Annotated in this window: 48 protein-coding genes and 3 tRNA genes; 36 read left to right on the top strand and 15 right to left on the bottom strand. The window is 66.6% G+C overall.

Translation table 11 applies throughout. The features are described from left to right. Nucleotides 1-93 precede the first annotated feature (93 nt). The 3 genes from hutH to LPN03_RS09315 all read left to right on the top strand — a co-directional run bounded on the left by hutH (nt 94) and on the right by LPN03_RS09315 (nt 5,740). Nucleotides 94-1,665 (top strand): histidine ammonia-lyase, encoded by a 1,572-nt coding sequence (gene hutH, locus LPN03_RS09305; protein ID WP_262454037.1) that lies wholly within the window; start codon nt 94-96, stop codon nt 1,663-1,665. Nucleotides 1,666-1,979: 314 nt separating this feature from the next. Continuing rightward, entirely contained in the window at nt 1,980-3,710 is a 1,731-nt protein-coding gene (locus tag LPN03_RS09310; protein ID WP_262454039.1) for an ABC transporter ATP-binding protein, read from the top strand. Further along, nucleotides 3,710-5,740 (top strand): ABC transporter ATP-binding protein, encoded by a 2,031-nt coding sequence (locus LPN03_RS09315; protein ID WP_316255766.1) that lies wholly within the window; start codon nt 3,710-3,712, stop codon nt 5,738-5,740. Before LPN03_RS09310 ends, LPN03_RS09315 begins: the two co-directional genes overlap by 1 nt. A gap of 45 nt (nt 5,741-5,785) precedes the next feature. Here LPN03_RS09315 and LPN03_RS09320 read toward each other — a convergent pair whose 3' ends face one another. The 3 genes from LPN03_RS09320 to LPN03_RS09330 all read right to left on the bottom strand — a co-directional run bounded on the left by LPN03_RS09320 (nt 5,786) and on the right by LPN03_RS09330 (nt 10,164). Next, nucleotides 5,786-7,504 (bottom strand): aldehyde dehydrogenase family protein, encoded by a 1,719-nt coding sequence (locus LPN03_RS09320; RefSeq protein WP_262454040.1) that lies wholly within the window; start codon nt 7,502-7,504, stop codon nt 5,786-5,788. 117 nt (nt 7,505-7,621) lie between these two features. Continuing rightward, nucleotides 7,622-8,587, bottom strand: coding sequence for a formimidoylglutamase (gene hutG / locus LPN03_RS09325; protein WP_262454041.1), 966 nt, complete (start codon nt 8,585-8,587; stop codon nt 7,622-7,624). A 146-nt stretch (nt 8,588-8,733) separates the two neighbouring features. Beyond that, the gene (locus LPN03_RS09330; protein ID WP_240901602.1) at nt 8,734-10,164 is read right to left on the bottom strand and encodes an NCS2 family permease; all 1,431 of its coding nucleotides are present in this window, start codon (nt 10,162-10,164) and stop codon (nt 8,734-8,736) included. Between the two features lie 286 nt (nt 10,165-10,450). Between LPN03_RS09330 and LPN03_RS09335 the strand changes: the two genes are divergently transcribed. Further along, complete coding sequence (locus tag LPN03_RS09335) at nt 10,451-11,074, top strand: copper resistance protein CopC (protein WP_262454042.1); 624 nt, start codon at nt 10,451-10,453, stop codon at nt 11,072-11,074. 83 nt (nt 11,075-11,157) lie between these two features. Here LPN03_RS09335 and LPN03_RS09340 read toward each other — a convergent pair whose 3' ends face one another. Further along, nucleotides 11,158-11,808 carry an FAD-binding protein gene (locus LPN03_RS09340; protein WP_262454043.1) on the bottom strand — a complete coding sequence of 217 codons (651 nt, stop codon included), beginning with the start codon at nt 11,806-11,808 and terminating at the stop codon, nt 11,158-11,160. A 385-nt stretch (nt 11,809-12,193) separates the two neighbouring features. Between LPN03_RS09340 and LPN03_RS09345 the strand changes: the two genes are divergently transcribed. After that, complete coding sequence (locus LPN03_RS09345) at nt 12,194-13,198, top strand: universal stress protein (RefSeq protein ID WP_262454044.1); 1,005 nt, start codon at nt 12,194-12,196, stop codon at nt 13,196-13,198. Between the two features lie 23 nt (nt 13,199-13,221). Here LPN03_RS09345 and LPN03_RS09350 read toward each other — a convergent pair whose 3' ends face one another. Both LPN03_RS09350 and LPN03_RS09355 read right to left on the bottom strand, forming a co-directional pair. Further along, nucleotides 13,222-14,673 (bottom strand): NlpC/P60 family protein, encoded by a 1,452-nt coding sequence (locus tag LPN03_RS09350; RefSeq protein ID WP_262454045.1) that lies wholly within the window; start codon nt 14,671-14,673, stop codon nt 13,222-13,224. 223 nt (nt 14,674-14,896) lie between these two features. Further along, nucleotides 14,897-15,304, bottom strand: a complete 408-nt coding sequence (locus tag LPN03_RS09355) for a metallopeptidase family protein (protein WP_240901601.1) — start codon at nt 15,302-15,304, stop codon at nt 14,897-14,899. A 134-nt stretch (nt 15,305-15,438) separates the two neighbouring features. Between LPN03_RS09355 and LPN03_RS09360 the strand changes: the two genes are divergently transcribed. The 14 genes from LPN03_RS09360 to LPN03_RS09425 all read left to right on the top strand — a co-directional run bounded on the left by LPN03_RS09360 (nt 15,439) and on the right by LPN03_RS09425 (nt 23,514). Then, nucleotides 15,439-15,511, top strand: a tRNA-Glu gene (locus LPN03_RS09360). 104 nt (nt 15,512-15,615) lie between these two features. Next, nucleotides 15,616-15,689: transfer RNA gene (locus LPN03_RS09365), tRNA-Asp, on the top strand. A 60-nt stretch (nt 15,690-15,749) separates the two neighbouring features. Further along, nucleotides 15,750-15,825 (top strand) — tRNA-Phe (locus LPN03_RS09370). Nucleotides 15,826-16,016: 191 nt separating this feature from the next. Next, nucleotides 16,017-16,505, top strand: coding sequence for an Asp23/Gls24 family envelope stress response protein (locus LPN03_RS09375; RefSeq protein WP_165180374.1), 489 nt, complete (start codon nt 16,017-16,019; stop codon nt 16,503-16,505). After that, nucleotides 16,502-16,693, top strand: coding sequence for a hypothetical protein (locus LPN03_RS09380; RefSeq protein WP_165180373.1), 192 nt, complete (start codon nt 16,502-16,504; stop codon nt 16,691-16,693). The genes LPN03_RS09375 and LPN03_RS09380 overlap by 4 nt, the downstream gene beginning before the upstream one ends. Then, nucleotides 16,690-17,079 (top strand): hypothetical protein, encoded by a 390-nt coding sequence (locus tag LPN03_RS09385; protein WP_165180372.1) that lies wholly within the window; start codon nt 16,690-16,692, stop codon nt 17,077-17,079. Before LPN03_RS09380 ends, LPN03_RS09385 begins: the two co-directional genes overlap by 4 nt. Next, nucleotides 17,076-17,651: a DUF6286 domain-containing protein gene (locus LPN03_RS09390; protein WP_262454046.1), complete on the top strand. Its 576-nt coding sequence runs from the start codon at nt 17,076-17,078 to the stop codon at nt 17,649-17,651. The genes LPN03_RS09385 and LPN03_RS09390 overlap by 4 nt, the downstream gene beginning before the upstream one ends. After that, nucleotides 17,648-18,268 (top strand): hypothetical protein, encoded by a 621-nt coding sequence (locus LPN03_RS09395; RefSeq protein ID WP_262454047.1) that lies wholly within the window; start codon nt 17,648-17,650, stop codon nt 18,266-18,268. The genes LPN03_RS09390 and LPN03_RS09395 overlap by 4 nt, the downstream gene beginning before the upstream one ends. 68 nt (nt 18,269-18,336) lie before the next feature. Then, nucleotides 18,337-18,588, top strand: a complete 252-nt coding sequence (locus LPN03_RS09400; protein ID WP_165180370.1) for a hypothetical protein — start codon at nt 18,337-18,339, stop codon at nt 18,586-18,588. Nucleotides 18,589-18,850: 262 nt separating this feature from the next. Then, entirely contained in the window at nt 18,851-20,143 is a 1,293-nt protein-coding gene (locus tag LPN03_RS09405; RefSeq protein ID WP_262454048.1) for an ABC transporter substrate-binding protein, read from the top strand. Between the two features lie 132 nt (nt 20,144-20,275). Continuing rightward, the gene (locus LPN03_RS09410; protein ID WP_316255767.1) at nt 20,276-21,301 is read left to right on the top strand and encodes a sugar ABC transporter permease; all 1,026 of its coding nucleotides are present in this window, start codon (nt 20,276-20,278) and stop codon (nt 21,299-21,301) included. A 1-nt stretch (nt 21,302) separates the two neighbouring features. After that, complete coding sequence (locus LPN03_RS09415) at nt 21,303-22,181, top strand: carbohydrate ABC transporter permease (RefSeq protein ID WP_262454049.1); 879 nt, start codon at nt 21,303-21,305, stop codon at nt 22,179-22,181. After that, a complete protein-coding gene (locus LPN03_RS09420) occupies nt 22,182-22,439 on the top strand; it encodes an NAD(P)(+) transhydrogenase (Re/Si-specific) subunit beta (protein WP_165180366.1) in 258 nt (85 codons plus the stop codon). A gap of 49 nt (nt 22,440-22,488) precedes the next feature. Next, nucleotides 22,489-23,514, top strand: coding sequence for a LacI family DNA-binding transcriptional regulator (locus LPN03_RS09425; RefSeq protein WP_262454050.1), 1,026 nt, complete (start codon nt 22,489-22,491; stop codon nt 23,512-23,514). Nucleotides 23,515-23,519: 5 nt separating this feature from the next. Here the strand turns inward: LPN03_RS09425 and LPN03_RS09430 are convergent, their stop codons facing one another. The 5 genes from LPN03_RS09430 to LPN03_RS09450 all read right to left on the bottom strand — a co-directional run bounded on the left by LPN03_RS09430 (nt 23,520) and on the right by LPN03_RS09450 (nt 28,990). Continuing rightward, complete coding sequence (locus LPN03_RS09430) at nt 23,520-24,362, bottom strand: hypothetical protein (RefSeq protein ID WP_262454051.1); 843 nt, start codon at nt 24,360-24,362, stop codon at nt 23,520-23,522. 3 nt (nt 24,363-24,365) lie between these two features. Continuing rightward, nucleotides 24,366-25,169, bottom strand: coding sequence for an exodeoxyribonuclease III (locus LPN03_RS09435; protein WP_262454052.1), 804 nt, complete (start codon nt 25,167-25,169; stop codon nt 24,366-24,368). A gap of 340 nt (nt 25,170-25,509) precedes the next feature. Then, on the bottom strand, nt 25,510-27,255 hold the full coding sequence (locus tag LPN03_RS09440; protein ID WP_262454053.1) for an AMP-binding protein: 1,746 nt from the start codon (nt 27,253-27,255) through the stop codon (nt 25,510-25,512). Between the two features lie 76 nt (nt 27,256-27,331). Beyond that, nucleotides 27,332-28,153 (bottom strand): ammonia-dependent NAD(+) synthetase, encoded by an 822-nt coding sequence (gene nadE / locus LPN03_RS09445; RefSeq protein ID WP_262454054.1) that lies wholly within the window; start codon nt 28,151-28,153, stop codon nt 27,332-27,334. A gap of 75 nt (nt 28,154-28,228) precedes the next feature. Next, nucleotides 28,229-28,990 (bottom strand): FadR/GntR family transcriptional regulator, encoded by a 762-nt coding sequence (locus LPN03_RS09450; RefSeq protein ID WP_165180360.1) that lies wholly within the window; start codon nt 28,988-28,990, stop codon nt 28,229-28,231. A gap of 138 nt (nt 28,991-29,128) precedes the next feature. Between LPN03_RS09450 and LPN03_RS09455 the strand changes: the two genes are divergently transcribed. The 5 genes from LPN03_RS09455 (at nt 29,129) to LPN03_RS09475 (ending at nt 34,513) form a co-directional block, all read left to right on the top strand. Continuing rightward, complete coding sequence (locus LPN03_RS09455) at nt 29,129-30,409, top strand: ABC transporter substrate-binding protein (RefSeq protein ID WP_165180359.1); 1,281 nt, start codon at nt 29,129-29,131, stop codon at nt 30,407-30,409. Between the two features lie 93 nt (nt 30,410-30,502). Beyond that, nucleotides 30,503-31,438: a carbohydrate ABC transporter permease gene (locus tag LPN03_RS09460; RefSeq protein ID WP_240901600.1), complete on the top strand. Its 936-nt coding sequence runs from the start codon at nt 30,503-30,505 to the stop codon at nt 31,436-31,438. After that, nucleotides 31,439-32,311, top strand: a complete 873-nt coding sequence (locus tag LPN03_RS09465; protein WP_262454056.1) for a carbohydrate ABC transporter permease — start codon at nt 31,439-31,441, stop codon at nt 32,309-32,311. Between the two features lie 11 nt (nt 32,312-32,322). After that, nucleotides 32,323-33,474: a galactonate dehydratase gene (gene dgoD, locus LPN03_RS09470; protein WP_262454068.1), complete on the top strand. Its 1,152-nt coding sequence runs from the start codon at nt 32,323-32,325 to the stop codon at nt 33,472-33,474. A gap of 46 nt (nt 33,475-33,520) precedes the next feature. After that, nucleotides 33,521-34,513 carry a zinc-dependent alcohol dehydrogenase gene (locus LPN03_RS09475; RefSeq protein WP_262454057.1) on the top strand — a complete coding sequence of 331 codons (993 nt, stop codon included), beginning with the start codon at nt 33,521-33,523 and terminating at the stop codon, nt 34,511-34,513. A 60-nt stretch (nt 34,514-34,573) separates the two neighbouring features. Here the strand turns inward: LPN03_RS09475 and LPN03_RS09480 are convergent, their stop codons facing one another. Together LPN03_RS09480 and LPN03_RS09485 are read right to left on the bottom strand one after the other, a co-directional pair. Continuing rightward, nucleotides 34,574-35,242, bottom strand: coding sequence for a response regulator (locus tag LPN03_RS09480; RefSeq protein ID WP_262454058.1), 669 nt, complete (start codon nt 35,240-35,242; stop codon nt 34,574-34,576). Continuing rightward, nucleotides 35,235-36,824, bottom strand: coding sequence for a sensor histidine kinase (locus LPN03_RS09485; protein ID WP_262454059.1), 1,590 nt, complete (start codon nt 36,822-36,824; stop codon nt 35,235-35,237). Before LPN03_RS09485 ends, LPN03_RS09480 begins: the two co-directional genes overlap by 8 nt. Nucleotides 36,825-37,051: 227 nt before the next feature. On the opposite strand from LPN03_RS09485, the gene LPN03_RS09490 reads away from it, so the two are divergent. The 5 genes from LPN03_RS09490 (at nt 37,052) to LPN03_RS09510 (ending at nt 41,454) form a co-directional block, all read left to right on the top strand. Then, a complete protein-coding gene (locus LPN03_RS09490) occupies nt 37,052-37,927 on the top strand; it encodes an ABC transporter ATP-binding protein (RefSeq protein ID WP_262454060.1) in 876 nt (291 codons plus the stop codon). After that, a complete protein-coding gene (locus tag LPN03_RS09495) occupies nt 37,924-38,796 on the top strand; it encodes an ABC transporter permease (RefSeq protein ID WP_262454061.1) in 873 nt (290 codons plus the stop codon). Before LPN03_RS09490 ends, LPN03_RS09495 begins: the two co-directional genes overlap by 4 nt. Nucleotides 38,797-38,862: 66 nt before the next feature. Continuing rightward, nucleotides 38,863-39,951, top strand: a complete 1,089-nt coding sequence (locus LPN03_RS09500) for an ABC transporter substrate-binding protein (RefSeq protein WP_165180353.1) — start codon at nt 38,863-38,865, stop codon at nt 39,949-39,951. Between the two features lie 141 nt (nt 39,952-40,092). Beyond that, nucleotides 40,093-40,659 carry an orotate phosphoribosyltransferase gene (gene pyrE / locus LPN03_RS09505; RefSeq protein WP_370875225.1) on the top strand — a complete coding sequence of 189 codons (567 nt, stop codon included), beginning with the start codon at nt 40,093-40,095 and terminating at the stop codon, nt 40,657-40,659. 171 nt (nt 40,660-40,830) lie between these two features. Next, a complete protein-coding gene (locus LPN03_RS09510; RefSeq protein ID WP_262454063.1) occupies nt 40,831-41,454 on the top strand; it encodes a thymidine kinase in 624 nt (207 codons plus the stop codon). A 120-nt stretch (nt 41,455-41,574) separates the two neighbouring features. Here LPN03_RS09510 and LPN03_RS09515 read toward each other — a convergent pair whose 3' ends face one another. Then, a complete protein-coding gene (locus LPN03_RS09515) occupies nt 41,575-42,369 on the bottom strand; it encodes an HAD-IIA family hydrolase (protein ID WP_165180350.1) in 795 nt (264 codons plus the stop codon). A 124-nt stretch (nt 42,370-42,493) separates the two neighbouring features. Here LPN03_RS09515 and LPN03_RS09520 point away from each other — a divergent pair, with 124 nt between their 5' ends. The 4 genes from LPN03_RS09520 (at nt 42,494) to LPN03_RS09535 (ending at nt 46,995) form a co-directional block, all read left to right on the top strand. Next, nucleotides 42,494-43,171 carry a TrmH family RNA methyltransferase gene (locus LPN03_RS09520; protein ID WP_165180484.1) on the top strand — a complete coding sequence of 226 codons (678 nt, stop codon included), beginning with the start codon at nt 42,494-42,496 and terminating at the stop codon, nt 43,169-43,171. 134 nt (nt 43,172-43,305) lie between these two features. Further along, complete coding sequence (locus tag LPN03_RS09525) at nt 43,306-45,318, top strand: protease pro-enzyme activation domain-containing protein (RefSeq protein ID WP_240901599.1); 2,013 nt, start codon at nt 43,306-43,308, stop codon at nt 45,316-45,318. A gap of 229 nt (nt 45,319-45,547) precedes the next feature. Beyond that, nucleotides 45,548-46,570: a class II fructose-bisphosphate aldolase gene (fbaA, locus tag LPN03_RS09530; RefSeq protein ID WP_165180349.1), complete on the top strand. Its 1,023-nt coding sequence runs from the start codon at nt 45,548-45,550 to the stop codon at nt 46,568-46,570. Continuing rightward, the gene (locus tag LPN03_RS09535; RefSeq protein WP_165180348.1) at nt 46,570-46,995 is read left to right on the top strand and encodes a DUF3151 domain-containing protein; all 426 of its coding nucleotides are present in this window, start codon (nt 46,570-46,572) and stop codon (nt 46,993-46,995) included. The genes fbaA and LPN03_RS09535 overlap by 1 nt, the downstream gene beginning before the upstream one ends. An 81-nt stretch (nt 46,996-47,076) precedes the next feature. On the opposite strand, the gene LPN03_RS09540 is transcribed toward LPN03_RS09535, so the two are convergent. Then, entirely contained in the window at nt 47,077-47,832 is a 756-nt protein-coding gene (locus LPN03_RS09540; protein WP_165180347.1) for a DUF2249 domain-containing protein, read from the bottom strand. A 64-nt stretch (nt 47,833-47,896) separates the two neighbouring features. Between LPN03_RS09540 and LPN03_RS09545 the strand changes: the two genes are divergently transcribed. The 3 genes from LPN03_RS09545 to LPN03_RS09555 all read left to right on the top strand — a co-directional run. Further along, nucleotides 47,897-48,625, top strand: coding sequence for a helix-turn-helix domain-containing protein (locus LPN03_RS09545; RefSeq protein ID WP_165180346.1), 729 nt, complete (start codon nt 47,897-47,899; stop codon nt 48,623-48,625). After that, complete coding sequence (locus tag LPN03_RS09550; protein WP_262454064.1) at nt 48,622-49,818, top strand: hypothetical protein; 1,197 nt, start codon at nt 48,622-48,624, stop codon at nt 49,816-49,818. Before LPN03_RS09545 ends, LPN03_RS09550 begins: the two co-directional genes overlap by 4 nt. Beyond that, nucleotides 49,815-52,552: multicopper oxidase domain-containing protein (locus LPN03_RS09555; RefSeq protein ID WP_262454065.1), on the top strand; the 2,738-nt coding region annotated here is incomplete at its 3' end. The genes LPN03_RS09550 and LPN03_RS09555, both read left to right, overlap by 4 nt.

Below are 52,552 nucleotides of genomic sequence, written 5' to 3' on the forward strand. Positions count from 1 at the left end.
AATCCCGGACACATGGGGCCGCAGGGTTGCAGACTTTGGCGCCGTTAAGCGGAATAGTGGCTCTTAAGCCCGCCGCAACGCAAAGGAACCACCATGACCGCCGCCGTTCTGTCCCAAGAAGTCACCCTCTCATCCTCCGGGGTCACGCCCGAAGACGTCATCGCCGTCGCCCGCCACAACGCCAAGGTGGTGCTGAGCGCGGAGGCGCTGGCCGGCGTCGAACGCGTCAGGTCGCACATTGAAGAGCTGGCACACTCCGACACCCCGGCGTACGGCATTTCCACCGGCTTTGGCGCCCTGGCAAACCGCCACATCCCCGAAGACATGCGCACGCAGCTGCAGAAGTCCCTGATCCGCTCCCACTCCGCCGGCATGGGCCCGGCCGTGGAGCGCGAGGTGGTGCGGGCACTGATGTTCCTGCGCGCCAAGACCCTCGCTTCGGGAAGGACCGGCGTGCGCCCCGTCGTCGTCCAGACCATGGTGGACGTGCTCAACGCCGGCATCACCCCCGTGGTCCGCGAATTCGGCTCGCTTGGCTGCTCCGGCGACCTGGCACCCCTCTCCCACTGCGCACTGGTGCTCATGGGCGAGGGCGAAGCTGCCGGGCCCGACGGCGAAATCCGCCCCGTCCCGGAACTGCTTGCCGAGGCCGGCATCACCCCCATTGAGCTGGCCGAAAAGGAAGGCCTGGCGCTGGTCAACGGTACCGACGGCATGCTCGGCATGCTGCTCATGGCCATCGCCGACCTGAAAATGCTGCTCACGACGGCGGACATCACCGCCGCCTTGAGCGTCGAGGGCCTGCTGGGCACCGACCAGGTGTTCCTGCCCGAGCTGCACATGGAGCTGCGACCGCACCCCGGCCAGGCCCTCAGCGCCGACAACATGCTGCGCGTGCTGGCGAACTCGCCCATCGTGGCCTCCCACCGCGTGGGCGACAACCGCGTCCAGGACGCCTACTCGCTGCGCTGCGCCCCGCAGGTGGCCGGCGCCGCCCGTGACACCGTGGACCACGCCCTCATGGTGGCCACCCGCGAACTCGCCGCCGCCATCGACAACCCTGTGGTCCTCCCCGACGGCCGCGTCTCCTCCAACGGCAACTTCCACGGGGCGCCTGTGGCCTATGTGCTGGACTTCCTCGCGATCGTCTCCGCGGACGTCGCCTCCATTGCCGAACGCCGCACCGACCGCATGCTGGACCCCGCCCGCAGCCACGGCCTGCCCGCGTTCCTGGCCGGCGACCCCGGCGTGGACTCCGGCCTGATGATCGCCCAGTACACCCAGGCCGGCCTGGTCTCGGACTCCAAGCGCCTCGCCGTACCCGCCTCCGTGGACTCCATCCCCAGCTCCGCCATGCAGGAGGACCACGTGTCGATGGGCTGGCACGCCGCCCGCAAGCTGCGCCGCTCCGTGGAAAACCTGCGCCGCGTCCTCGCCATTGAGCTGGTCACGGCCACCCGCGCCATCGACATGCGCACCTCCATGTCCGACGGCGAACTGGTCCCCGGCCTGGCCGGCGCCGCTGTGATCGGGCTGCTTCGGGAGACGGTCCAGGGTCCTGGACCGGACCGCTTCCTCTCCCCGGAACTCGAAGAGGCTGACCGCCTGGTGGGCTCCGGCGCCATCCGCGCGGCGGCCGAATCAGCGACGGGCCCGTTGAACTAGCCAGGGCAGCGGCCGAGCTGGGATTCAACCACGTAGGCGACGGAGCCGGTGTTCCCGGAGGTGACGTAAAGGAGACGCCAAAGGCCGCCCGCGGCCGACGCGTCGGATAGTCCCCAAGCGCTCCCACTGCTCGCAAGCTCGCAGCGGGTCCCTCGCGCTTGTGGGCCCAGCTGAGGGAATGCCGGTCCGGCGCCAACTCGGCCGCCCGTGACGATCCAACCCGCCCCCGATGTGACAGTTGCCACATCGGGGGCGGGCGTGTTTAATGTTCGGGTCACGCGAATACCAAACATTTATTCGAATTGGGGAATTCTGTGAAACTCGCCCGACTGGCATTCCAGCATGCGCGTCCCTACTGGGCGTGGATCGCGGCGGTGCTGGTGCTCCAACTGGCCTCCACCATCGCCGCCCTCTACCTGCCCAGCCTGAACGCGCAGATCATTGACCTTGGCATCTCCAAGGGGGACACCGGCTTCATCTGGAACACGGGCACCACCATGGTGGCGGTGTGCTTCGTCCAGCTGGCCACGGCCATTGGCGGAATCTATTTTGGCGCCCGCACGGCCATGGCGATCGGCCGGGACCTGCGCCGCGAGGTCTACCACCGGGTCAACGCCCTGGGCGCCCTGGACGTCAGCCGCTTCGGCACGGCCACGCTGATCACCCGCAACACCAACGATGTCCAGCAGGTGCAGATGCTGGTGCTGATGGCATTGAACTTCATGGTGTCCACGCCCATCATGTGCATTGGCGGCATCGTCATGGCCCTGCGCGAGGACGTGGGCCTGTCGTGGCTGGTGTGGGTCTCGGTGCCGCTGCTTTTCGCCGTCGTCGGCTTCCTGGTGGTGAAGCTGCTGCCCCTGTTCCGTGACATGCAGGGCCGCATCGATGACGTCAACGGCGTGCTGCGCGAGCAGATCACGGGCATCCGCGTCATCCGCGCCTTCGTCCGTGAAAAATTTGAGGCCGAACGGTACCGCGCCGCCAACCTGTCCCTGACCCGCGTTTCCGTCCGGGTGGGCAACCTTTTCGTGCTGATGTTCCCGCTCATCATGATGATCCTGCACCTCGCCACGGCCGCCGTGCTGTGGTTTGGCGGTGAGCGCGTGAATGCCGGCCAGATGCAGGTCGGCTCGCTGACGGCGTTCCTGCAGTACCTGCTGCAAATCCTGGTGGCCGTCATGATGGGCGTCTTCATGGTCATGATGATCCCGCGCGCCGCCATCTCCGCCGAACGCCTCGACGAGGTCCTCTCCGCCCAGCCCAGCCTGGCGGTTCCGGCGGGCACGGAGCTTCCCACGGGCCACGCCGTCGAATTCTCCGGTGTCACCTTCGGCTACCCGGGGGCCGAGCGCCCCGTGCTGAACAACGTGAGCTTCACGGCCCGGGCAGGCACGACGACGGCGATCGTCGGCTCCACCGGTTCGGGCAAGTCCACGCTGCTGAACCTGGTCCCGCGGCTCTTTGACCCGCAGGAGGGGACGGTGCGCATCGGCGGGGTGGACGTCAGCGAACTGAACCGGCGCCAGGTGGCCGGGCTGGTGGGGCTGGTGCCGCAGAAACCGTACCTGTTCTCCGGCACCATTGCCTCGAACCTGCTGTTTGGGCGGCCGGACGCGGACAACGATGATTTGTGGGAAGCCCTCCGGGTGGCCCAGGCCCAGGACTTTGTGGCGGAAAAGCCCAAACAGCTGGACTCGCCCATCGCCCAGGGCGGCACCAACGTCTCCGGCGGCCAGCGCCAGCGGCTCTGCATCGCCAGGGCCCTGGCCGCCCGCCCGCAAATCTTCCTCTTTGACGATTCGTTCTCGGCGCTGGACGTCGGCACGGACCAGCGCCTGCGCGAATCACTGCACGAAGCCACGGGAGGCGCCACCGTGATCATTGTGGCCCAGCGCATCTCCACCATCCGCGAGGCGGACCACATCATCGTGCTGGACAACGGCGAGGTGGTCGGGGCGGGCACCCACGATGAACTGCTCGACACCAACGACACGTACCGGGAAATTGTCGAGTCGCAACTGAGCATCGAGGGGGTGGCCTGATGGCCCGCACCAGCAAGCGGCAGGCTGCCGAGACAAACGCACCCCGGGACCCGGCCGACGTCGAGCTTCAGGAACCCGAGTACCAGCCCACGGGGTCCGACGGCGACATGTTCGGCGGCACCCCGGCCAAGAAGGCGCAGCACTTCTGGCCGTCCGTCAAGCGCCTGGTGGGCCTGCTGCGCCCCGAGCGCGCCCAGTTCTCCCTGGTGGTGGCACTGGTGGCCTTCTCGGTGGTGCTCACAGTCATCGCCCCCAAAATCCTCGGCGCGGCCATGGACGTCATCTTCAACGGCGTCCTGGGCGCGGGGCTGCCGGCAGGCGTACCGCTGGAGCAGCTGGTGGCGGCCGCCCGCGCCGCCGGCCACGGGCAGTACGCCGACATGCTCGCCAAGACCAGCATCATTCCGGGGCAGGGCATCGACTTTGTCCAGCTCAGCCGGCTGATCGCCATTGTCCTGTCGCTGTACATGGTGGCGTCCACGCTCATGTGGCTCCAGGGCTTCCTGCTCAACGCCCTCGTCATGCGGGTGGTGTTCCGCCTGCGCGAGGACATTGAGCGCAAGCTCAACCGGCTGCCGCTGGGCTACTTTGACACCCGCCAGCGCGGGGACCTGATGTCCCGGGTCACAAACGACGTCGACAACATTCAGGCCGCGCTGCAACAGGCCTTCTCGCAGCTGGTGCAGTCCGCCCTGACAGTCCTGGGCATCGGCATCATGATGTTCATCGTCTCCTGGCAGCTGGCCCTGATCGCCTTGATAGCGCTGCCGCTTTCCGCCATCATCGCCGGGGTGGTCGGTTCCCGCTCGCAGAAGCTGTTTGCGGCGCAGTGGAAACACACCGGCTCGCTCAACGGCCACGTCGAGGAGACGTTTTCGGGGCTTGAGCTAGTGCGCGCCTACGGCCGGGACGCGGAGATGCTGGCCGAGTTCGACAAACGCAACGAGCAGCTGTTCAAGGCGTCGTTCGGGGCGCAGTTTGTCTCGGGCATGATCATGCCGGCCATGCAGTTTGTCTCCTACCTCTCCTACGTGCTGGTCGCCGTCGTGGGCGGTCTGCGGGTTGCCACGGGGCAGATGACACTGGGAGACGCCACGGCGTTCATCCAGTACTCGCGGGAGTTTTCCCAGCCCATCGGGGAGATGGCGGGCATCGCCAACATGATCCAGTCCGGCGTGGCTTCGGCTGAGCGGACCTTTGAAATCCTCGATGCCGAGGAGCAGCTCGCGGAGGAGGAATCCGTGGCCCTGCCCGGGCAGTCGGACGGCCAGGTGCGCTTTGAAAATGTGGCCTTCAGCTACTCGGAGACGACGCCTCTCATCCAGGACGTGACCTTCACGGTGCAGCCTGGGGAGACCGTGGCCATTGTGGGCCCCACCGGCGCCGGCAAGACCACCCTGGTCAACCTCGTCATGCGCTTTTACGAGCTCACCGGCGGCCGGATCCTGCTCGACGGCATCGACACCCGCCGCCTCACCCGCGAACAGGTGCGCTCGCAGGTGGGCATGGTGCTCCAGGACGCGTGGCTGTTTGAGGGGACCATCCGCGAAAACATCCGCTACGGCCGGCTGGATGCGAGCGATGCGGAGATTGTTGCCGCCGCGGAGGCCACCATGGTGGACAGGTTTGTCCGCCAGCTCCCCGAGGGCTACGACACCGTGATCGACGCCGACGGCGGCACAGTCTCCGCGGGTGAACGCCAGCTGATCACCATTGCCCGCGCCTTCATTGCGAACCCGTCGCTGCTGATCCTGGACGAGGCCACCTCCAGTGTGGACACCCGCACGGAGCTGCTGGTCCAGCACGCCATGGCAGCCCTGCGCACCGACAGGACGTCCTTTGTCATAGCGCACCGGCTGTCCACGATCCGGGATGCGCACACCATCCTGGTCATGGAGGACGGCGACATTGTGGAACACGGCAACCACGAGCAGCTGCTGGCCCGCCGCGGCGCCTACTACGCCCTCTACAGGACGCAGTTCCGCGGCGGCCGCGAGCTCGAGGGCGAGGTCGCAGCGGAAGCCCACTAAGCGGCAGGCCGCCCGTTCGGCCGCCCCCGAGCGGACCTGGCGCGTTCAGCCGCGAAGGGCGGATCCGAGGATTGCCGGAACACGCCGCCAGCGGGGGTCTGCCGCGAACTGCGTCAGCCGTTCTCCCGTCACGGCCGCCGTCCTGTTCGTGACATACCAGGGCGGCGTGGGCGTGAGCGACAACTCCCCGTGCCACAGGGACCGGGGCGACGGCCGGAACGGGCCGCGGACCACGGTGCGCTCGGTGTCGGCCAGCAGCAGGGCGTTGTGGACCACGCCGATGCCGCTTTGGACGTCGTCAAGGGTGTGGCCCGGGAACCCGCCCCAGGTTGCTGCCGGGCTCAGGAATCCGACGGCGGTCCATGCGTTGATGCCGATGGTCCCGTAGCTGAGGGAGGCAATGAAGCGCTCAAAGGAGGGGCCCAGACCCCTGATGGTGCCGGGGCTGGCAATGACGTTGGCGCCCAGGGTCCCGGCAAGGCGTTCATTGGCAGCGGCGGCGGCCCGGTCCAGGAACTCCCGGCCGGTGCCCTCAATTTCCACCACGCCAAGCACGGGGGCAAAGTACTCCTGCTCCAGCACCGCTGCCGTGTCGTTGGTGGAGAGGCCCGTGATGAGCAGGCGCTGGCCCGCCTCCCCAAGCCGTTCGGCGGAGGGGTGGGCTGCGGCGGCCGCGGCCATCCTGTCGTCGCTGCCGGGGTAGTAGGCCTCCCGTGGCGGCGCGGTGTCCAGGGCTTTGCGGAGTGCCGCAAGAAATTCCTGCTTTTGCCCCCACTCGGCCGAAATCACCACGGCCTGAGACGCAATGCAGTTGTAGCCGCCGTTGTGCAGGCGCTGGGTGGCGACATGCTGGGCCTGGAAGGTGATGTCCGCCCGGCTCCACTTGCCCGGAATGATGATGGTTGGGGAGACGCCGCCCAGCTCGCTGGTGATGGGCTTGCCCAGGCGTGGGGTGCCGGCCGCCTTGCGGTCCGCGGCCTGCTGGCCGGTGCCCCACACAATGGCGTCGTGCGTTGCGGCGCTGCCGGTCATGTGCACGTGCGCCACCTGGGGGTGCTCCACCAGGAGGCCCCCGACGTCGGCCCCGCCGGTGAGGATGCGCAACGCGCCCAGGTTGATAAACGGTGTGAAGATCTTGGTGAAAGCCTCCAGCATGGGGTCCGTCAGGGGGTTCAATTTCAGCGCAACCACGCGATTGTTTGCCAGGAGTTCGTAGAGAACGTCCAGGGGTGCGATCGAGAGGATGTTGCCCGCGCCCAGGACCACCCCGATGCCCCGGGTGTCCTGCGGGGTCCGCTGGGCGAGCCCCGCGCCGGCGACGGCGGCCGCCTTGCCGACCCCTGGCCGCAGCCAGACTTCAGCACTGAAACCGCTGAGCAGCAGGGAATCCATGGCGGACAGCGGCACCACCTGGACTGTGGCCTGGCCGTTCGCTTCGCCAAAGTGTGCGGATTCCACCGGGCTCCTGCCCGCGTCGAGGGCCGCGAGGGAATTCTCCAGGACCCCGAGTGCGGAGGCCAGCGCATAGGGCCCGGACAGCCATTCCTCGCCCACCAGTGGGGAATCGGCGGGCAGTCGCTTGATCTGCGCCGCTGCCGCCACCCATTCCCGGGCGTGGGCCCCCACCCGGCGCCGGACCTCGCCGAGCATGGCCCGCCGCCCAGACAGGGGAAGCGCCGCCCACCGCGTTTCGCCTTCGGCCAGCTCGGCAATGGCCGTGTCGACCAGAGTGCGGGCACCAGTTTCCGCGCTGGCATGGTTCATTGTTGGCTCCTTCCGCCCGGGCCGGGTCCCATGGGTTGAGCCTAGCGAGTCCCGGCCGCCAAAGGCCGGGCCACGCGCAGAAATAACGCGGGAAAAGGGAGCTGTCCCGCGCATCCGCTACCGCAGCAGCGTGTCGATGAGCCGGGCGGCCACCTTGGCCGTGCGGTTGTCGATGTCGAACTCCGGGTTCAGCTCGGCCACGTCGAAGTGGAACAGCTTCCCGCTCGCGGCAAGCTGGCGGCACACGGCGGCGATGACGGGCAGCGGCACGCCGTAGGCGGCGGGGGCGCTGACGCCCGGTGCCACGGAAGCCGGCAGCACGTCCAGGTCAATGGTCAGGTACACAATGTCCACGGTTTCCAGGAAGGACGACACAAAGGCGGCCGTCCGCTCCGCCGAGCAGTCCTCGTCGAGGAGGTACTTCACATCCAGCTCGTGGGCGGTGTCAAAGAGCACGCGCGTGTTGTTGGGTTCGCTGATGCCGACGACGGCGTAGTTCAGTTCGCGTCCCGCGGCGGCTTCCGCCCGGGCCATCTGGAGGAACGGCGTGCCGGAGGTGGGTGCCGGGGCGTCCCTCAGGTCAAAGTGGGCGTCCAGGTTCAGCACGCCCAGGCGGGCGCCGTTGGCCACTGCCGCCGTGCCGGCAACGCCCAGGTAGCTGGCAAAGGCGGTTTCGTGACCGCCGCCCAGGACAAAGGTGAGCTGTCCGGCGTCGAGCATGGCAGTGAGGGCGCGCCCGGCGCGCGCCTGGCCCTCCTCGAGGGCATCGCCGGCCACCACCACGTCCCCCACGTCGGTGACGGCCCGGGAGCCGTGGAAGGCCAGCGAGCCCAGCGCGGCGCGGATCGCGGCCGGGGCGGCTGCGGCACCCACGCGGCCCGCATTTCGGCGCACACCCTCATCGGAGCGGAAGCCCAGCAGTGCGGCGGGGGCCGCGGAGGACGCTGACGCGGCGGCACCGGAAGGACCGGACGGCGGAGTGGCCACTGCCTGCCACCAGCGCCGGTGCGCCGGCCCGTCGCCGTCGTTCCTTCCAGTCCAGGCGGAGGCGGGGGTGTCAACGGTGAGTGAGGTGAAGTCCATGGTTCCAGCCAACCGCAGCCGCGCCGGGATTGCCACCCGGAAGGGCAGGCCGCCGTCTGACATCACAGATTAACGCGCCAACGGGCACTTAACGTGGATGTTGGGCGAAAACATCCACGTTAAATGCCCGCTCGGCGGAGGGGGAGCTACTTGATCCCGAACCAGGCTTCCACCGTGCCGATGCCGAAGAACAGAACGAACGCCGCCGCCACGGCCCACATGAGCGGGTGGATTTCGCGGGCTCGGCCCTGGAACAGGCGGATCAGCACGTAGGCGATGAAGCCGGCGCCCAGGCCGTTGGCAATGGAGTAGGTGAACGGCATGAGAGTGAAGGTCAGGAACGCCGGGATGGCCAGGCCCCAGTCGGACCAGTCGATCTTGCCCACCTGGGAGACCATCATGAAGCCCACCACCACCAGGGCGGGGGCCACTGCCTCAAAGGGAACCAGCTTGATCAGCGGGGTGACAAACATGGCCAGGAGCAGCAGCAGCCCCGTCACAATGGAGGCCAGGCCCGTGCGGGCGCCCTCACCGATTCCAGCGCCGGATTCAACGAAAATCTGGTTGGAGGACGTGGACGCGCCGCCGCCGGCAATGGCGCCAAAGGCATCCACCAGCAGTACCCGGTCCACGTTGGGGATGGTGCCGTCCGCGCGCAGGGTCCCAGCCTCCCCGGCCAGCCCCACCATGGTGCCCATGGCGTCAAAGAAGATGCTCAGCAGGATCACAAAGGCCAGCAGCGCCGCGGCGAGCCCGCCCAGGTGGGCAAAGGCGCCAAAAAGGTTGAACTGGCCAATGAGGCTCAGGTCCGGCAGGCTCCATTTGGACATTTCGGGGGACACCAGCGACCAGCCGGCGGGGTTGTGGACCTTGCCGTCAAAGGACGGGCCGATGTGGAAGACGGCCTCCAGGATGTTGGCCAGGATGGTGGAGGCGATGATGCCGATCAGGATGGCGCCGCGGACCTTGCGGACCACCAGCACAATGGTCAGGACCAGGCCCACCACAAAGACCAGGGTGGGCCAGCCGGCGAGCTTGCCGTCAAAGCCCAGCCCCACGGGGACAGTGGTGCCGGCCACGTCGGGGATGCGGCGCACAAAGCCGGCATTGACCAGCCCGATCAGCGCAATGAACATGCCGATGCCCACCACAATGGCCGTCTTCAGGCTCTCCGGCACGGCACGGAACACGGCGGTGCGGAAGCCGGTGAGCACCAGGATGAACATGGTGATGCCGGAGATCATGACCAGCCCCATCATGTCAGGCCAGGTCAGCCCCGGGTTGGCCACAATGGTCACGGCCACAAACGCGTTGACGCCGAGCCCCGTGGCCAGGGCGAAGGGGTGCTTGGCCCAGGCGCCCATGAGGATGGTCAGGATGCCGGCCACAAAGGCTGTCGCCGCAGCCACGCGCTCAATGCCGAGCATGCCGCCGGAGGAGTCGGCCACGTTGAGGATCAGCGGGTTGAGCACAACAATGTAGCTCATGGCAAAGAACGTGGCGAAGCCGCCGCGAATTTCCCGCGAATAGTTTGAACCGCGCTCGGTGATCATGAAGTACTTGTCGACCGCAGACATGCGGGCTGCCGTTTTTATTGCCATTGAATGCCCTCCCGGGCGAAGTGTAGAGACGAAAAAGCCACCAGGAGAAATACTAACGGGTCACGGCTCGTCACACCGGGGCTGCGCCGGCACGCATGCCAAGGCACGACGCCGGTCCCCACCCTGCCTGCCCTTGGCACCTTCGCGCTGTGGCAGGGCAGGTGCGGGGGTGCTTTGGGGGCGTCTTTACGCAGGATGTTCCCACCTGGCTCGGTTAGTCTGGGATTGAAGCCCTTTCCCCTACCGCAAGGACGCACAGCACGTGAAACCGCTCTCCCGGCCACAGGTTTTTGAGACGAACATGACACCTCCGGCGGTGCCAGGCGGCACCAAGGTCTTGTGGCGCGCCCTGGCGGGTGCCGCCGTCGTCCTGCTGGCGCTGCTGGGCGGCTCCGGAGCGGCCCAGGCGCACGACTCCCTGGAGGCGACTTCCCCGGCCGACGGCTCCTCCGTGGCGACCGCGCCCCACGTTGTCACCCTGACCATGAGCAACACCCCTGCCGCGATTGGTGCCGAGGTCAAGGTGCTGGATGCCTCGGGCACCAATTGGTCCGAAGGGGCGGTGTCCGTGCTGGACAACGTGGCCACGCAGGCCGTCAAGCCCGGCGCCCCGGCCGGAAAGTACACGGTGCAGTGGCGCCTGGTCTCCTCCGACTCGCACCCCGTGGAAGGGCAGTTCACCTTCACCGCGAAGGCCGCCGCAGCCGGCTCCGCGGCCGTGGCGGGACCGGCCGAATCGATCCAGGCGCCGTCCGCGGCGGCCGCGCAGGCGGCCCCCGATGGGGGAGGCGTGCCGTGGAGCGTGTTTGGCCTCATGGGCGTGCTGGTGGTTGTGGTGGTTGCCATGGTCGTGGTGGCCCGCAAGCGCCTCAAGGCTTCCGACTAGCTGCCGAATAGCTGCCGGGGGCCTGCCTGGGCTGCAGCCGCGGTCTGGGAGGTAGCGCCGGCGCCGGGGGAGTAGCGCCGCCTCTAGGCAGTGGCGGCGGCGGGCGTGCCTTCGCGCAAGGCCACGCGGTGGGCGATGGACGCACCCGCCCGCTTGGCCTGGTGCAGGATTTCCTGGGTGCTCGGCAGCACCAGGTCGCCCACGCCCACCAAATACAGGCCCACGGAATGCAGGGCATTAGTGAAATCGTGGCCCGTGTTCACCCCGAGCTCGCGCAACATGCGGCGCAATTGGTTCAGCGCGCCGCGCGTGAACACAATGCTGTGGGCCGTGACGGTGCCGTTGGCGGTCTGCACGGACCACTGGCGTTCGTTCGGCTTTTCCCTGTTGGTGTGCAGAAGCGCCGTGGCGCAGGTGGAAGGGCGGATATCCAGTTCATGGCGGCGGGCGTAGTGCTCCAGCAGCCTCATGATTTCCGAGCGCTCCGCCATGGCGTCCAGGCTGATGTTGCCCGTGGGCGGTGCCGGGGAATTGGGGTTGGTGGGGCAAAAGCAGTCCACCACGATGGCCTTGATGCCCTGCCGGTTGAGTTCGGCCGCCATGGCCAGACCCGAAAAGCCTGACCCGATCACCAGGGTGGTGGTGGCCTCCGCGGGCCGCAGTTCATCGGACGGGTGGTTGGGACTCAGTGCGGGACCAGGAGTGGTCAGGGCAGGGTCAAGCGTGGCCAGCATGGCAGAATGCCTCCTCGAACGGTAGGAGAACTTCGGTGGTGGCCCGTCCCGGAGCAGGGGCGAACCATGGAGCTGAATGGGTGCGGGCCGGATCCCCGCATGTGATTTCAGGCACATGCCGGGCAGCGGCGCCAATCCGAACACTACCCAACATTTTGACGGCTGGGTAGCATTTCAAAAAATCACTCGATTGGACAAAGCCGCACACGGCATGGGGGCGCCGAAAGTGCCTTGCAGGGGGCTGCACAACAGCCCAAATCCCACACGCCGCCGGCGGAACTTGACGTGGATTCCGCAACCGACAATAGTCACTGGTACAGGCCGCGAAGGGGAGGCGGACAGGAGTCTGCGACCCCGGCGGCACAGGAAAACAAGGAGGCGCAGCATGAGCGATCCACAGGAGTCATTCCCTGTTGCCCAGCCCGACCCCATCCCCGCCCCGACCGGAATTGTGGTCGGAATTGACGGATCCGATCAAAGCAATTGCGCCTTGGTGTGGGCCGCCCGGGAGGCCAAGCTGCGCAAGCTTCCGCTGCATCTGGTCACCGCCTACACTGTTCCCATCTTCGCCGCCTCCGGCCTGGACGGCGGCTATGCCACGGTTGACGACGACGTGATCCGCCAGGGTGCCGAGGCAGTGCTGCGCGAGGCTGCAGCCAAGATTGCCCATGACGAGCTGGACATTGACGCCAGGGTGGAAAACGGCGACGCCGCCGGGGTGCTCCTGGAAATGAGCGAAACAGCCGAGCTTCTGGTGTTTGGCACCCGCGGCCGCGGCGGCTTCATCGGCCGCCTGCTGGGCAGTGTCAGCTCCGCACTCCCAGCGCACTCCAAGTGCCCCACCGTCACGGTGCCCCTCAGCTGTGCCCCGCGACTGGGCGAAGGCCAGCCGCCCAAGTCCCCGATGCCGGTAATAGAAAAGGTCATCACGGTGGGCGTGGACGGGTCCGACCAGGCCCGCTACGCCGTGCTGGTGGCTGCCGAACAGGCCGAACGCTCCGGATTTGCCCTGCGCATCATCTGCGCCGTGCAGCCCTACACCGGCTCACTTGCCTGGATGCCGGCGCCCGTGGACCGGGAGGCGCTGTTTGCCGAGATCCAGATCCAGCTCGACGCCGGCGAAAAGTGGCTGCGGGCCCACTTCCCGCAGCTTCCCATTGAGGTCAAGCTCGTGGAGGGCTCCGCCGTCGACGTCCTGGTCAAGGCCTCCGAGACCTCCGAGCTGCTGGTCATGGGCACCCGCGGGCGCGGCGGCTTCGCCGGCATGATGCTCGGCTCCACCACGGACGGCGTGCGGCACCACGCCAAGGGCCCCGTCATGGTGGTCCGGGACCGCGAGGATCCGCGCCAGAACGACCGCTCCGCGTTTGGGCCGCTGCTCCAGGCCTGAGCTGCAGGGCTTGAGCGGGGCGTTTAGTACCTGGCGGCGTAGGGGTAAAGCGTCATGCCGAACTGGAGCATGCTGGAGATCGAATAGACGCCCGTGGCAAAGCCGGGCGAGAGGGCCTGCACCACCTGGTCGTTGCCGAGGTAGATGGCAATGTGGCCGAAACTTCCTGAACCGGCGGGAGATTCGTCAAAGACCAGCAGGTCGCCGTAGCGCATCTGGGACAGCGGCACGCGCTGCGGCGCCGCCCAGAACTGTTCCGTTCCGGTGCGCGGCACGGAGACCCCTGCCGCGGCGAAGGCCTGCTGCACCAGTCCCGAACAGTCATAGCCGACAGGCCCGGTGCCGCCCCACTGGTACGGGGTGCCGGACTTGGACAGTGCGAAGTTGACCATGGTCTGGATGTAGGAGCCTGTGGGCTGGGTGGGCGCGGGCGGGGCCACGGGAGGCGCCGGCGGAATCACTGGCGGAACCACTGGGGGTGCCGGCGGAACCACTGGGGGTGCCGGTGGTGCAACCGGCACGACCGGTGGTGCAACAGGCGGCGCGGCGGGCTTGGGCTGTGCCGGCTGGGGCTGGCTGGGGGCGTTTTGCGCTGGCGCGGCGGGTGCAGCGGGGGCCACCGGCGCTGGTGCCCTGGTTGAGGCGGCAATCTGTGCCTGCAGCGCCGCTTCCTGGGCTTTTTTGGCCAGGCCGTCCACGCGGGCGCCTTCCAGGGCAACCGTGGTGTTGTGGAGGCTGGCCAGTTGCTTGAGCAGCACGTCCCGCTGGGCCTGGTTTTCCTTCACGACGGCGGCCAGGGCGTCGGTGGCAGATTGGGCGGCCAGCTTGGACTGCTCGGCCAAGCGGGCGGCGTCGTCGGCTGCCTTTTGGGCGGCGGCAGCCTGCGCCTGCAACGCCGTCGAGCTTGCCGAGGCTGCCGCAGCGGTGTCAAAGGTGTTTGCGCGGTCGGTGGACAGCGCCATGAGGGTGGAGGCCTGGTACATGGCGTTGTCGGCACTGGTGCTGCCAATCAACGCTTGCACGTCCAGGTTCATGCCGCCGGTCTTGTAAAGGTTGCCGGCCAGGGCGCCCAGGTGGGCCTTGGCCGTCTTGTATTGCTTGGCGGCGGCATCGGCCTGCGCCTTGGCCTGCGTGGCTTCCGTGCGGCGCTGGTCCAGGGCCACCAGGGCATCGGTGTAGGCGCTGTTGGCGCGGATGGTTCCCGACAGGGAGCCCTGCAGGCGCTCATTGGCTGAGCCAAGGAGGGCGTCGATCTTGGCGGATTCAGCGGCTGTTGCAGCTTCGGACTTTTTGGCCTGGTCAATGTCATCGGTGCTCGGAATGGCCGGGGAGGCCGGAACGGACGTGAAGGCGGAGAAGGCCGGCGCAGCCACAAAAGCCGGTGCCGCAGCGTGGGCAGGGGCAACCACGGCAGTGGCGGCAAATGCAGCGCAGGCAAGAACTGTGGTTCCACGAACCAGGCGGGGCAAACTCATCCTTGAAATCCTTTACTACCGGTCGACGGGCAAGTCCCGGATTCAGCCCGGATCAATGACCGACAAAATTGCGGGTGCAATTGCACGGCAAATGTGCACGGCAAAGCTGACACTACGGCCATTGACTTTGCTTTGGCAACACCAGTAACACAGGCAACATAAACAACATTGCTGTAACCACACGGCTGTTATTTACCGGGCCGTGCCTCCGCGGCCGGGCTGGCTATCCCCATCCGAGCTCGTGCAGCCGTTCATCACTGATGCCAAAATGGTGTGCGATCTCGTGCACCACGGTGACGGTGACTTCATGGACCACCTGCTCGCGGGATGTGCAAATGTCAAGGATGGGCTGGCGGTAGATGGTGATGCGGTCTGGCAGCGAACCCGCGCCCCACCAGCTGTCCCGCTCGGTCAGCGGCGTGCCCTGGTAGAGCCCCAGCAGCACCGTGCCGGGGTCCTCGTCCGGCCCCGGCACATAGTCGTCCTCGACGAAGATGGCCACATTGTCCATCTCATCGCGGATATCCGCCGGGATGGAAGCCATGGCCTGTTCCACGGCGGCGTCAAATTCCTCCGGCCCCATTCGGTATGGGCCAAATGACGGGATGGAGGCGAGGGGGTTCTTGCTCATGGCTCCAGCCTAGTGATTGCCGCCCGCCCACCCGGTGGCGGCTCGTTTTGTGTTCTGGACAAATAGGCCCTATAGTTTTTGAAGTCCACTGCGGACAGCACGCAGGCAACTGTGAGCTGGACGTCGGTGACGATGCCCCCATCGTCTAGCGGCCTAGGACACCGCCCTTTCACGGCGGCGGCACGGGTTCGAATCCCGTTGGGGGTACTTTGCGAGTGGTGGTCAATTGGTCCAAAAAAGGCTGATACGATATTACTCGTGAATTTCGCACTAAACGCGAAATTGGCAACAAAAAATAGCAATTAAAGTAAGGCCCTGTAGCGCAGTTGGTTAGCGCGCCGCCCTGTCACGGCGGAGGTCGCGGGTTCGAGTCCCGTCAGGGTCGCTGAGGTTTCCTGGAATCTTTTTAGGAGATCTGGTGACAAAGGCTTTCGCAGTTCACCAAGGCTCTGTAGCTCAGTTGGTAGAGCGTTCGACTGAAAATCGAAAGGTCACCGGATCGACGCCGGTCGGAGCCACCACATAAAACCCCTTAGCAATAAGGGGTTTTCTGCTTTAACTTGCGGTCTTGCCCGCCGCTTCCCTGTGACGTTTCCCACGCCCCCGCCCCGAGTGAGGCCCGCCTGAAGCCTGCCTGAAGCCGGAGTCCGCGGCGTTGCCCCCCATCTTTTGGATACATAGGCTTACGGTAAGGGAAACAGAAAGGGCTCACATGGATGCGCAGGACCAGCCTCTGGCCGTCACGGAAACGCCCCGCGCCATTGACGCGCCGGGCCGCACGGTCATTTCCGACACCGCGGTGGCAAAGGTGGTCGGCGTTGCCGCCCGGGGCGTGGCGGGGGTCCATGCTCTCGGCACGGGCGCCTCGAGGTCCATTGGGGCCCTGCGGGACGTGGTGGGGGCAACCGATTTGACCCAGGGAATCAGGGTGGAGGTCGGCGAGACCGAGGTGGCCGTGGACATCGTCCTGATGGCCGCGTACGGCTACCCCCTGCAGGAACTCGCCGGCACCGTCCGGGCCGCCGTCTACCAGGCCGTGGAGGAGCTGGTGGGCCGCCACGTCATTGAGGTCAACATCGAGATCACGGACGTATATGTCGCTGCCCCCGACACCGAGAAGTCCGCTCCCCGTCCCCGCCTCGCCGAACGGCTCGGAGCCGCCGCCAAGGCAACACCCGCAGACCCGGAGGACCGGCCATGAACCTGACAGTAGTGTGCGCGGCGTTTGGCGCCTTTTTGGCCTTCATGGGCTTTCAATTCGGCTTTTGGGGGTTCATCGTGGGGGCGCTCTTTGTTGCCATCGGCGCCTTTGTGGGCAGGGCGGCGGGCGGCAAGCTTGACTGGCGCGGCGTCCTGGACGCCCTGACCGGCCGGCGATCGTCGTCGTGAGTCCGGCCGCTCCCCGCCTGGCGGGGCAGGCCGGGAAGGGCCTCGCGGGGCACACACGGATCAGCACCCAGGCCCTGACCTCGGTGGCGCAGGCTGCTGCCGCGGACGTCTTCGGCGTGGCACCTGCCGCCGTCCGCGTGTCCTGGACGGACGACGCCGGCGCGCTGGCCCTGGCGGTCTCCTCACCCATCAGCGCCCCCTCCCTGGGCACGGTCAGGGCAAGCCCCGGCAGGCTGGAGCGGACGGGCGGCAGCATTGCCCAGCGGGCCACGCTGGCCAAGGCATTGATTCTGGCCACAGTGGAGCACCTGACGGGTTCGCGTTTGAGCCGCGTGGACATTCGTATTTCCGGGCTCCAGGCCACCGAGCAGGGGAGGGTCCAATGACGGGCTTCACGCAGCGGCTGCTCAAGCGGGAGACGCACTCATCGCGGGCACCGCTTTCCGTGGCCGCCGCCATATTGGTGTCGCTGCTGGCCGTCTATTGCCTGTTGGAGGCCCTGCTGCGCGCCTTTGGGCAGCCCGAGTGGCTGGTGGACCCGTTGACGGCGGCGGACAGGCTGTCCCGGCTCCCGGACGGAATTCCCGCCGTCCTGCTCGGCAGCATCGGCGTCCTCGCCTTCCTGCTGGGACTGGTCTTCCTGGCCCATGCCGTGCTTCCGGGCCGCCGTGCCCGGCACGTCATGGCGGATCCGCGCGTGGTGGTGGTCGTGGACGACGAGGTCATTGCCTCGGCCCTGGCCAGGTGCGCCCGCGTGGCCGCCGGCGTCACCCGTGAGCAGGTAGTGGTGGTGGTCTCTGCCGCAAGCGTCCAGGTCAACGTCCGGCCGACGTCGGGCATTGGCATTGACGGAGGGCGGATCCAGGCCGCCGTCGACTCCGAAGTGGCAGCCATGGGCCTGGACCCGGTGCCCACCGTCGTGGTGCAGCTGGCGAGCACGGGGGTGATCGGCGTATGAACGGCACACCCCGCGGCTTCAACAGGTTCCTGCTGGGACTTTTGGGCCTGATGCTCCTTGTTCTGGGCGCGGCCGTCGTGGCGCTGGCCGCGGTCCCTGCGGCCGGGAGCTGGTGGCAGGGCTGGTCGGCACCACAGCTGGAATCGCTGCGCGCGCTGGCCGCGCGGACCCGGCTGTCCCCGACCATGGGCAGCTGGATCTGGGTCCTGGCCGCGGCCTGCCTGCTGGTGGTGGTGATCGTGATGGTCGCCTGGATCGCCAACCAGGGGAAGGGCCGCACCGGGATCCTGCTGGAGCGTGCAGGCAGTGCGGAGGACGACGGCGCCGCCGGCAAGGTGGTGCTCAGCTGCGCCGTGGCGGAGCAGGCCCTGAAAAGTGCACTGTCGGAGCGCACGGACCTGGCTTCTGCATCCGTAAGCAGTTGGAACTTTCGCGGCCAGGCCTCCCTGCGTGTGCGTGTGCTGCCGCGCCAGGGCGTGGCCCCCCATGAGGTGGCCGGCGACATCGGGGCACTCGTGGAATCCCTGGACCAGCTGCTGGGCGTGCAAGTCCCCGTGCTGGTCAGCATTGGCTCCGGAGCCAGGTCACGCTTCACCAAAGCCGAGAGAGTCCGCTAGTCTGTTCCCATCACCCGTGGGAGTACGTTCTGCCTGGGGGCACGAAGTTCAACCAGATGGAGAAATCAATGACCGAGAACAATCCGGAAAACCCGCTGGACCAGGCGAAGGAAGCCGGGGCGGACGCCTTGGGCAAGGCCCAGGACTTCGCCGGGGACGCCGCCGAAAAGGCCAAGGAGTTCGCGGGCGACGCCGGCGAAAACATCAAGGAATTTGCCGGTGACGCGGGGGAGAACATTAAGCACTTCGCCGAAGACGCCGTCGGAAACGCCAAGGGCCTTGGCGCCAAGATTGCAGGCCTTTTCAAGCACGACAAATAGCTTCTGGCACCCTTGGAAGGGGCGGCACGGTCCAGCCCGGGCCGGGCCGCCCCTTCCTTTTTTGTGCCTCAAATTCGCCTCCGGAAGCCCGCCCGGAGGCAGCGCACAATTTTTGGTAATGAAACGGTCACAATGATGCGTAAGCGCTTGCATTCCACGCCGCAGGCCATCTAAAGTGATGCACATCACCGAATGGCCCGGGTGGTTGCCCAGGCCGGTCATTTCATGATTGAACGTTTTCACTTATGAGAAAGAGCGTGGCATGAGACATTCAAGGAAGTTTGCATCGCTGGCGGCAGCCTCGGTCCTGGCGATGACGCTGGCCGCCTGCAGCGGCGGCGGATCGAGCGGCGGTTCCAGTTCGGGAGGCCTCAGCGGCGACGCCGGCGCCAACCTGGACGGGCGCGGCCCCATTACTTACGTTCAAGGCAAGGACAACTCGAACGTCGTCCGCCCCCTCGTGGACAAGTGGAATGCGGCCCACCCCACTGAGAAGGTCACCTTCAAGGAGCAGTCCGACCAGGCAGACCAGCAGCACAATGACCTGGTGCAGAATTTCCAGGCCAAGAATGCCAGTTACGACGTCGTCGATGTCGATGTGGTGTGGACGGCAGAGTTTGCCGCCAAGGGGTGGCTGCAGCCGCTCAAGGACAAGATGGCCTTTGACACCACCGGCTTCCTGCCGGCCACCGTCGCCACCGCCACCTACAAGAACACCCTCTATGCGGCCCCGCAAACGTCCGACGGTGGCATCCTGTACTACCGCAAGGACCTGGTGCCCACGCCTCCGAAGACCTGGGACGAGATGATGGGCATGTGCTCCATCGCCAAGGCCAAGGGCATTGACTGCTACGCCGGACAGTTTGCGCAATACGAGGGCCTGACAGTCAACGCAGCCGAGGCCATCAACACGGCCGGCGGCGTCATTGTCGACAAGGACGGCAAGCCGGCCGTGAACACGCCCGAGGCCAAGGCCGGTCTGAGCAACCTGGTCAACGCCTTCAAGGACGGCAACATCCCCAAGCAGGCCATCACCTACCAGGAGGAGCAGGGCCGCCAGTCCTTTGAGGCTGGCAAGCTGCTGTTCCTGCGCAACTGGCCCTACGTCTACAACCTGGCCAAGACCGACGGTTCCTCCGTTGTCAAGGACAAGTTCGGGATCGCACCCCTCCCCGGCAAGACGGGCCCCGGTGCCTCGTCGCTGGGCGGGCACAACATCGCCATGAATGTTTACAGCAAGCATAAGGCGACAGCCATGGACTTCATGAAGTTCATGACCAGCCAGGAGACGGAGAAGTTCTACGCCACGCAGGGTTCGCTGGCCCCGGTCCGCGCCGACCTGTACACCGACGCCACCCTTGTCAAGCAGCTGCCGTACCTTCCCGTCCTGCTGACGTCCATCCAGAACGCGGTGCCCCGCCCGGTCTCGCCTTTCTACCCGGCCGTCACCCAGGCCGTCCAGGTCAATGCCTACGCGGCACTGAAGGGGGACAAGACAGTCGACCAGGCGTTGACCGACATGCAGGCGGCACTCACGGCCGCCGGTTCGCAGTAGGCGCCAGCCACGCCGTAACCGGCAGGCGTCAGTAACAGAGGACGGTCGGTGGCCCGCGCACTGGAGTGCCCGGGCCACCGACCGTCCCCGCCACCAACCCATGCAAATGGCACCCGAGGAAAGGACCAGGGCATGTCAATGCAAGCGGAGCCGCTGACCCGTCGCGGCAAGAAGGCACCAAACGGGGGGCCTGAGAACAAGGAAGTCGGGCAGGACCGGAAACAGAAGACACAGGGGCGGGCGGCGGCGCTGCTGGTCATCCCGTCGGTCATCGTGCTCGGAATCGTCATTGTCTACCCGGTTGTCGATGCCATCATCATGTCCCTGCAAAAGGACGCCGGCCTGGACCCCGTGACTGGGTCGTTTGTGGCCGGCGGTTTTGCCGGTTTCTACAACTACATCCACTGGATCTTTCAACAGTGCAATACCCCGAGCGGCCAAACCTCCTGTCCGGCGGGAACCCTCGGCGCACAATTCTGGTCCGCCACGGGCACCACGTTCCTCCTCACCGTCATCTCGGTGGCACTGGAGACGGTGATCGGATTCTGGATGGCCATCATCATGTCGCGCACGTTCCGCGGACGCAGCGCACTCCGCGCGGCGGTCCTGGTGCCGTGGGCCATCCCCACGGCCGTGACAGCCAAGCTGTGGTTCTTCATCTTCGCCTTTGACGGCATCGCCAACACCCTCTTCCACACCTCCATCCTGTGGACGGGCTCCGAAGTCCCGGCCCGGACCGCCATCATCATCGCCGACGTCTGGAAAACCACGCCCTTCATGGCGCTGCTCATCCTGGCGGGCCTGCAAATGATCCCGGACCAGGTGTATGAGGCGGCCAAGGTGGACGGGGCAACGGCCTGGCAGCGTTTCCGCCTCATCACCTTGCCGCTGGTCAAGCCGGCGCTCATGGTGGCGATCCTGTTCCGGACCCTGGACGCTTTGCGCATGTACGACCTCCCGGCCATTATGACAGGCGGCGCCAATGGCACCACCACCCTGTCGATCCTGGTGGTGGACCAGATCCGGGTCGGCTTCAACTCCGCCGCAGCCCTGTCCACCATCACGTTCCTGATCATCTTCATTGTGGCGTTCATCTTTGTCCGCTTCCTGGGGGCGAACGCCGTTGAATCGGCCACCAACTCGGGAAAGGCGAAGTGAAATGAGTGTTGCAACCCTTGATCCGACGGCGGCAAAGTCCGTTGCCCGTCGTAGGGAACGCTGGTCCAGCTCACGCACCTACATCAGTGCCGCCATCATCCTCATCTGGTGCCTGCTGCCGTTCTACTGGATGGTGGTGACGGCCTTCCGCGATGTGGGCTACACCTTCGACCCGACGCCCTGGTTCACGCATGTCACCTGGGACAATTTCACCACCGTGTTCTCGGAAAACCTGGGCAACCACTTTGCGCAGAACCTGTTGAACTCGCTGATTGTCTCCGGCGTAACCACCGCCGTGGCCCTGCTTTTCGGCGTGTTTGCCGCCTACGCGCTGGCACGGCTCGAGTTCCGCTTCAAGTTCCTGGTGCTCGGCTTTGTGCTCGGGGCTTCCATGTTCCCCGGTGTTGCCATTGTGACGCCGCTGTTCCAGCTGTTCACCAACATTGGCTGGATCGGCACCTACCAGGCACTGATCATTCCGAACATCTCGTTCGTGCTGCCGCTGACGGTCTACACGCTGACGTCCTTCTTTCGCGAAATGCCGTGGGAACTTGAGGAGGCGGCGCGCATTGACGGCTGCACGCAGGGTGAGGCCTTCCGCAAGGTCATCATGCCGCTGGCGGCCCCGGCCGTGTTCACCACCGCCATTCTGGCCTTCATCGGTGCCTGGAATGAGTTCCTCATTGCCAGCCAGCTGTCCAGTGAGGCCACGAAGACAGTGACAGTGGCCATCGCCTACTTTGCCGGCTCGCAGCCTCACCAGGAACCGTACACGGCCGTCATGGCAGCAGGTACCGTGGTGACCATCCCGCTGGTGATCCTGGTGCTGGTGTTCCAGCGCAAGATCGTGGCCGGCCTGACGGCAGGGGCGGTGAAGTAGATGGCCGGCCGCAAGCAGAAGGATTCGGGGCTGCATGCCCCCGCCTCCCGGCAGCGCAGCGCCGAGGACTTCGACTTGATCATTGGCTTCCTGGGCTTCTGGGCCCTGGTGGTCCTGGCCGTCACCGTCTGGATGGAGGTCACGGGGCAGCCGGCCCTGCTGTGGGCCATGGGGCTGCTGGCCCTGGTGCTGGGGCTGTGGGGAATGGTCAGGCTGCGACGGAAGCTGCCGGCCCGCACGGCGCGGCGCCCGCGCTGACCATGCCAGGCAGGGGATAGTCGCAACACACCTTAAGGGGGCGGAATCCATGGGCGTCAGCATTGACGACGTGGCGGCACGGGCCCAAGTGTCCACTGCGACGGTTTCGCGGGCGCTGCGGGGCCTGCCGCGGGTCAGCGAGGCCACCCGGGCCAAGGTCCTGGCCGTGGCCGAGTCAATGGGGTACGTGCCGTCGCCTTCGGCCAGCGGGTTGGCCAGCGGGCGCACCAGGACCGTGGGGGTGCTGGTGCCGTTCGTGGACCGCTGGTACTTTGGGCACGCCATAGAGGGAATCGACCAGGTCCTTCGCGACAACGGCTACAACCTGCTGCTCTTCAGCCTTGGCGGCTACCTGCACGGGCAGAAGCGCAGCTTCACGGAAAGCATGGTGCGCAAGCAGATCGACGGGCTGCTGGTGCTCTCCCTGGGCCTCTCCGACGAGGAGCTCCGCCAGCTGCACCACACCGACATTCCACTGATGTCGGTGGGCGGGCCCGTGGAGGGGTGCAGCGGCGTCTACATTGACGACGCCGCCGCCGCGACTATGGCAACCGAGCACCTGATTGGGCTGGGCCACCGCCGGATAGGGTACCTGCACGGCGGCGTCCAGGACGAACGCAACTTCAGGGTTCCCGCACTGCGGACTGTGGCCTTTGAGGAAACCATGTCCCGGGCCGGGCTGGAACTGAGGCCGGAATGGATGGTTGCCGGCGATTTCACCGTGGCGGAAGGGGTCCGGGGCGCGGCCAAGATCTTCGAGCTGCCGGGTGAACTGCCGACAGCCATTTTTTGCGGCTCGGATGAAATGGCGCTCGGTGTCATTTTTGAAGCCCAGCGCCGGGGCATCCGCGTGCCGGAGGAACTCTCCGTTGCCGGGATCGACGACCATGACTTTTCCGGGCCCGCCGGGCTGACCACCATTGCCCAAAAACCGTGGGAACACGGCCGGGCCGCAGCCGCCATGGTGCTGGGCGAGCTTGCCGGGAAAAAAGACTCGGTGCGGGAGCGGTTCATGCCCTTTGAACTTATTGTACGGCAGTCCACAGCCCCGCCCCGGACGTCGGTGCAGGCTTAGTTTGCTTAGTTTGCGCGGGCCAGCTGCCTGATGGGAATCCACCGGTTGGCCAGGCGGCGGTACGCGGCCGCCGCGCCCGTCAGGTCCCCTTCGGCCAGGCTCTGCAGGCCGGCGTGGACATCCGCGGGGGACTCGTCCGGGTGCACCCGGTTGGCCACGGGGCCGTAGTCGAGTTCCACCACGCCCCCATCGTCAAAGCCGTCCAGCCAGCCGTGGAGTTCGTCCAGTTCCTCGAACAGGTCCAGGTCCGGGGCCATTTCCGCCAGCATTTTCAGTGTCCGCCCGGACCGTTCGACGGCGACGGGCACGGGGACCTGGATGCGCACCGTGAGGACGCGGCCGTTGGCCTCCACCACCTCCATGCGGTCGTTGGCGTAGACCAGGGTAAACCAGCTGAAGGGGATGCCCCAGGTGGAGACCCGGGTTTGCAGGGAGGTCCCGGGACCCGGGACGGTTTCCAGGCGTTCCAGGTGCCGGTCCCATTCGGTGTCCGGCACCACCAGCTTGGCCAGCTGCGCCAGGGGACCGGAGAGCAGTTCAGTGGTGGCCGCGATGGACCTCGCCACCACCTGGTTGGGGGCGTAGAGCAGGGGCGCGTCCTCATCCATTTGAAGCACCCGCACCCTGTCCACGGCCGGCGTCGGGAGCGGGTTGGCGCTGGGCCTGCTGACGCGCCCCAGCGAGTCCGCCAGCTCCTGGGCGTCCACGCTCACCGCATTTTGTTCCGGTTCCACCCGCTGGCGCAGGTAGCCGAACTGTTCCGGCGTGTACGCCTCGCGGGGCAGGTAGATGCGCAGGCTGGAGACAAACGGCAGTTGCACGCCGCCCAAATACAGCCCGCTGCGCATGGTCTAGCCCAGCTCCACGATCACCGGGGCATGGTCCGAGGCGCCCTTGCCCTTGCGTTCCTCGCGGTCGATTCCGGCCCCGGACACGCGCGCCGCCAGGGCCGGGGAGGCCATGACAAAGTCGATGCGCATGCCTTCCTTTTTGGGGAAGCGCAGCTGAGTGTAGTCCCAGTAGGTGTAAACGCCCGGGCCCGGGTGCAGGGGGCGGACGACGTCGGCAAATCCGGCGGTTTCAAACGCGGAGAAGGCCGCCCGCTCGGGGGCGCTGACGTGGGTGAGGCCCTGTTCGATGAAGAAGTCGATGTCCCAGACGTCGTCGTCCTGGGGGGCAATGTTCCAGTCGCCCATGAGGGCGATCTGGGCCTGGGGGTCGGCAGCCAGCCAGCCCGCCGCCTGGTCCTTGAGCTCGGCCAGCCACTTCAGCTTGTACGGCATGTGCTCGTCATCCAGGGCGCGGCCGTTGGGCACGTACAGGCTCCAGATGCGCACGCCGTTGCAGGTGGCGCCGATGGCACGGGCCTCCTGCACGGGGTCCTTGCCGCCCTTGCCAAAGGCGGGCTGGCCGGGGAAGGTGCGTTCGACGTCGTCGAGCCCCACGCGGGAGGCGATGGCCACCCCGTTCCACTGGCTGAAGCCAAAGTGGGCCACCTCGTAGCCGTTGTTTTCAAAGAGCTCCCAAGGGAAGTTTTCATCCTTGCACTTGGTCTCTTGGATGGCGAGCACGTCCGCGTCGGTCCGGCGCAGCCAGTCCTCCACGCGGTCGGCACGGGCGCGCAGCGAGTTCACATTCCAGGTCGCAATCTTCACGCCTTCAAACTATCAACTAAAGCTGAAGAACTCGTGTTCCGGCCGAGTCGATCGGCCAAGGAGGGCACTCCCCGCCAGCGCCCCCACGACCTCCAAGGTTCCCCCACTCCGACGCTCCCTCACCTTTTGCGGTGTTTGGGGCGGCCCTCCCTCACCTTTTGCGGTGTTTGGGGCGGCCCTCCCTCACGTTTCGCGGTGTTTCCGGCGACGCTCCCTCCACTTTAAAAAGTGGTGAGTGAGCGTTCGCGAAAACATGCCATTTGATGAGGGAGCGTCGGGGGTTTGTGCCCATTTGATGAGGGAGCGTCGGGGGTTTGTGCCCATTTGGTGAGAGAGCGTCCTAGGAGGTTTCGAGGAATTCCGTGTCTTGGTATTCACGGCCCAGGCCGTTCGGGGTGGGTGTGCCGGCCACCGCACCGCCGCTGCCGTGGCGCGCCACCTCGTTGGCCCGCAGTTCCACGCGGCGGATCTTGCCGGAGATGGTCTTGGGCAGCTCAGCAAATTCCAGCCGGCGGATCCGCTTGTAGGCCGGCAGGTGCTCACGGCAGTAGGCGAAAATTTCGCCCGCCAGCGCGTCGCTGGGTTCATACGCCGCCGCCAGCACCACGTAGGCCTTGGGCACGCTCAGCCGCAGCGCATCGGGCGACGGGACCACGGCAGCCTCGGCCACGGCCGGGTGTTCAATGAGCACGCTCTCCAGCTCGAAGGGGGAGAGGCGGTAGTCCGAGGACTTGAACACGTCGTCGCTGCGGCCCACGTAGGTCAGGATGCCGTTTTCGTCCCGGCTGGCAACGTCGCCCGTGTGGTAGTAGCCGCCGCGGAAGGCCTCGGCCGTCTTCTCCGGATCCCCGTAGTAGCCCTTGGTGAGCCCCACGGGGGCGGGGTCCAAGCGCAGGCAAAGCTCGCCGTCGTCCTTCTCCTCACCGGTGATCAGGTCCAGGAGGACGACGTCGTAGCCCGGGAGCGGGCGGCCCATGGAGCCGATCTTGATGGGCTGGCCGGGCGTGTTGGCGACCTGCACGGTGGTCTCCGTCTGGCCGAAGCCGTCGCGGATCAGCTGGCCCCAGGCACGCTCCACCTGCCCGATGACCTCGGCATTGAGCGGTTCGCCGGCCGAGACGACCTTGGTGGGCGGGTGCTTCAGCAGGGTCAGGTCCGCCTGGATGAGCATGCGCCACACGGTGGGCGGGGCGCAGAAGCTGGTGACATGTTCGGCGTCCATCTGGGCCATGAGGGCGGCGGCGTCAAAGCGCGTGTAGTTGTAGATGAACACGCAGGCCTCGGCGATCCACGGTGTGAACACATTGGACCAGGCGTGCTTGGCCCAGCCGGGGGAGGCAACGTTGAGGTGGACGTCGCCCGGCTCCAGACCGATCCAGAACATGGTGGAGAGGTGGCCCACGGGATAGGAGGTGTGCGTGTGCTCCACCAGCTTGGCCTTGGACGTGGTGCCGGAGGTGAAGTAGAGCAGCATGGTTTCGTCTGCCTTGGTGGGGGCGTCCGGGGTGAAGTTTTCCGGGCTCCCGGCCGAATCCGCGAAGTCGAGGACCGGCCGCCCGGCCTCCGCATCCGTGCTGCCGGCGCCGACGCCCACCAGGGTGTAGTCCCCGGGCACGTCGGCAAACTTGGGGGCGTCTTCGGCGCGCGCCGTTACCCAGTGGGCACCGCCGCGCTCCACCCTGTCGCGCAGGTCCGCCGGGCCCATCATGGTGGTGGTGGGGATCATGACAACGCCCAGCTTGATGCAGGCCAGCATCACTTCCCACAGCTCCACCTGGTTGCCCAGCATGATGATCATGTGCTCGCCGCGCCGGATGCCGTGGCTCCGCAGCCAGTTGGCCACCTGGTTTGAGCGTTGGGACAGCTCCGAGAAGCTGCGCCTGGTGGCGGTGCCGTCCTGTTCCACGATGACCAGTGCGGGGTTGTTCCCCGTGGCGGGGTCGCGGGCGATCGCGTCGATCCAGTCCAGCGCAAAGTTGAACTCGGTGAACGCCGGCCATGTGAACTCCCGTTGTGCCCGGGCGTTGTCCAGGCGCATTTCCAGCAGCTTGTTGCGGGCCGCGCGGAATTCTTCAGTGACGTTCATGGTGTTCACCTTTCGGCGTCGAAAGACGGTGTTCCTTGTCACCTTGAATATACGCGCAGCCCCCGCCGTGCTGCCCCTATTTCCACCAGGTGTCCAGCACGGACACGGGGGTGGTGCGTTTGTGGCGGCTTTGCAGGTAGCGGCGTTCTATGTTCGCAGCAGCCTCCGGGGCAATGTCCCGGCCCTCGAGGTAGTCGTCGATGTCGTCGTAGCTGATGCCCAGCTCGTCCTCGTCCGTCCGCCCGGGGACGCCGTCGAGCAGGTCCGCTGTGGGTGCCTTGCCCCACAGCTTTTCCGGGGCGCCCAGCTCCTTCAGGAGGGCCCGGTTTTGGCGTTTGTTCAGGGTGAACAGCGGCAGGATGTCCGCGCCGCCGTCGCCAAACTTGGTGAAGAACCCGGTGACGGACTCCGCCGCATGGTCGGTGCCGATCACCAGCAGGTTTCCCTGGCCGGCCAGCGCATACTGGGCCACCATGCGGGAGCGGGCCTTGATGTTGCCCTTGTTGAAGTCTGAAAGATCCGTGGTGCCGCCCCTGGCGAACTCGGCCTCGAAGCCGTCCACGGCCGGGGCGATGTTGAACGTCCGCTCCACCTGGGGCTTGATGAAGTCCAGTGCGGCCCGGGCGTCGTCCTCGTCATGCTGGACGCCGTAGGGCAGGCGGACGGCGATGAAGGTGGCGTCAGTGCCCTCGGCAGCGAGCTCCTCCACGGCCAGCTGGGCCAGGCGGCCTGCCAGCGTGGAATCGAGGCCACCGCTGATGCCCAGCACGAAGCCGTTGGTGCCGGTGGCGGCCCGGTAGTCCTTGAGGAACTGCACCCGCCGGGCAATTTCCGCTGCCGGATCGATGGCTGGCCGGACGCCCAGTTCTGAAATGATTTGTGCCTGTAGTTCGCGCATGTCAAAAGGGTATCGCTTCCGTGTTTCGGGGGTGTTGCACGCCAGACCCCGGCCCGGGCAAGACTGCCTGCGGATTTACGCTTCCTCGACGCCGTGGATTTGGGACCAGATGACGCCCATTTCATCCATGGACTGCTCCACTATCTTGGTCATTGCGGCCTGTGCGGCGTCACCGTTGCCGCGCTGGACCGCATTGGCCACATCGGAATGGAAGCCCATGGCGTGGTGGTTGGGGCTGTGGGGCATGAGGCCGTGCTCAATGCGGCCCTTCAGGACCTCCGTGACCAGGGAATTAAGCTGGGCAAACATTTCATTCCCCGATGCCTCCAGCAGCTTTGCGTGGAACTCGACGTCAAGTTTCAGGAACGTCTCAAGGTCCGAGGCCTGCCCCGAAGCCCACATCTTCGCGGACAGGGCCACCAGGTCGCTGGCCTGAGTGAAGCTGGCGCGCGCGGCTGCCAGTTTGGCGGCCATGGGTTCGACGGCGGAGCGCAGTTCGCCCAGGCTGCGCAACTGCTCGAGCCGGCTGCCCGACGCAAGGCGCCACCGGATGACGTGCGGATCGTACAGATTCCAGGCGGACTGGGGCTGCACCAGCGTGCCCAGGCGCCGGCGGGAAGCCAGCAGCCCCAGCGAGGAAAGCACCCGAATGACTTCGCGGACCACCGACCGGGACACGCCGTAGCGCGATTCCAATTCCTCGACGCTCAGGACGGCACCCACGGGAAACTCCCCTGTCACGATGGCCAGGCCCAGCTTGTCCACCAGTGATGAATGGAGGTATTCGCGCGGCATGCCTGGGACTGGCGCTGGCGCGGCGCTGTGGGGAGCGGTCATTGAAGCATCATATCGATTCGGTCTCGACTCTTGATAAGTATGTTTTATGAGACTAGCATCACAAATACGGCATATGTTTTTGAATGCCAGCGAACTGTTTGGAACTTCGGTTCCGGCCTCATCGAAAGGGAAGTCGTAATGAAGCGACGCTCTGTACTGCAGCTTTTGGCTGTGGCTGTAGTTGTTCCGTTTGGTGTTGCCGCCTGTGGCGGCACCGACTCAAAGGCCACCGGCACCTTGCGTGTCACGCTGGCCAACCACGTATGGACGGAGGGCATCAAGGCAGCCATCCCTGAATTTGAAAAGGACTCCGGCCTGAAGGTGGAGCTGACCCAGCTGGGCGAGGACCAGCTCTCCGACCAGTACAACGTCAAGCTCAACGCCGGCACCAACGAGATCGACGTGATGATGTACCGCCCGCTGCAGGAGGGCAAGCTCTTCGCCAAGAACAAGTACCTTGCCGACCTGAGCAGCAACGTGAAGTCGGATGCCGCGTGGGACTGGGCCGACTTCCAAAAGGGCCCAGTGTCCTCCACAACATTTGAGAACAAGGTGGTGGGCGTGCCCATCATCACCGAGCGCGAAGTCCTGTACTACCGCAAGGACCTCTTGGAGGCTGCCGGCGTGGCAGTGCCGAAGACCATGGAAGAGCTCGAAGCCGCGGCCAAGAAGGTCTCCGCCGCCAACAAGGGCGTGGCGGGTTTCGTGGCGCGCACCAACAAGTCCGCAGCCGTCACACAGTTCTCCAGCTTCCTGTACAGCTTCGGCGGCGACTTCATCGACGGGTCCGGCAAGGCGTCGCTTGACACGCCCGAAGCCAAGGCAGCCTACGCCTTTTACGGCGGGCTGCTCCACAACCATGGACCGGCGAATGTCAGCACGGACATGAGCTGGCCGGAGGCCATGGCCATTTTCACCCAGGGCAACGCTGTCTTCTACACCGAAGCCGATTCCCTGTACAAGAATGCCACCGACACGGCCAAGTCCAAGGTGGCTGACAAGGTGGGCTTTGCCGCCCTCCCGGCCGGGCCCGCAGGGTCCAAGCCGTACAACGTTCCGTCCTGGGCCCTGGGTATCAATGACGCCTCCGGCAACAAGGACAACGCCTGGAAGTTCATCCAGTGGGCCACCTCCAAGGCCCGCACCCTGGCAGCCCAGAAGGCCGGCGTCCCCGGCCCGCGGTCGTCGGTCTGGGCCGATCCGGCCGGCACGTCCACCTACCCGAAGGACCTGGGCGAGGCCATCGCTTTCAGCGCCGAGCACGGCATTGGGCACGACCGTCCACTGGTGATCGCCGTGGCCAAGGCCCGTGAGATTGTGGGCGAACCGATTGTCACCGCCATCACGGGCGGCGATTCCGCGGGGGCCGCCGCAACGGCCAACACCGCGTTCCAGAAGTTCCTGGATACCGACAAGTAACCACCCGCAGGGCGGGGCGCAGTGAGCTGCCCCGCCCTGCACCTCCCGGGCCCGCCGGGCACTGCCCTCCTATGACAACTCCCTAGGTGAACCATGTCTGTTTCCGTAAAAACCCCGGTGGACACCCCCAAGGTGACTGCCGCACGGTCCTTCTCCGACTGGGCCAACAAGCACCGAAAATGGCTCTTTGCCGCCCCGGCCATGATCTTTGTGGGCGTGCTGATCATCTTCCCCCTCGGCTGGACGCTCTACCTCAGCCTGACCGATTCGCACGGCTCGGTGCGGGCGTCGTCGGACTTCATCGGCCTGGGCAACTACACCACCGTCTTGTCGGACTTTGACAGGTTCTGGCCGGCGGTGGGCCGCACGGTGTACTTCACGGCCACCGCGCTGGTGGTTGAAATGGTGCTGGGAATGATGATTGCCCTGCTGCTGTGGCGCCCCTTCCGCGGCGAAAAATGGGTCAGGGTGGCGATCCTGCTGCCCCTCGTGGCCACCCCCGTGGCCGTCGGCATGATGTGGCGGCTGATCTTTGACCCGAACATGGGCTTCGCCAACCAGATGCTGTCCTGGGTGGGCATTCCGCCGCAGCCCTGGCTGTCCGGCCAGGCCACGGCACTGCCCACCACCATCTTCATGGACATCTGGCAGTGGACTCCCATGGTGGTGCTGATCCTGCTGGCCGGGCTGACGTCCCTGCCGGAGGAAACCGACGAGGCCGCCCGCGTTGACGGCGCCAACGCCTGGCAGCGCTTCTTCCTGGTCACGCTGCCGCTGCTGAAGGCAACCGTCATAGTGGCTGTGCTGCTGCGCAGCATTGACGCCCTGAAGACCTTCGACATCCTGTATGCCACCAAGGGCAAGGGCGGAGGGTCCTTCCACGAGGTGGAGACACTGAACGTGTACGCCTATGGGCTCAGCTTTGACTACAACGAATACGGGATGTCCTCCGCCGTCCTGATTATCTTCTTCCTCATCATCATTGGGTTCATGTGGATCCTGACCCGCCGCCGGAAAGGACAGAACTAGATGTCACATCTGTCGCTGCAAGCAGAATACGCCAGGCCCGTGGCCGCACAGCGCCGCAAGCCGGCAGGGGTGCGGGCCTACGGCTGGTTCCGGGTGGTGGCGCTGGCCGTCGTCGTGCTGGCCCTGCTGGCACCCCTGGCCTGGCTGGTGGCCTCCTCCCTGAAGACCAACGTGGACATCTACGATCCCACCAAGACCATCATCTTCAAGCCGACGTTTGAGAACTACGTCAACGTGCTGACCCGCAACAACTACTTCATCTACATCTTCAACAGCTTCTGGGTGGCGTTTGTCTCCACGGGCCTGTCGCTGCTGCTGGGGGTGCCGGCTGCCTACGCCATGAGCCGGTTCACCATGCACCGCTCGGCCCTGGTGGTGCTCATGGCCAGGGTCATCCCCGGCATCACCTTGCTGGTGCCCTGGTACTACGTGTTTTCCAACATGCGCATGGTGGGCGGTTTCACGGTGCTGATCATGAGCCACATGTTCGTGGCGCTGCCGCTGATCGTGTACATCATGATCAGCTACTTTGACTCCATGCCGCTGGAGCTGGAGGAATCGGCCCAGGTGGACGGGCTCACGCCCATCGGCGCCTTCAGCCACATCACCTTGCCGCTGTCCATTGGCGGCATGGCGACGGCGGGAATCCTGGCGTTCATCTTTTCCTGGAACAACTTCATGTTTGCCCTGGTGCTCTCCGGCTCCCGCACCAAGACGCTGCCGGTGGCCATCTTTGACTTCGTCTCCTACGCCAGCATCGACTGGGGCGGGCTCATGGCCGCGGCCACCGTGGTCACCGTGCCCATCATGGTCATTGCCCTGTTCACACAAAAGTACATTGTCTCCGGCATGACGGCGGGGGCCATCAAGTGACCGGCGGCAGCATGGACACCCGGATCACCAGGGTTGAAACATTCATGGTGCCCCCGCGCTGGCTGTTTGTCCGCATCGAAACGGCCAGCGGCATTGTGGGCTGGGGCGAGGCCACGTGCGAGGGGCGCAGCGAAACCGTGCGCACCGCCGTCGAACAGCTCGCCGAAGTGCTCCTCGGAGCCGACGCGCTGCGGATCGAGGACCACTGGCAGGTCATGACCAAGGGATCGTTCTACCGCGGCGGCCCCATCCTTTCCAGCGCCGTCTCCGGCCTGGACCAGGCGCTGTGGGACATTGCCGGCAAGCACTTCAACACTCCCGTGCACCAGCTGCTGGGCGGGCACGTCCGCGACAGGATCCGCGCCTATGGCTGGGTGGGCGGGGATGAACCGGACCAGGTGGCGGACTCCATTGCCGCCCAGCTTGAGGTGGGGCTGACGGCCGTGAAGATGAACGCCAGCGGCCGCATGTCCCGCCTGGGTACGGTTGCCGAGCTCGACGGCGTGGTGCGCCGGGTGGCCGCCGCGCGGGAAGTGCTGGGCGAACACCGGGACGTCGCCGTGGACTTCCACGGCCGCTTCACGCTGGCCAACGCCCGCAAGGTGGCGCCCCTGCTGGAACCCTTCCGGCCGTTCTTCCTGGAGGAGCCCGTGGTGCCGGAGAACTCGCACCTGCTGCGCGAATTCACCTCCAGCACCACCATCCCGGTATCCACGGGGGAGCGGCTGTACAACCGGCAGGAATTCCTGCCCGCCCTGCAGGCCGGCATTGCCGTGGCCCAGCCGGACCTTTCCCACGCCGGCGGGATCACCGAGGTGCGCAAGATCGCCTCCCTCGCGGAGGTTTACGACGTGCAGCTTGCCCCGCACTGCCCCCTGGGGCCGCTGGCGCTCGCCGCCTGCCTCCAGGTGGGCTTTGCCACGCCGAACTTCCTGATCCAGGAACAAAGCATCGGCATCCATTACAACAAGGGCGCCGAGGTGCTGGACTACGTGCTGGACAAGGAGCCCCTGAAGTTCGTGGACGGCCACTTTGAACGGCTGCTGGGCCCGGGCCTGGGCATCGAGGTGGACGAAAAGGCCGTGCGGGCGGCCGACAAGCGCGGCCATGCATGGCGCGGCCCCGTCTGGCGGCATGCGGACGGCTCATTTGCCGAGTGGTGAGGCGGGACGCCGGCAGGGGGCCGGCCCGGCCCATGGAGGGGGAACCATGCAAGGACTGGCCAAGATGGCAGCCAGCGCCGCCGGCGTGATGCTGGCGGCGCGCCCGGAGCCCGTTGCAGGGCCGGGGGAGGTGGTGGTGGACGTGGCGGCCGTGGGCATCTGCGGCACCGACCTGCACATCATGCATGATGAGTACCCCTCCCGCCCGCCGGTCACCATGGGGCACGAGATCACGGGCACGGTCAGTGCCGTGGGCAGCCCCTCGGACAAGGCCTGGCTGGGCCGGCGCGTGGCCGTGGAGACCTACTTCCGCACCTGCGAGCGGTGCAGCATGTGCCGGGCCGGGCGCCGGAACCTGTGCGCCAGGAGGGATTCCCTCGGGTCCATGGTCGACGGCGGATTTGCCCGCCAGGTGCTGGTCCCGGCCGTCAACCTGCATGCCGTCCCGGCAAATGTCAGTGAGCTGGCTGGCGCGCTGGCGGAACCGCTGGCCTGCGTGGCCCAATGCCTGGTGGTGCAGCCGTCCGTGCGGGTGGGGGACACAGTGCTGGTGGTGGGCCCCGGACCCATGGGCTTTTTGGCCGCCCAGGTGGCCCGCGCCCAGGGCGCGGCGGTCACCGTGAGCGGCCTGCCAGCCGACTCGGCCCGGCTGGCCGTGTGCGCCGCAGCTGGTTTTGACATCCTTGATGCAAGGCCTGCGGAGGATTCCTTCGACGTGGCCGTGGAATGTTCCGGTTCGGGCGGCGGTGCCACGGTGGCCATGCGCAGCGCCAGGCGCGGCGGCCGCTACGTGGGCGTCGGCATCTTTGGCCGGGACGTCACAGTGCCGCTGGACCTGCTGCTTTACAAGGAGCTGGTCATGTCCAGCGGCTTTGCCTCCACCCCGCAGTCCTGGGAGACAGCCATCCGGCTGATGGCCTCCGGCACCCTCGACCTGGACGCCGTGGTCAGCGGGTCATATCCGCTGGAGCGGTGGCAGGAGGCTTTTGAAGTGCTCAAAAGCGGCTCGGCCATGAAGGTCATGCTGGACCCCCGCTGAGCGTGGCTTCCACGCGCACCGGCGGATCCCGCCGCACCCGCTGAGCGCGCAACGCGGCCCCTAAATGATGGTGTAGGAATTGAGCGGCCGGCCCGTGTTGCCGTAGCTGAGCTCAAGCGCCACCAGGTTCTTGCGCTCCAGGGCGCCCAGGTAGCGCTGGGCCGTGGGCCGGCTGACCCCAAGGCTTTCGGCGATTTCCGCCGCACTGATGGGCCCGCCCGCCGCACGGACGGCGTCGAGCACTTTTTGCATGGTGGGCTGGAGCCTGGGGCCGGGCGCAGCGGGGCGAACCGCGGCGGACCGGGTGTGGTACAGGCTGTCGACAACTGCCTGGCTGGCCGACGGGGCCGAGTCCAGCTCCTGGCGCCACCGCTGGTAGGCCTCCAACTGTGTGCGCAGCTGCTCAAAGCTGAACGGCTTGACCAGGTAATAGACGGCGCCGCTGCTCATGGCGGAACGGACCGTGGCCAGGTCCCGTGCGGCGGTGATGATGATGCAGTCAACCTCCGTGCCCGCAGCCTGCAGGGACCGCAGCAGGGACAGCCCGTCCTCATCCGGCAGGTGCACGTCGAGGAGGAGCAGGTCGGGGGACAGCCGGGCAATGGCCTCCCGCGCCGCGGCGGCGCTGTACACCTCCCCCACGCATTCAAAGCCCCCCACCCGGGCCACCCTGGCGGCATGGATGCGGGCCACCCGGAAGTCGTCGTCGACCACCAGTGTCTTAATCATCGTCGGTCCCTGTCTGGTTTGTGGCGTCCGGGGCTGCCGGCAGCCATACCTCAAAGTTACCGCCCGGACCCGGGAAAATGTCGAGGGTGCCTCCCGCCCTGTGGACAATGCGCGCCACCAGCGCCAGCCCGATGCCCCTGCGCATGCCCGGCCGGGTGTCCTTGGTGGAGTAGCCGTCCACCACCACGGCGTCGATCTGGTCCGCCGGGACGCCCGGGCCGTTGTCCCGGACCGAGATGAAAACGCCGACGGCGTCGTCCAGGTGGATGGTGACGGTGCGCGGCCGCGGCGTGTTGGCCAGCGCGTCAATGGCGTTGTCCAGCAGGTTGCCCACAATCGTCACCACCTCCGTGGCCAGGGCCGGCGGCCGTTCCAGCCGGGAGTCGGAAGTCACCTCGATCTCCACGTCCTGCTCGGCAGCAACGGTGATCTTGGCCAGCAGCAGCGCGGCCAGCTCCGGCGGCGCGATCCGTGAACGCAGCCCTTCACCCAGGGAGCGCGAGGTGGTGGAAAGCTGGGCAACGTAGCTCTTGGCCTGCTCCACCTCGCCCAGTTCCAGCAGCCCGTCCACCACGTAGAGGCGGTTGGCGTACTCGTGTTCCAGGGCGCGCATGGCCTCCATGAGCCCCTGGACCGAGTGCAGGTCCCTGACCAGTCCCTCGATTTCGGTGCGGTCGCGCAGGGTGATGACCGAGCCTATGCTTCGCCCGCCAACCGAGACTGGCATGCGGTTGACCACCAGGAGGGCGTCCTCCGTCAGCACCACCTGGTCTACGCCGTCGAGCGTGCCAGTGAGCAGCTGGCGCAGCCTGCCCTCGGGGACCAGCTCGGCGACGGGCGTCCCCAGGGCCGTCTCCTCCACCTTGAGCAGCCGCCGCGCCTCCTCGTTGATGACCGTCACCTTGCCGTCGTCGTCCAGCCCGACGACGGCCTCCCGGATTCCGTGCAGCAGGGCCTCGCGTTCCTGCAGCAGGAAGGCGATCTCTGCCGGTTCGAGGTTGAAGGTGACGCGCTTGATCCGCCGGGACAAAAGCAGCGAGCCGCCCACGCTCAGGAGCAGCACCAGCGCCGAGAAACCGGCGATCAGCCACATGGTGGCCGCCTGGTCGTCCTGTTCCCTGGTGTCCAGGATCCCCACGGACACTTCGCCAATCACGGCGCCGTCCGTGCCGAAGATTGGCGCCTTGGCGTTGGCCGACAGGCCCAGGCTGCCCTGGTCAAAGCCAAGGTGTGACTTTCCGTCCAGGACGGCCACCGGCTCCTCCAGCTTGTGGCCGATCAGGGCAGGATTCGGATGGGAATAGCGGATGCCGTTGCGGTCGGTGACCACCACATAGGACGGATTGGCGGCCGCCACTATCTGCTGGGCCAACGCCTCAATGTCATGGTGGGGATCCTTCGCTGCCAGTGCCGTGCGGACCTCCGGCATGGCGGCGGTGGTGGTGGCGATGCCCAGCGCCCGGAGCTGGTACTGACGGTCCAGCGTCCCGTTGCTGACCACGGTGAAAAGGACGGCGCCCAGCACCACCGCGAGGACCAGCAGGGACAGCATGCTGAGCAGGATCTGGGTGGTCAAGGTCATGGACCGGCGCCGGAATCGGCGGGTGGCTTGCGAGGAGATCCGGCTCACCGGAGACCTGCTCCAACCCGCAGCGGGTGCCCCTTGCAGAAAATGCACAAAACGTGCACTTTTGCGTTTAAGTTGCACAACTTACTGAAGTCTTTTGCCACTGACCGTCACTTTCTAAGCTCGTCATAGTTTATGTGATCCGACTCACGTACGCGAGCCAATGGCAAGGAAGGGAAACAGTGACAACGGTGTCAGAATTACAACGAAGTGGCGGCACGCCCACGGACCAGGGCGGGGGCGGCGGAGACGACCGGGCCCGGATTGAAATCCACGGCCTGACCAAGCGCTACCTTACGCCGAAGGGGGAAACATTCACGGCCATCCGTGACATCTCACTCACGGTTGAACCGGGCGAGTTTTGCGCCATCGTGGGGCCCACAGGCTGCGGGAAGTCCACCACGCTGGCCCAGGTCTCCGGCCTGGAACACCCCAGCGCCGGCTCCGTGACCGTAGGTGGAAACATTGTTGAAGGCATCACCAACGGCGTCAGCTACATGTTCCAGGCGGACGCACTCTTCCCCTGGAAGACTGTCCTGAACAACGTCCTGATCGGCCCGGTCCTGCTCGGCACCCCGCGCAAGGAAGCCACCAAGCTTGCCATGGATTGGCTGCGCCGCGTTGGCCTGGCCGGCTTTGAGGACCGCTACCCCCACCAGCTCTCCGGCGGCATGCGCAAGCGCGTGGCCATGGCTGCGGCACTGATCAATAACCCGCGGATCCTGCTCATGGACGAACCGTTCGGTGCCCTCGACGTCCAGACGAAGGCCATCATGCAAAACGAGCTCCTGCAGCTGTGGGAGGGCCTGCGCCCCTCGGTGCTGTTCATCACCCACGACCTCGACGAGGCCGTGGCGCTCGCCGACAAGGTGGTCATCATGACCAGCAGCCCCGGCTCCATCAAGAACGTCTTCAACATCGACCTGCCCAGGCCGCGCGGGGATGTACAGCAAATCCGGCACGAGAAGCGCTTCCTGGAACTGCAGGGGCAGATCTGGTCGTCCCTGAAGGATGAAGTGGACCGGGCCTACAAGCAGACGGCAGGTGTGTCAGCATGACCTCAATAACGCATAACGCCCCCCTGGTACAGGAGCAGGAGGCCGAACTGAAGGCCGCGGCCCACCGCGCCGTGACGCTCCGCAAGACGTGGATCTGGATCGGCCGGATCATGCTCGCCGTCGTCGTTCTTGGCGGTTGGCAGTGGTTCACAGCGGTTGGCTGGGTGGACAAGTTCTTCTTCGGCCAGCCAACTGAAGTCTGGAACAGCCTGGTCAAGCTCTTCACCGACGGCACGGCCTTCGGCAGCATCTGGGAGAACCTGTGGATCACGGTGCAGGAGGCGCTGCTGGGCTTCCTCGGCGGCACCCTGGCCGGCGTCATTCTGGGGATCCTGCTGGGCTCCAACCGGTACCTGTCGGACGTTGTCGGCCCGTACATCCGGATCGTCAATTCCATTCCCCGCATCGTTCTGGGCTCGATCTTCATCGTGGCCTTCGGGCTCGGCATGGGCCCGAAAGTGCTCCTGGCCGCAGTCCTGGTGTTCTTCGTGGTGTTCTTCAACGCCTTCCAGGGTGTCCGCGAGGTGGACCAAAACCTGGTCTCGAACGTGCGTGTCCTGGGTGCCTCGCCGCTCCAGGTGGCCATGCACGTAACTATCCCGTCGGCCATGACCTGGATCATCGCCAGCCTGCACACGGCCTTCGGCTTCGCGATCATCGGTGCGCTGGTGGCAGAGGTGTTGGGTGCCCAGCACGGCGTGGGGCTGATCATCAGCCAGGCCCAGGGCACCTTCGACCCCAACACGGTCTTCGCCTGCATGGTTATCATCGCCGTGGTCACCCTGGGCGCGGAATACCTCATCAGCCTGTTGGAGTCCACCCTGCTGAAGTGGCGCCCGCCGAGCCGTTCCGAGGCACAGGCCATCTAAGGGCCGCAGCTTCTTTTTTCGCCAGCCAATTCTTTTATTCTTCGCATCAACCAAAGGAACAAAACCATGAACAAGAACAAGATCTATGCCGTCGCCGCAACCGGCGCACTGGCGCTCAGCCTGGCGGCCTGTGGCGGCGGCAGCACCGCAGGCGGCAGCAACGGTGCGGCAGCCTCGGTTCCCACCGTCAAAATGATGGTGGGCGGCATCGACAAGCAGATCTACCTGCCCTACGAGCTGGCCCAGCAGCTGGGGTACTACAAGAAGTACGGCGTCAACGTGGAGCTTTCCACGGAGCAGAACGGTGGCGTCGGCGCCGAGGACGCCATGGCGTCCGGGCAGGTTGACATGGCCGGCGCCTGGTACGTCCACACCGTGGACTTCCAGGCCAAGGGCAAGGATGTCATCAACCTGGTCCAGCTTTCCGGCGCCCCGGGTGAGCGTGTCATGTGCGGCACGGACAGCGGCGTCCATTCCCCGGCGGACTTCAAGGGCAAGACCATGGGCGTCACGGACCTTGGCTCCGGCACCGACGAACTGACCCAGTTCGTGGCCTCGCAGGCCGGCATCACCAAGAAGGACTACCACACCCTCGCCGTCGGGGCAGGCTCCACCGCCATCGCAGCCATCCAGCGCAAGTCCGCGGACTGTGTCATGACCACGCAGCCCACCGTCGGGGCACTCGAGAGCAAGAAGTTGGCCTACACCGCCGTCGACCTGGCCACCTCGGCCGGTGCCACGAAGGCGCTGGGCGGCGACTGGCCTGCTGCCGGGCTGCTGGCCAACGCCAGTTGGGTAAAGGACCACGAAGACGCCGCGCAGAAGGTGGTGGACGCCCTGGTCGCGACCATGCACTGGATCAACACGCACACCGCAGCGGACATCGCGGACAAGCTGCCGTCGTCGTACGTCCAGAACAGCACCATCAGCAAGGACCAGTACGTTGCCGGGCTGACCACGGACAAGGGACAGTTCCTGCCTGACGGCATCATGCCTGCAGGCGGCCCGAAGGTCATCTTCGCCATGGAGAAGGGCAACGGCGTGGACACCTCCAAGGTCACCATTGCAGGCACCTTCACCAACAAGTACGCGATTGCCGCGAACAAGCTGGAAGGCTTCACCACCACCACAACCCCGGCCGGTGCCGACGGCTAGAAGCGATGCTTCATTGATCCACCGGGACGGCCTGCGCGTTATATTGCGCAGGCCGTCCCTTTGCGTCCGCGGCGTCCGCGTCCGCGTCCGCGTCCGCCGGCGTGCCGCGGGCGTGCCCGGCAACCATTTAGAATGGAGGCCATGACCCAGACTTTTGCCGCCGACCGCGCCCGCCTGCTCGAACTCATCAAGGAACTGGCCGTGGTCCGCGGCAAGGTGATCCTCTCTTCCGGCAAGGAAGCCGACTACTACATCGACCTGCGCCGCATCACCCTCCACCACGAAGCCTCCCGCCTGGCCGGCCGGGTCATGCTGGCCATGCTGGACGACGCCGGCATTGAGTTTGAGACGGCAGGCGGGCTGACGATGGGGGCAGACCCCGTGGGCACGGCCCTCATGCATGCCGCAGCCGACGCCGGACGGGCCGTCGATGCGTTCGTGGTCCGCAAGGCGCAGAAGTCCTACGGCATGGGCCGCCAGGTGGAAGGCCCCGGCGTTGACGGGCGCCGCGTGGTGGTGCTCGAAGACACCTCGACCACGGGCGGTTCCGCACTGGCCGCCGTCGAAGGCGTGCGGAAGGCCGGCGGCAACATCCAAGCCGTCGCCGTCATCGTGGACCGCGACACCGGCGCCAAGGAACGCATCGAAACCGAGGCCGGCGTCCCCTACCTGTTCGCCTTCGGCAAGGACGAACTCGGCCTCGAGTGACACCGCGGCGGCGCCTCCGCCGGAGGGGCCGACATTTTTGTAGTCCGGCGTAAAGGAGACGCCCAAGGCCGCCTGCGGCCGACGCGTCGGACAGCCCGATGGAAAATGGCGGTCCTCCGGCACCGCCACCGGACCCTGCCTCCGGACCCAGCCACAATTTGAAAGGCCGTTTTGTCCAAGCTTTACTTCCGCCACGGTGCGATGAATTCCGGCAAGTCGACCGGGCTGCTGCAGGTTGCCTTCAACTATGAGGAGCGCGGCCAGCGGGTGCTGCTGGCCAAGCCGGGGATCGACACCAAGGGTGCCGGGGAAATCGTGTCCCGGCTGGGCATGACCCGCAACGTGGACTTCCTCATCCAGCCGGACGACGACGCCCGGTCCGTCTTCGCTGCGCAGGCGGCGGGCGACGACCCCGATGCCCTGCTGGAGCACGTCCAGGTGCCGCCGGTGGCCTGCCTGCTGGTGGACGAGGCCCAGTTCCTGACGCCCTCGCAGGTTGACGACCTGTTCCGGATTGCCGTCCTGGACCGCGTGCCCGTCATTGCCTACGGGCTGCGCACGGACTTCCGCACCAGGGCGTTTCCGGGCGCCGCACGCCTGCTGGAGATTGCGCATTCACTCGAGGAGCTGAAAACCATCTGCCGGTGCGGGCGAAAGGCCCTGTTCAACACCCGGCGCGTGGGTGAGGACATAGTGTTCGACGGCGACCAGGTCGCCATTGATGGGGCGGACGTCTGGTACGAGTCCCTGTGCGGAAGCTGCTACTTGGAAGCGTCCGGCGGAAAGCTCCTATAACAGCCGGTGGCCCGCGATCCGGCGTCGGGTATCCATCACCCCCCTCGCGCCAACGGGCACTTAACGGGCATGTTGAGGCGAAACATCCACGTTAAGTGCCCGTTCGGCGAAGGGGTGGGCTTAGATTTCCGGAATGAGGTCTGCCACGGAGCCCAGCGCCTGGTCCGGCCGGAACGGGAAGGCGTCAATGTCCTCCGGCTGGGTGATGCCCGTGAACACCAGGACGGTGTGCAGCCCCGCCTCCATGCCGGCAATGATGTCGGTGTCCATGCGGTCGCCAATCATGGCCGTGGTCTCCGAATGCGCCTGGATCCTGTTCATGGCGGAGCGGAACATCATCGGGTTGGGCTTCCCCACCACGTACGGTTCACGGCCGGTGGCCTTGGTGATGAGGGCGGCGATGGCACCCGTGGCGGGCATGGGACCCTCGGGCGACGGCCCGGTGGCGTCCGGGTTGGTGGCAATGAACCGGGCACCCTCGCCGATCAGCCGGATGGCCCGCGTGATGGCCTCAAAGGAATAGGTGCGGGTCTCGCCCAGCACCACATAGTCCGGGTCCTGGTCGGTGAGGATGAAACCTGCCTCGTGCAACGCCGTCGTCAGTCCGGCCTCGCCAATGACAAAGGCACGCCCGTGCGGCATCTGGGACTTGAGGAACTGGGCCGTGGCCAGCGCCGACGTCCACAAGTTTTCCTCCGGCACCTCCAGCCCCGACGCGCGCAGCCGGGCGGCCAGGTCGCGCGGGGTGAATATGGAATTATTGGTCAGCACCAGGAACCGCCGGGACGTGTCCACCCACCGCTGGATCAGTTCCGCGGCGCCGGGGACGGCCTGGTTTTCATGGACCAGCACCCCGTCCATGTCTGTGAGCCAGCATTCGATGTCGGCTGGTTTGCGGTGGTTCAGCTTGCTCATGGCGACTCCTGAGGTTGGCCCGGGTTGGTCCCAGTCTTCCAGACTCGCGCCCGGGGAGAAACAGGGCCCCGATTCAGCGCCACCGGCAAGCGGCTAAAGTTGAAAGGTGAACAATCCCCCCGCCATCCCCGTCACAAACGCCCAGGAAACTGCCGGCGCCATAGAGTCCCACGAGCCGCACCACGAGGTGGGCGTGGGGCCGTGGGAGGGTGAATGGCCCGACGGCGACCACTGGGACAAGGAGCTGCTGGCCGGGGGTGACCGGCGCAATGTGCTGGACAAGTACCGCTACTGGACCATGGACGCCATTGTGGCCGAGCTGGACACCCGCCGCCATGACTTCCACATTGCCATTGAGAACTGGCAGCATGACATGAACATCGGCACCGTGGTCCGCACCGCCAATGCGTTCCTGGCCAAGGAAGTGCACATTATTGGACGACGGCGCTGGAACCGCCGGGGTGCGATGGTCACCGACCGCTACCAGCATGTCCGCCACCACCCCACGGTGGACGACTTCGTGGAGTGGGCCAACTCCGAGGGCCTGGCCATCATCGGGGTGGACATCTTCCCCGACTCCGAAAAGCTGGAAAACTACGACCTTCCCCGGAACTGCGTGCTGGTATTCGGCCAGGAAGGCCCGGGGCTGAGCCCGGAAGTGCATGCCGCCGCGGCGGCCACGCTGTCCATCGAACAGTTCGGCTCCACCCGTTCCATCAATGCGGCCTCCGCCGCAGGCATCGCCATGCACGCCTGGATCCGACGGCACGTTTTTAATCAAGCTGTGACACCGGGCACTTAATACGCCACGAAATTACTTGCCCCAAGCATCTAAGGTGAGCGGGTTTGCCGGGTTTAGGCTCGGGCATGTGCGGGCGCACAGGGTGCCCGACCGGTGAAAGAGTTCATATGGGAACTTTGTTCAAGTCACGACCAATGATTCGAAGAATCCTGGCGACAGCCGCGGCCACCGCCTGCGTTGCCGCCATGGGCACCACGGGCGCCATGGCTGCGCCGGTGTCCCCGGACACGCCATTTCCGAGCGCCGTGCCCAGCTGGGCACAGCCGGCAAATGACGCCGGGGCGGCCCCGGCCGACACCTCGGTGGAAGGCGAAATCTACCTGCCGCTGCGCAACGCGAAAGGTGCCCAAGCCCTTGCCGCGGCGGTGTCGGACCCCGCAAACAGCCACTACCGGGACTGGCTCAGCCCCGCGCAGTGGATCAACGCGTACTCGCCCACCCAGGCCGACTACACCGCCGTCGTCAATCACCTGACGGGGCTGGGCATGACCATCACCGGCACCCCGGACAGCCGGCAGTACGTGGTTTTCCGGGGCACGGCGGCCCAGGTCAACGCGGCATTCAACACTGACCTCCACAGCTACCACTACAAGGGAGCCACGCTGGTGGGGCCGTCCAAGGCGCCCAGCCTGCCCCGCGCGATTGCCGACAAGGTGGCCGGCGTCTCCGTGGACCAGGGCAGCCTCCTGACCCGCCCCGACTCCATCCGCCAGGGAGACGGACTCCCCGCATCGCCGCAGGCCCGCTTCGCCGCCCCGAAGGCCCCAAACGCACCGAAGTCGCCAAACTCCCCGCAGGCGAATTCGGCGGCGTGCTCCTCGTATTTTGGGGAGAACACCACCACCATCCCGGCGGCGTACGGCCAGACCACGGCACCAACCTTCATTTGCGGCTACACCCCCGCCCAGCTCCAGTCCGCCTACGGCAAGAACACCGTGGTCAAGGCGATGCCGGGCAGCAGCGGCAACCACGGGCATGCCCCGGACGGGCGCGGCCAGACGGTGGCCATCATTGACGCCTACGCCTCGCCCAGCATGCTCTCCGACGTCAACGCCTATTCCGCGAGCTACGGGCTGCCGGCGATGAATTCATCCAGCTACCGGGAAATAGTCCCCTCACCGGCCCAGTTCCAGGACCAGCAGGCGTGCGGCTACCCGAGCGGCTGGCAGGGCGAACAAAGCCTCGACGTCGACTCCGTGCACGGCACCGCACCCGGCGCCAACATCCTCTACGTGGGCGGCTTCAACTGTGGCGGCGGGATCGACGTGGCCATGTCCCGGATCCTGGACCACAAGCTGGCCAACATTGTCAGCAACAGCTACGGCAACGTGGGGGAGGCCCTCCCGGCAGACGCCATCACTGGCCAGCTCAACCTGGAACTGCAGGCGGCCGGGGAGGGAATCGGCCTGTACTACTCCAGCGGCGACAACGGGGACCAGGCTGCCGCCCTCGGCTACGCATCCCCCGACTTCCCGGCGAGCTCGCCGTGGGTCACCGCAGTGGGCGGCACCAGCCTGGCCGTGAACAAGGACGGATCCTACAAATTTGAGACCGGCTGGGGCGGGGTCCTGGACAAGATCGTCAACGGCGCCTACACCTCCGGGCTGCCCGGTAACCTCTACGGCGGAGGTGCCGGCGGCGGGGTGAGCGCCCTGTTCGCCCAGCCGGACTACCAAAAAGGCACCGTCCCGGCCGCGCTGGCCAACGGCATGCGGGTCTCGCCGGACATCTCCTCCCTGGCCGACCCGTACACCGGCTATGTGATCGGCATCAGCCCCATCACCGACAACACAACAATGGCCACGGGCGCCTACACCACCGAAACCTACGGTGGCACCTCGCTTGCGTGTCCGCTCTCCGCGGGGCAAATGGCCGTGGCGCAGCAGCTCAGCGGCACCACGCTGGGCTTTGCCAACCCGGCCATCTACGCAACCGCCGCGTCGCACCCCACGGCGTTCACCGACGTCGTGCCCCAGGCGCAGCAGCCGGTCCTGGCCTACACCAGCGCCCGCAGCGGCAGCCAGTACCTGCTGACCATGGACACTGACACGTCCCTGTCCACGGCCCAGGGGTATGACGACGTCACCGGGGTGGGGAGCATGAGCTACCGCTTTGCGCTCGCCGTCAGCCTGTGGGGGCGCCGCTGACGCCGGCTTCCACCGGACAAGCACCATGAAGCACGACGCCGGGCCCCGGCTTGGGTGCCCGGGCCCGGCGTCGCGCTGTGCACGTTGCGCTGTGCGCTGACAGTCCGCCTGCTGGAAGCCGCTTCATCTTCTTCGACACCGCGGCGCCAATCGCTAAGATGGGCAATAGCCATACGAGGGCGGCGAAATTGCCCGCCACTTTGTACCGTTACGCCCCAAGGAGCTCTTAATGCCCATCGCAACACCGGACAAATATGCCGAAATGATTGACCGCGCCAAGGCCGGCGGATTCGCCTACCCAGCCGTCAACGTCACGTCCTCGCAGACGCTCAATGCGGCACTTCAGGGCTTCGCCGACGCCGGCACCGACGGCATCATCCAGGTCTCCACAGGCGGTGGCGCCTACTGGTCCGGCGCCAGCGTCAAGGACATGGTTGCAGGCTCCCTCGGCTTTGCCGCGTTCGCCCGCGAAGTGGCCAAGAACTACCCCGTCAACGTGGCCCTGCACACCGACCACTGCCCCAAGGACAAGCTGGACGGCTTTGTGCTGCCCCTGCTGGCGGCGTCGGAGGCCGAGGTCAAGGCCGGCCGCGACCCGATCTTCAACTCCCACATGTGGGACGGCTCCGCCGAGACCCTCGAGGAAAACCTGCGCATCGGCCGCGAACTGCTGGCCCGCACCTCCGCCGCCCACATCATCCTGGAAGTGGAGATCGGCGCTGTTGGCGGCGAGGAGGACGGCGTGGAGAACGCCATCAACGACAAGCTGTACTCCACGGTTGCCGACGGCCTGGCCACGGTTGAGGCCCTGGGTTCCGGCGAAAACGGCCGCTACATCACTGCGCTGACGTTCGGCAATGTGCATGGCGTTTACAAGCCCGGCAACGTCAAGCTGCGCCCGGAGATCCTCAAGGACATCCAGGAGCAGGTTGGCGCCAAGCTGGGCAAGGCCAACCCCTTTGACCTGGTCTTCCACGGCGGTTCCGGCTCCTCCGCACAGGAAATCGCCGACGCCGTCTCCTACGGTGTCATCAAGATGAACATCGACACCGACACCCAGTACGCGTTCACCCGCCCCGTGGTGGACCACTTCATGAAGAACTACGACGGCGTCCTGAAGGTCGACGGCCACGTGGGCGTCAAGAAGGCCTACGACCCCCGCGTGTGGGGCGCCCTGGCTGAAAAGGGACTTGCCGACCGTGTGGTGGAAGCTGCCCAGCAGCTGGGCTCCGCCGGCAAGACCAACGCCTAGTGAGCGAGGAATTCCGCCGGAACCTCCTCGGCCCGGAGCCCACGCTGCTCCCGGCCGAGGAGGACGTTGACGCACGGCTGGCCGCCGGCGATGAGGCGGTGGACCTGGCCGCCAAGCACCCGACGTCGTCGCTGCTCTGGGCCATTTTGGCGGACGAGGCGTATGCGGAGGGCCGGACCATTGAGTCCTATGCCTACGCGCGCACCGGCTACCACCGCGGCCTGGACGCCTTGCGCCGCAACGGCTGGCGTGGCACAGGCCCCGTCCCGTGGTCGCATGAAGGCAACCGTGGCTTCCTGCGCGCCCTTTATGCGCTGGGCCGGGCCGCCGGTGCCATCGGTGAATCCGACGAGGCAGCCCGCATTTCCACGTTCCTGAACGACTCCGATCCGTTGGCGTCAGCCGCGATCGAAGCCGCCCTCTAACAACTGTGAGTCAGAAACTGCACGGAATTCGCCAAAATACGGCCCATTCGATGCGGTTTCTGACTCACAGTTGGGGGAGGGTCAGTTGCGGACCATGCTCAGCTTCCAGGTCTCCGGGCCGTCCTCCACGTAGCTGACGGTGAACTTGCCCGCGGAGCGCTGCTCCAGCTGGGCCAGCAGCGGCAGCGGGTTGTGGTTGGCCACCAGCAGGATGCCCTTGCCGGCCGACAGCCCCTCGAGGGCGCCGAAAATGGTGGCGTGGCGGATGGCGTGCGGGATGACGCGCGTGTCGAGCTCGGACAGGCCGGGCTCGTCGTGGCCGCCGCAGGCGCAACCGCCCTTGGCAGGAGCCGCGGCAGCCGCGTCAACCGTGCGCTGGGGCAATATGCCGGTCAGCTTCAGTGCCGGGTTCTGCGCCAGGGCCGGGACGATAAGCTCCGTGGCGTGGTCCAGGAAGGCAGCGGCGGCCTCCTGCAGGCGGGCCCCGGCGTACAGCACTTTCACCGGCGCCTCCTCGACCTCAAGGCTCTTGGTGGCGTCAACCAGGCGTGCACTGTGGCCAGCGGCCACGGCCGCCAGCACCTTTTCAGCACTGTTTGCGCTCCCTGCGAGGGCGGCGGCAAAGGCTGCGGCCACGGGAAGCAGTTCCTGCTCGGCAAAGTCCACCAGCTTGGTCTGGTCGGCTCCGGCCAGCTCGCCGCCGGGTTGGCCGGCGACGGCGGAGAGCAGGTTGAGCGCCAGCGTCCCCAGCGTTCCGCCGGCCTCCGCGAGACGGGTCTTGGCGGCTTCGAGCGCCTCTGCCTCCGTGGACGAGGACGCAAGAACAAGATTATTCACAATGGCAACCTATCGTGTGGCAATTGAATGGAGATTGTGCGTTTATATTACTACAATTAATTCCGTGGAAAATAATATGTCGGAACAGCCGCTGCGCGGACCAAGGCCGGGCGGCACGGAGCCCGTCGCCCCGATTTCCAAGGCCCGTGCAGCGGTGCTGGAGCGCCTGCGCGCCGCCGAAGGGACACTGAGCGTCGAGTCCCTGGCGGAACAGAGCGGCCAGCATGCCAACACTGTCCGGGAGCACCTGGACGCGCTCGTGGACTCCGGCTTTGCCACCAGAACCGCGGCGGCGCGCGCCGGACGCGGCCGGCCCGCCTCGCTTTATGCGGCCGCCATGCCGGAAACTAGGCCGGCGGGCTACGCGGCGCTGGCCGCTGCCCTGGCCCGGCACATTGCCGCGACCAGCAGCGATCCCGCCGCAGCCGGGGACCTCGCGGGCAGGCAGTGGGCCCATGTCATGAGCGAGTCCCTGGCGGCCCCGCCGGCAGCCGTCGGTGCAGCCGGGCCCTCGAAGCGGGCACAGCTGAAGGTCCGGCGCCGTGTGGCGGATGAACTGCGCGACGCCGGATTTGGCATCGACGGAAACGCGGACGCCACCGACTTCAGGCTGACCACGTGCCCCATCGTGGCGGCCGCCCGGGAAAACCCGGACGTGGTCTGTGCCGTCCATCTGGGGCTGGTCAAGGGCCTGCTGGAAGGCAGCGGCATTCCCGAGGACGGTGTGGAGCTGGTGCCATTCGCCGGCCCGGGCGTGTGTACGCTGCACCTGCCTTTGGTTTCCGCCCCGTGACGGGTGTCAACAGGCCAGCTGTCAACAAGCCGGGCGCAAATAAGCCGGGCGCCGATGCGACAGGCTCCAAGCCGCTGACCAAGGCGGCCAGGGAGCGTCGGAACAAGGCGTTTTTGCGCAAGCCGGCCTTCAGGATGCTGTTCCTGCTCCCGGCGGGCGCGGCCCTGCTGGTGGGCCTGAATGCCGGCCTGCAGCTTCTGGGCGCGGACGCCCCCGTCAAGCTGGACAGGTTTCCGGAAATCCACGGCATGCTGCTGGCCCTGAGCTTTGTGGGCACCGTCATCGCGTTGGAGCGCACGGTGGCCCTGGGCAAGGCGGCCGGCTACGCCTCGCCGGCCCTGCTGGGCATTTCCGGCCTCCTCATGATCTCCCCGCTCCCGTTGTGGATTGGCAAGGCCGTTCTGCTGGCCGGCACCATCGCCATGGTGCTGGTCTACCTGCCGCTGTGGCGGCGCCAGCGGGACAACGTGGTGCTGATCCAGATCATGGGCGGGATCACCGCGGTGGGCGCCGCGGCCCTCTGGCTGCGGATTCCCAGTGTTTCGGTGCTGCTGCCGTTCCTCATCAGTTTTGTGGTGCTCACCATTGCAGGGGAGCGCCTGGAACTGGCCCGCATCGGCATCTCCAGCCCGCGCGCCGAACCGGTCCTGACCCTCCTGGCCTTCGCCATGACGGCGGCCACGGCGGCCACGCTGCTGTGGCCCGCCGTCGGCTACCCGCTCTTCGGGCTGTCGCTGCTGGCGATGGTGGCCTGGCTGGTGGGTTACGACGCCGCCCGGAAAACCATCCGCTCCGACGGCCTGCCGCGCTACATTGCCGCGTGCCTCCTGGCCGGATACGGCTGGCTGGCGATTGCCGGCGTCGTGCTTGCCCTGCATGCCACCACGCTGACGGGCGCCTCCTATGATGTGGTGGTGCACGCGGTGTTCCTCGGCTTCACCATTTCCATGATCATGGCCCACGCGCCCGTCATCCTGCCCGCCGTGCTGCGCAAGCCGCTGCCGTACACGGAATTGTTTTGGGTGCCGGCCGTCCTGCTGCACGGCTCGCTGCTGGTGCGGCTGGGCCTGGGCGACGCGGCCGGCGTGCACGGCGCCTGGGTTGCCGGCGGCGTGTTCAACGTCATCTCCCTCCTGCTCTTTGCCGTCATGGCCGTCTGGCAGGCCACCCATCCACCGAAAGTCGCAGTGTGAACATCAACCTGACCCCTCCGGGCGCGAATGGCGGCATCGGTGAAAACGGCGCGAATGGTTCCAGCGGCGGGGGAGGCACCATGCGCCCCGGCGCCCGACCGCCCGCTCCCGGCCCCATGAACCGGGCGGGCTGGCACCTGCGCGCCAACGCCCCCGCCGTGTTTTGGCTCGTGGCGCTTGTCGTGGTGGTGCTTTTCCACCGCAGCATCCCGGCGTCGGCGTGGCTCATGGTGCACCTGCTGCTGCTTGGCGCGGTGACCAACTCCATCCTGGTGTGGAGCTGGCACTTTGCCCAGGCGCTGCTGCGCGGCCCCAACCCGAGCTCCCGCGGTATGGTGCTGCGGCTGGTGCTGCTCAATGTGGGCGTGCTCTCCGTGGTGGTGTCCATGGTGGCAAACATCTGGCTCCTGACGCTGATGGGCAGCATCCTGGTGGGCGCCGTGGTGGCCGCGCACGCCGTGGTGCTGGGGCTGCGCGCACACAAGGCCCTGCCCTCCCGCTTTGGCGCCTCGGTCTGGTACTACGTGGCGGCCTGCCTCCTGCTGCCCGTGGGTGCCGGCGTGGGTGCGGCCCTGGCCGCCGGGCTGGAAGGGGAGGCCCACGCCCGGCTGCTGCTGGTGCACATGGCGGTGAATGTGCTGGGCTTTGTGGGGCTGACGGTGCTGGGCACGCTCACCACGCTGCTGCCCACCATGCTGCACACCCGCGTGGCAGACGGCGCCGAGTCCGTGGCCCGGCACGGTGCCTGGCCACTGCTGGCCGGCGTCCTCATGGCTGCCGCCGGTGCCGCCGCCGGCGTGATGTTCCTGTGCACCGCGGGCCTGCTGGTGTACCTGGGCGGCGTGGTGTACATCTGCATCCCCCTCGTGAAGGTCGTCAGGTCGAAGGTGCCCGTCACTTTTGCCCCGCTGTCGGCGCTCGCGGCCCTCGCCTGGCTGGCGGTCTCCCTCGTCTGGCTGGCCATGCTGACCCTCACCTCCGGCGGTTGGGAGGGGCTCCACGGCGGGCTGGAGGTGGTGGGGCCGGTGCTGGCCGCCGGTTTTGCAGCCCAGGTGCTGCTGGCCGCGCTGAGCTACCTGGCGCCCGTGGTGCTGGGCGGCGGCCCGGCCGCAATGCGGGGGCGGGTGGCGGCCCTGGACAAGGCAGGGCTGTTCCGCGTGGTGCTGACCAACGTCTCGCTGCTGGTCTCGCTGCTTCCCCTGCCCAGCCTGGTCCGCGTGGGCACTAGCTTCCTGGTGCTGGCCGGGCTGGCCTGGTTCCTGCCGCTGCTGGGCCTGGCGCTGCTGCGCAAGCCCGCCGCTGCCGGGGAAGGCACGACGCCGGCTGCCCGCCCGGGTGCCGCAGCTGCCAGTTCCGCAGCCGCCGGTTCCGCGGCTGCCGGTGCCCCGTTTGACCCGGCCCCGGGGCGGCGGTGGGGCATGGCAGCGGCCGGGCTGGCCGTCGTCGTGCTTGTTATTGTGGCAGGCATTGTGTCGGATCCGTCTGCGCTGCCGGGCCTGAACCAGGCCGGCGCACAGGCGGGCGTGGTGGCCACCGGACAGACCACCACGGTGGAGATGACCATGAAGAACATGCGCTTCCACCCGGACAAGGTGGAGGTGCCCGCCGGCAACAAGCTGGTGATCAAGCTGGTTAACCAGGATTCCATGGTGCATGACCTTGTCACGGCCGACGGCGCCGAATCCGGGCGGCTGTATCCGGGGGAGAAGGCCACCGTGGACGCCGGCGTGGTCGGTGCCTCGATGGACGGCTGGTGCAGCATTGCCGGGCACAGGCAGCAGGGGATGGTGTTCACGATTGTGGCGACGGGCGCGCCGCTTGCGGCACCGTCAGCCTCCCCAGGCATGGGCGGGATGCCCGGCATGAACCACGGCACGACGGCGGCCACCGGGCCCAGCGCCGCCGCCCAGCTGGACTTCATGAAGGAACCGGCCGCCGGCTTCACGGCGCACAACCCCGTGCTGCCGCCCCTGCCCGCCGGCACCGTGCATGAGATTGCCATGAAGGTGACAGAACAGCAGCAGGACGTGGCCGTGGGCGTGAAGCAGACGCTGTGGACGTTCAACGGCACGGCGCCCGGCCCCACCCTGCGCGGAAAAATTGGCGACAAGTTCAAGATCACGCTCACCAACGACGGCTCCCTGGGCCACTCGATCGACTTCCACGCCGGAGCGCTGGCACCCGACCAGCCCATGCGCACCATCAACCCGGGCGAAACGTTGACGTACACCTTTACGGCCACGAAGGCGGGGATCTGGATGTACCACTGCAGCACCATGCCCATGAGCCTGCACATCGCCAACGGCATGTTTGGCGCCGTGGTGATTGATCCGCCAAACCTGCCCGTGGTGGACAAGGAGTACGTGCTCATCCAGTCGGAGCTGTACCTGGGCCCGCAGGGCGGCATTGCCGACCTGGCCAAGATCCAGGCCGACAAGCCGGACGCCGTCGTGTTCAACGGCTTCGCCAACCAGTACGATTTCCGCCCCCTGGCGGCCAAGGTGGGCGAAAAGGTGCGGGTCTGGGTGCTCGACGCCGGACCCAACCGGGCCACGTCCTTCCATGTGGTGGGCGGCCAGTTCACCAAGGTGTGGAGCGAGGGTCGCTACCTGCTGGACGGCTCGGACCCCACGGCCGCCTCCCAGGCCATGGCACTGGCGCCGGCGCAGGGCGGTTTTGTCGAATTGACGTTCCCGCAGGCCGGCAACTACCCCTTCGTCTCCCACTACATGGT

The organism is Arthrobacter sp. A2-55 (assembly GCF_025548615.1).
Lineage (GTDB): Bacteria > Actinomycetota > Actinomycetes > Actinomycetales > Micrococcaceae > Specibacter > Specibacter silviterrae.

Coding starts and splice junctions, on each gene's coding strand:
- LPN03_RS09515 (WP_165180350.1), bottom strand. CDS start 42,369: ATGAGCAAGCTGAACCACCGCAAACCAGCCGACATCGAATGCTGGCTC.
- LPN03_RS09460 (WP_240901600.1), top strand. CDS start 30,503: ATGTCTGTTTCCGTAAAAACCCCGGTGGACACCCCCAAGGTGACTGCC.
- LPN03_RS09430 (WP_262454051.1), bottom strand. CDS start 24,362: ATGCGCAGCGGGCTGTATTTGGGCGGCGTGCAACTGCCGTTTGTCTCC.
- nadE (WP_262454054.1), bottom strand. CDS start 28,153: ATGCGCGAACTACAGGCACAAATCATTTCAGAACTGGGCGTCCGGCCA.
- dgoD (WP_262454068.1), top strand. CDS start 32,323: ATGGACACCCGGATCACCAGGGTTGAAACATTCATGGTGCCCCCGCGC.
- LPN03_RS09500 (WP_165180353.1), top strand. CDS start 38,863: ATGAACAAGAACAAGATCTATGCCGTCGCCGCAACCGGCGCACTGGCG.
- LPN03_RS09425 (WP_262454050.1), top strand. CDS start 22,489: ATGGGCGTCAGCATTGACGACGTGGCGGCACGGGCCCAAGTGTCCACT.
- LPN03_RS09450 (WP_165180360.1), bottom strand. CDS start 28,990: ATGACCGCTCCCCACAGCGCCGCGCCAGCGCCAGTCCCAGGCATGCCG.
- fbaA (WP_165180349.1), top strand. CDS start 45,548: ATGCCCATCGCAACACCGGACAAATATGCCGAAATGATTGACCGCGCC.
- hutG (WP_262454041.1), bottom strand. CDS start 8,587: ATGGACTTCACCTCACTCACCGTTGACACCCCCGCCTCCGCCTGGACT.
- LPN03_RS09415 (WP_262454049.1), top strand. CDS start 21,303: ATGAGTGTTGCAACCCTTGATCCGACGGCGGCAAAGTCCGTTGCCCGT.
- LPN03_RS09320 (WP_262454040.1), bottom strand. CDS start 7,504: ATGAACCATGCCAGCGCGGAAACTGGTGCCCGCACTCTGGTCGACACG.
- LPN03_RS09495 (WP_262454061.1), top strand. CDS start 37,924: ATGACCTCAATAACGCATAACGCCCCCCTGGTACAGGAGCAGGAGGCC.
- LPN03_RS09405 (WP_262454048.1), top strand. CDS start 18,851: ATGAGACATTCAAGGAAGTTTGCATCGCTGGCGGCAGCCTCGGTCCTG.
- LPN03_RS09420 (WP_165180366.1), top strand. CDS start 22,182: ATGGCCGGCCGCAAGCAGAAGGATTCGGGGCTGCATGCCCCCGCCTCC.
- LPN03_RS09465 (WP_262454056.1), top strand. CDS start 31,439: ATGTCACATCTGTCGCTGCAAGCAGAATACGCCAGGCCCGTGGCCGCA.
- LPN03_RS09395 (WP_262454047.1), top strand. CDS start 17,648: ATGAACGGCACACCCCGCGGCTTCAACAGGTTCCTGCTGGGACTTTTG.
- LPN03_RS09475 (WP_262454057.1), top strand. CDS start 33,521: ATGCAAGGACTGGCCAAGATGGCAGCCAGCGCCGCCGGCGTGATGCTG.
- LPN03_RS09350 (WP_262454045.1), bottom strand. CDS start 14,673: ATGAGTTTGCCCCGCCTGGTTCGTGGAACCACAGTTCTTGCCTGCGCT.
- hutH (WP_262454037.1), top strand. CDS start 94: ATGACCGCCGCCGTTCTGTCCCAAGAAGTCACCCTCTCATCCTCCGGG.
- LPN03_RS09410 (WP_316255767.1), top strand. CDS start 20,276: ATGTCAATGCAAGCGGAGCCGCTGACCCGTCGCGGCAAGAAGGCACCA.
- LPN03_RS09480 (WP_262454058.1), bottom strand. CDS start 35,242: ATGATTAAGACACTGGTGGTCGACGACGACTTCCGGGTGGCCCGCATC.
- LPN03_RS09525 (WP_240901599.1), top strand. CDS start 43,306: ATGATTCGAAGAATCCTGGCGACAGCCGCGGCCACCGCCTGCGTTGCC.
- LPN03_RS09330 (WP_240901602.1), bottom strand. CDS start 10,164: ATGTCTGCGGTCGACAAGTACTTCATGATCACCGAGCGCGGTTCAAAC.
- LPN03_RS09455 (WP_165180359.1), top strand. CDS start 29,129: ATGAAGCGACGCTCTGTACTGCAGCTTTTGGCTGTGGCTGTAGTTGTT.
- LPN03_RS09400 (WP_165180370.1), top strand. CDS start 18,337: ATGACCGAGAACAATCCGGAAAACCCGCTGGACCAGGCGAAGGAAGCC.
- pyrE (WP_370875225.1), top strand. CDS start 40,093: ATGACCCAGACTTTTGCCGCCGACCGCGCCCGCCTGCTCGAACTCATC.
- LPN03_RS09345 (WP_262454044.1), top strand. CDS start 12,194: ATGAGCGATCCACAGGAGTCATTCCCTGTTGCCCAGCCCGACCCCATC.
- LPN03_RS09340 (WP_262454043.1), bottom strand. CDS start 11,808: ATGCTGGCCACGCTTGACCCTGCCCTGACCACTCCTGGTCCCGCACTG.
- LPN03_RS09485 (WP_262454059.1), bottom strand. CDS start 36,824: ATGACCTTGACCACCCAGATCCTGCTCAGCATGCTGTCCCTGCTGGTC.
- LPN03_RS09315 (WP_316255766.1), top strand. CDS start 3,710: ATGGCCCGCACCAGCAAGCGGCAGGCTGCCGAGACAAACGCACCCCGG.
- LPN03_RS09375 (WP_165180374.1), top strand. CDS start 16,017: ATGGATGCGCAGGACCAGCCTCTGGCCGTCACGGAAACGCCCCGCGCC.
- LPN03_RS09380 (WP_165180373.1), top strand. CDS start 16,502: ATGAACCTGACAGTAGTGTGCGCGGCGTTTGGCGCCTTTTTGGCCTTC.
- LPN03_RS09355 (WP_240901601.1), bottom strand. CDS start 15,304: ATGAGCAAGAACCCCCTCGCCTCCATCCCGTCATTTGGCCCATACCGA.
- LPN03_RS09440 (WP_262454053.1), bottom strand. CDS start 27,255: ATGAACGTCACTGAAGAATTCCGCGCGGCCCGCAACAAGCTGCTGGAA.
- LPN03_RS09390 (WP_262454046.1), top strand. CDS start 17,076: ATGACGGGCTTCACGCAGCGGCTGCTCAAGCGGGAGACGCACTCATCG.